Below are 57,550 nucleotides of genomic sequence, written 5' to 3'. Positions count from 1 at the left end.
AAAACAAAAACCTGGGGCGATCGCACTGACCACTCCAGGCTTTTGACAACTCCAACTTGCTTCAACGTTTTGAGCAGGTTGGCAATGATTATTGGGTATCGTTGGATGCTATTAACTACTTAGCACAGCAACTATTGGGTGCGGGCGTAGTCGTCCTGATAGCGAACAATGTCGTCTTCACCCAGGTATTCACCGTTTTGCACCTCGATCAGCACTAGCGGGATCACGCCAGGATTTTCCAATCGGTGGGCTGTGCAGGGCGGAACATAGGTGGACTGATTGCTAAATAACAGGGTTTCTTGTTCAGCACAGGTGACGCGGGCTGTGCCAGACACCACGATCCAATGCTCGCTGCGGTGATGGTGCATCTGAAGGCTGAGGCGGTGTCCTGGCTTCACCTCGATGCGCTTAATCTTGTAGCCCCGACCTTCTTCCAGCACCGTGAACGATCCCCAGGGGCGCAGTTCTGTTGCTGCAACGCCCTTCGTCAGCGCGGACGCAGGTGAAGAGGGAAGGGTAGAAGGCGCTACTTCTTTTGCTTGAGTCACAGTCTTTTGCTCCTTAGGAAATGACATCGCTTGAAACTAAGGTTGTGTTGAAAGTTGCGTTAGTTGAAAGTTGCGTTATACAGAGGGGGCATTATCAAGACGGGCAGCCTGAAAATTCTTCAGTGCTTTGGATATGTATCAGGAAAGTCCGCACGCCGGGCGCAGCCGCTCATAGAAAAAACACTTACCGAGGACACTATGTAAGGGATGCCAAGAGTCTCAACGCCTAGAAACCCGAACCTGAGTCGAGAGCGATCGCCCACCTGTGCAAAACCATACCAACATTCTCCGGGGGTTACCAGTGTCTATTCCACCAACCAGGCAGGATTTATCAACCCCTTGAACGACAGCGGTAAAACTTCACCCAATCTTTAAACTAAGCGCATGTCACCGCAAAATGAATCCCAAAAAATGCTGATCTGTGCAGGCAAACCATTAGACGGCGAGGCATTCTGGCTCTTTTCAACTTGCTCTTTTCAACTTATTGCGGGTTTTGCAGGAATATACCGATGGCATTGTGAACCCGACCTGCCGTGTTGGCTGGACGGTTAATCAACTGCCCACCGAGATAGAGAGAGCTAGAACTGCCGCCGTCCAAATTGAGTGCCCCTACAGAGCCAAGCTGCTGCATTACCTGCGCCATCTCACTCAGAGACGGGCCAGGGCCACCCACTCGCGGATGGACTGCTGTCAAGATTAGAGTGCCCTCTGCTCGTCTGCCAATCGCACTCCGGATCGCAAGTTCCTGAATAAATGCGTCCGAAAACCCTTCTCCTCTGGCATCTAGAACAACTTGACCATTTTGAACCAGCAGCGGCCCAGCCCCCAGAATGTTGGGAAAGCGGTCAAATTCGGCGGGCAGCGTAGCCGACTCATAGCGGACACTGCTGCCGGGGACAAAGGCATTCACCAGGGCATCGTTGCCCCGCAATACCAGCAAATAGCCATCCGTCGGGATTGGAAACGTCGGTCTGGGCAGTTCGGCAGGCGGTGGGGGATCACCCGGCAGGGGAGCGCTGGCAACCTGGCTGGCAACCACTTGACGAGCCACAACCTGATCGTTGCGGACGGTCACCACCGTCTCTCCATCGGTGATAGGCGTATAGGTGCTGCCCCACTCGCGGGTGTAGCGGCAGATGCCCGCTCCCACCAGTCCGCTGTTGAGCGAGAGGATAGGAAAGCGATCGCCCACGGCCCCCGCCACAACCGGACTCACGGCCTCTCGCAACACCAAGCGACTCATTAACCAGTCCCCCGCCCCAGACCAGCCCACCGCGCCCCGTCCCAAGATCGGGCCAGACACCCAGCGATTTTCGGTGCGAATCGCGCCCAAGGGAAGCTGATTATTTCGGTTAAAAAATCCTGCATTAATCGCTGCTGCTACCTGCCAGCGCTGGGCCGTGCGAATCAGGGGCGCAGTGCCCACGGCAGTCTCCGGATCAGTCCAGATGGGGCGCAGGGATAGCCCCGGCTGGCGGAGATCTAGCTCCAGCAGGTAAACCGGAAACCGAGCCGCGCCCACTGCGACGTATTGCTGTCGCCACGTGATGCCCGGTGCCCAGTAGATTGTGCGTTCTATCATCGAGTCCGAACGCACGTCAATCACCAGCCGCGCTGGGTTGGGCAACATGGAAATGCGAGGACGCAACCGCGCCGAGAGGTTGGCTCGAATCTGCGTGCGATCGCCCGCCGTGGAAATCGTCAGCCCCGTGATGACATTGCCTGGTTCGCGGTTGAGCGTTTCAGCAAGCTGCTGCGCGATGGCAGGATCGATCGCCCCGTCCAGGGTTACAGTAAAGCTCGTCGTGTCTTCGGCAACGCGCCAGGGAACTGGCCGGTTCAAATCTACCACCAGGCGATCGCCCCAGGCCTGCTTGCCCTGTCGCACATTACTGATCTGCCCTCGCGGGGTCACGATTTGCAGCGATGGCCCGTTGACGGAGACATTCCAGCCGAGCGATCGCGCCAGATCGGTCACATCCACATAGCGATGCTGCGGGGTCAGCCAGCTTCCCAACACGAGCGGCTGTTGCGACGGCTCTGTAAACCACTGTACGGGCTGCTGCTGAGGCGCAACATTGCTCAACAGATGAACGCCAAGCGTCTGAGCCAGATCCACATCCGCCACACCGACCCGCCGCTGCCAGACCGTCCACGCCCCCGGCAGAGTTTGGCCGTTGATCACAAGCTGCCGGCCCTGAGTGACCAGTTCCCCTACGGGTGTTGCCTGCGCTAGGTTGGGGGTCCAGGCGGCCCCAATTGCCGCAGACTGCATCCTGGCTGGCTGCCTGGACTGGGCTGCGGTGTCGCTGGCCAAGGTTCCATAGATCCCGCCTGCCAACAGCGGCAACCCCAGCCAGCCCAATAGTCTGGGCTGCCACGGGCGCGGCTGGCGCGTCCCGTGCCGACGCAACGCAGCAGACCGACGAGAAGCAGGCAGTTTGCGAGGCTGCTGACGCAGAAAGTCGAATTTCACCACGGCACCGTAACCCTATTGCTGGAAAGATTGCTGAAAGGCTTGCTGGGGCGATCGCTAAACCCATTGCAAACGCAAGATTCCTGACGCGCTATTTGTGATCAGAGTTTCTGTCTGGTGGGCAGTTGCGATTTGGGGGCGATCGCTCGTGGACTCCAATCTAGAGGATGACCGCAGGCAACGGCAGCCCCTCTCAATGTTTCGCAAATTTCGCCAATAGTTCGCAAATCTCGAAAATCCTGTCTCGAAAATTCTGCAAATTTCGTTTCCCAACTTTTCATTTCCAGAACGCTAGCAAAGCCAGACTCCGCTGCCCAGACCCGATCCTTCCAAGATGCATAACTCCGTCTGGCGCTGCCGATAAATCTTCGTAGGCCCAGGAAAGCCGCTTGCTGAGGATCACGCCATGAATCTCCCCTGGAAACGCATCCTTCAAAAAACCGCCATCTGGCTAGCGATCGAAGTCGTGATGAACCTGACCGGGCTGGACACGCTGGCAGACTTTGGCGAGTTTCTGTTTGACCTACGCCCAGCGGCGCTCCAGTCCCAACCCTCCGACCTGATCACCACTCTGCATCAACCCTCTGTCCCGGCTTTGATGGGCTGAGCATGAGCCAGTTCAAGGACTAAAGAATATAGCACGCTGCTCAGTTTGGAGCCATCATTCCTCTCGCCGCGCTCCAACAATCGTGATTGAAATCACATGCAATTGCGACAGCAAACACGAGCGTCGTCCTGGAATCTTGGTGAATCGAACTGAATTCAAAAATAGGTCAAAACGCGCCCCCAAAGACCACTTCAGGTCTTTATTCAAATCAGGAGAAGCCCCCATGAGTTCCTTTTCATCTAACTCCCAGCCCGAGTTTGAGTCTGCTGAGGCGATCGCCCAATCATCGATCATTTTCGGAAAATATCGCGGCAGCATGATTGCCTTTCAAGGTCATTTATCGAAACCCCAGGAAGCACCAAATTCAGCACTTTTGTTGCGCTATCGGGGCGTATTTTACCTAAAGCCTCAATGAGCCAAAAATCAAAACCTGTCCATTCATTAACTCGTTGATTTTCTCATTCATTTGCCCATTAAATTGCAAAAACGAATCGCAGGTGCATCCAATCCTCTGCTGTTTACTCAATTGGGTATTACGACACCCCAGCCCTGCCTGAATGAGTTGAACGGTATGCCTCAAGCGTGATAGTTTCTGGAGGTTTAGATCTGGAGATTTAAACCCGTCCAGAGACTCCGCTTGAGGCGATCGCACCATGCAGTTTGGCCCCGGTTTCACCGCCACATTTCTGTACTACTTCGCCAGCACTGCGCTTGTATTCACGCTAGTCACCGCGCTATCGCTGGATACGGCGATCGCAGGGGTTCCGCAGCAGGTCGGGCTAATGGGTGGCCTGCTGGGCGGGCTGATCGGCGCATATTTCAACCGCTCGGTGTCCGTCGAGTTGCCCTTCAAAAGCAAGAAGACCTTCTGGAAACAGCTAGACCCCATCCTCTCAGACTTGGGCTATCGGCTCCGCGAGGATGCGCTAGAAACCGAGGGCACAGAAGAGATCCGGGTCTATGAGCGCGAGGGGCTGCAAAAAGCGCTGTCGGGGAAGATATACGTGCAGCTTGAAGGAAATACCGCAACGCTGGCAGGACGGGCCGTGCAGGTCAAAGCCATCCGCAAACGGCTGGACTGAGTCAAAACACGGTCTGTGCGGTTCGCCGCTAGAGACACATAAACCCTACCGAAACCCTACCGAACGGGGGGGTAACTTCCAGCCCCAAGCCACCGAATCTCAACGTGCCGATCCAGACGCATCGGGATGGGACAACCAGAGTAGGATGACAACTGTAGCCGTTTCCTAACGGTTTAGCGGTTCCCCAACGGTTTCCCAGCCATGACCCCCAGCCCCCGGCTTTTGCAACACACTCCCGCGCGATCGCTCTCGGAGGTCTATCGCACGCTCCAGCAAGCGCCGCTGGAAACCATTGAAGAACTCAAAGCTTTCTACCGCAAAGAGCTAAACGAAGTCCGGGGTGGCGACCGAATGCAGCGGATTCAGATGCGCTTGCGGCGGGCCTATGCCGACGGGATTCCTTTCAAAGCCTGCGTCATGGGGCATCGCGGCGTGGGTAAATCGACCGAGATTTCGCGGCTGCTAGCGCACGTCCGGGATCAGTTTCGCGCCATCCGGTTTAGCGCCATGACGGCTCTTGATCCGGGCAATTTTCGGGCACTAGATGTGCTGCTGTTGATGATGGCCGAGGTGACGGAGCGAACGGCGCGTCCCGTAGACCAAGGCGGCGCAGGCAAGCGCCCATCAGACCAGCGGCTTCGGGAGATTTGGGACTGGTTTGCCACAGAAACCGAGATGCGATCGCAGGCCCAGGATGCCGCCATGCAACTGGAAGCGGGCGCAGGTCTTCCGGCAGACTCGCTCTGGGGCAAGGTGTTGGGGCTATTTGCCAACCTCAAGAGCGAAATCAAGTTTGCCGCCACACGCAAAGTCGAAGTAGTGGAATATCGCATCAGCCGCCTGATCAAGCTAATCGACATCGCCAACGCCTTGCTGGATGAGTGCAACCAGCACCTCCGATCGGCCAGCGGCCACGAGTGGCTATTTGTAGGCGAAGACTTTGACCGGGCAGGCATCCCCACCGAGCGCACCGAGGAACTGTTCGTCACCTATGCCAACCTGTTCCAGGACTTGCGGACGCATCTGATTTTTACGCTGCCCATTGGGTTGTACTACTCCTCCGCTGCGCCGCGACTGCCCTTCCCAATGGATTGCAGCTTTGTGATTCCCGATACGCCCGTCTACGACCCCCACCACAAGCTGAATCGCCCTGGCTCCCTGGCTGTGGGCAAAGTCTTGCAGGCGCGGATGGATTTGAACCTGTTTGAAAAAAACCAGTGGCTGCGAGTGGCGATCGCCTCTGGCGGCAACTTGCGCGATCTGTTTGCCCTGGTCAACTATGCCGCCGACACGGCTCAGTTGCGCTCTGCCGCTCAGATTAGCGCCAAAGACTTGGATGCAGCCATCGTCAACCTCCGCAGCGACTACGAGCGGCGACTGGGGCAAAGCCCCTATGATCGAGAAATCGTGACCTACGACCACAAGGTGGATCGCATGAAGCGAATCTATGCAGGCGACCAGGAAGCCCAAATGACCGATCCGGTGATGTATTCTCTGTTGAACTCGCGGGCCGTGCAGGAGTTTAACGGCCAGCGCTGGTTTGGGCTCCACCCAATGGTCGTGGATATTTTGGGTCGGCAGGGTCATCTGGAAGCCGATGGGCAGGGTCGTTTTCCTGGAGGCACGATTTAGCGACGATGGCAGACCCGGTTTCCCCATCAACAGGCAGCATTGCCGACATTAGTGCCCGACTGGTGCTGTGGGGCGGGCGAGAGATGCCGGGCATGGCGCGAGTGGAATATAGCTCGGAGTTTTCGCGGCAGGAAGTGATGGATCGGGTGCGGGCCGCGCTGGAGCCGCGAGGCATTCCGGTGTATGACCTAGAGCTACGGCCAAACCAGTCGCCAGCGATCGCCGTGGCCGATCTGCTAGAGCGCCTTAGCCAGTTGTCGCCCGGAGTGGTGTCGATTACGGGCTTTGCCAGGGCCTTTAGTCCCCAAGTGCCGCTCGAAGAAGCGCTGCGGCTGCTCAACTATCACCGCGATCGCTACGCCAGCTTTCCCCTACGCCAGATTTGGTGGATGACTCCTAGCTTTTTTCAGACTGCCATCCACGCCATGCCAGATATGAATAGCTGGTTTAGCCCCCGGCTAGCGCTGACGGAGGTGGTGTGGAGCGATTCTGCGGATGCTGCTGACGAAGAGGATGGGGCAACCACAGCCATTCGGGATGCCCGGTTCCAGGCGCTGCAACTGGTGCAGGAGTTTCGGTCGGCGCGGGCGGATGGCATGAGCGATCTGGAATTACTCAAAACTTATCTGCTGCCTGCGCTGGAGGCGCTGGCTAGTGCCGATGCTCAGAAGGACTTGCGGCATTTGACAACCGAGTTTGAGGGGCTTTTGGGGCAACTGCGGCAGGCCGATTCGCTGGATCTGGCCAGCAGCCTCGATCGGCTGGCCACGATCTACCAGAAACAAGGGCGCTATGCCGAAGCAGAGCCGTTATTTCAGCGATCGCTCCAGTTGCGAGAGCAACATCTGGGGCCCACCCATCCTGAGGTGTCCACCGCGCTCAACAACCTGGCGCTGCTCTACCAGGCAGAAGGGCGCTATTGCGAAGCGGAACCCTTGTTTCAGCGGGCGCTGGCCATCGACGAACAAGTCTATGGCCAGCGCCATCTGGAGGTGGCGACCGATCTCCACAATCTAGCGGGGCTATATCAAGATCAGGGCCGCTACGACGAGGCCGAGGCGCTGTATTTGCGATCGCTCGCGATTGATGAACGGTTCTATGGGGTCGAGCATCCCGATGTGGCAACCGATCTGCACAACCTGGCGGGGCTGTATCAAGATCAGGGCCGCTATGACGAAGCTGAAGCCCTCTATCGGCGATCGCTCAAGCTCCGCCAGCGGCCAGGCATCAACCCCCTGGAACTCGCCCGCAGCCTGAACAATCTGGCAACGCTCTATCGCGTGCAGGGCCGCTATGAGGAGGCAGCGGATCTGTATCGGCGATCGCTCTCGATCCGCAGACAGCAACTTGGGGACGATCATCCCGATGTGGCCACCAGCCTCAACAACCTGGCACTGCTGTACAAGGTGCAGGGCCGCTATGATGAGGCAGAAAAACTCTATCGGCAATCGCTCTCGATCCGCAGACAGCAGCTTGGAGACGACCATCCCAAAGTCGCTTTCAGTCTCTGCAATCTGGCAAACCTGTATCAAGATCAGGGGCAAACAGAGCAGGCAGAAGCGCTCTATCGGCGATCGCTCGAAATTCTGGAGCAGCGGCTAGGCAAGACCCACCCCGAAACCACTGCCGTTCAAAGAAGCTTGGCACACCTCCAATCACCCCCAGAGACTTTCTCAGAGACTCTCCAGAATCATCCTTTTATCTCAAACTAATCCGGTTTGACCCGCTCTCATGCCCGACCCCATTGCCCAACCAGCCCAGCCCAATACCACCCCCCGCTGGCAGCAGGGCGAGTTGGTGGAACTAACGATTACTGACCTGAGCAACAGTGGCGACGGCGTGGGGCGCGTGGACGGGCGCGTGGTGTTTGTGCCGGATACGGCCGTGGGCGATCGCCTCATCGCTCGACTGATCCGCGTCAAGCCACAGTTCGCCCAGGGCAAGCTGCATGAGCTATTGGAGCCATCGGGCGATCGCATTCGTCCCGCCTGCATCGTGGCCAACAAGTGCGGCGGCTGTCAGTGGCAACACCTCACCTACGCCGCCCAGCTTGCCGCCAAGCAAAACCTCGTCACCCAAGACCTAGAGCGCATCGGCGGCTTTGCCAATCCCCCAGTTTCCCCCATTCTGCCCCTCTCCCCCTCCCCCACGCTTTCCCTCAACTACCGCAACAAAGCCACCTACCCCCTCGACCGGGGCGAGTCGGGCCAGGTTCGCGCTGGCTATTACCAGAAGGGCAGCCACCAGTTGGTCAACCTGAACCAGTGCCCGATTCAGGATGCGCGGCTGAATCCCTTGCTGGCGGAGGTGAAGCAGGATATTCAAACCCGCGGCTGGAGCATCTACGACGAGCGGCTGCATCGGGGCAAGCTGCGCCATCTGGGGCTGCGGATTGGGCGACACACTGGGGAAATGCTGCTGACGCTGGTGAGTACCGACGCGGGTCTGGTAGGGCTGGCGGAGCAGGCAGAAGCGTGGTTCCAGCGCTATCCCGATTTGGTGGGCGTGGCGCTGAACCTGAATCCGGCGCAAACGAACGTGATTTTTGGCCCAGAGACGCGCTGCATTGCAGGGCAGAACGCTTTGCGAGAACGCTTTGCAGGGCTGGAGTTTCAGATTCAGCCGACGACGTTTTTTCAGGTGAACACGGAGCAGGCGGAGGCCCTGCTGGGGGCGATCGCCGCCGAACTCAACCTCCAGGGCGACGAAACCCTAGTAGATGCCTACTGCGGCATCGGCACGTTTACCCTACCCCTGGCCAGACAGGTCAAACGGGCGATCGGCATCGAGCTACAGCCGGAGTCGATTCAGCAAGCCTGGACCAATGCTTATCAAAACGACATTTCCAACGCGATATTCCAGGCGGGCACGGTCGAGGAGTTGCTGCCAAAGCTGGATGAACAGCCCGACATCGTGCTGCTCGATCCGCCGCGCAAGGGCTGCGATGCCTCAGTGCTGGAAACGCTGCTCAGCCTTCAGCCGCGCCGCATTGCCTACGTGAGCTGCAACCCCGCGACGCTGGCCCGCGACCTGCGGCGGCTCTGTGCCGACGGAGCCTATCGCCTCACCCGCGCCCAACCCGTCGATTTCTTCCCGCAAACGCCCCATGTGGAATGTGTTGCGTTTCTAGAGAAATTGTAATAAAGTCTCACAAACTGTATCTTTTGATACTATTTCAAGATTCCCTGACTACAATAAGCACATGGGCTGTTCTGAAAGTTTTCTGAAAGTTTTCTGAAAGTTTTCTGAGAACCCAGACATCGCCTCAGCTTTGACGTTTTGTGACCCATCGCCAAGGAGGTTTTCATGGCAGATTTTGTGTGCCAGATTCCCGTTCCTCAAACGCAGCAAGAGCTTGACCAGGCCGTTCAAACCTATCTCGATGCCAACCTCAGCGGTTTAGACCTGTTTTGTCACTGGCAGGCCATTCGAGAAGCGGCGATCGCCCAGAGCGGTTCTACCAGCCCAGCGGAGTCGGACAAAACAGGGGCGATCGCCGGAGAAGACAGCTACTAGGCACTGTCATCAATTGCCTGTTCAACATCAGGTTTCTTAAGAGGTTCAGCCCCTAGCCTGGTTTGTTTAGCAGGCGCGATACTGCTAGTCCCTTAAGGTTTCTAAGCTTAATTGATGACGCGCCCTAAGCCGTTTTCAGAAAGTTTCCCAGACCCATTTTCAGATGAATCTCTCAAAATCGTTGTGCAGCCTGCTGTGCAGCGATTCTCTTTCTTGGCGCTGCTGCTAAACCTTGCACATTGCTCAATAAGCTTAATAATGGGAGTACACAAGTCCCATGTTGATTCAGTTTTAATCTTGGCGATCGCCTTTCAATCTGTATCTTTAGCAAAGTTTTTAGTAAAGCAGCGTCCCGCTCCGCCATTGCCAGCACCACAGCCTGCCATTTCTGCTAGCTGTGCTGCGATCCACATTTGACAAACGCTCAATAATAAATGCGGCAAGCAACCTGAACTCTGCCACAGCGGTTATGTCCACACCAGCTTCTTCTCCATCGGATCTGTCGGCATCTGATGCGCTCCGCACCCTCCAGTCCCAGCTTGACCGCTACTACGAAGAGGTGAAGCGGATCATCTTGGCGCGGCAGCATCCCGTCACGGGTCTGCTCCCTGCCAGCACTGCGATCAATTCCCACGGCAACTACACTGATGCCTGGGTACGCGACAACGTGTACAGCATCCTCTGCGTGTGGGGGCTGGCGCTGGCCTATCGCCGCATTGGGGAAGACCGGGGGCGCTGCTACGAGCTAGAGCAGAGTGTCGTCAAGCTGATGCGTGGGCTGCTGTTTGCCATGATGCGGCAGGCCCACAAGGTCGAAAAATTTAAACAAACCCAGCATCCACTGGATGCCCTCCACGCCAAATATGACCTGGCAACGACCAACACAGTGGTCGGCGACGACGGTTGGGGCCACCTGCAAATCGATGCCACCTCGATCTACCTGCTGATGCTGTCGCAGATGACGGCTTCGGGGCTGCAAATTATTTTCACGCTGGACGAGGTGAACTTTATTCAAAACCTCGTTTACTACATTGGTCGCGCCTACCGCACCCCCGACTACGGCATCTGGGAACGCGGCAACAAGATCAACCACGGCAATCCAGAGCTAAACGCCAGCTCGGTCGGCATGGCTAAGGCGGCGCTGGAGGCAATTAGCGGCCTCGACCTGTTTGGCGTGCGCGGCAGCCAGTCGTCCATTATCCACGTCCTGCCGGACGAAATTGCCCGCGCGCGAAACACACTGGAATCGCTTCTGCCCCGCGAGTCGGCCTCCAAGGAAGTAGACGCGGCGGTGCTGAGCGTCATTGGCTATCCCGCCTTCGCGGTCGAAGACCTGAGCCTGGTGGAACGGACTCGCAATAACGTCGTGACCAAACTCCAGGGCCGCTACGGCTGCAAGCGATTCCTGCGGGATGGCCACCAGACGGTCATCGAAGACCCGACGCGGCTGCACTATGAACCGTGGGAACTGAAAGCCTTTGAGCATATTGAGTGCGAGTGGCCGCTGTTCTTTACCTATCTGTATCTAGATGCCCTGTTTCGCGGCGACACAACGCAAGCAGAAGACTATCGCCAAAAGTTGGACGCAGTGCGCGTGGAGAAAGACGGGCTGAAGCTGCTGCCAGAACTTTACTACGTGCCACAAGAGGCGATCGCCCCCGAACGCGAACACCCCGGCAGCCAAACCCGCTTGCCCAACGACAACCTGCCCCTCGTGTGGGCCCAAAGCCTCTATCTCCTCGGTCGGCTCCTCCAGGAAGGGCTGATTGCCCCCGGCGACCTCGATCCCCTGGGGCAACACCTGCGCCTGGGTCAGCACCCCCGGCCCCTAGTGCAAATTTCCCTGCTGGCCGAAGATGAGGCACTCCAGGCAGAACTGGCCGCCTTTGGGGTGGCCACGCAAACGCCCAGCCAGATCGACCCAACCCAGGTGCGAACCTCGGGACAGCTTTCGGATGTGCTGACCCAGATTGGGCGCAACGACAAGTTGGGCCTGAGCGGTCGCCCTATCCGCCGCCTGCGGAGCCTGACCACCTCCCGCATTTTCAAGATCAAGGGCGAAACGATGGTGTTTTTGCCGTCGTTTCTGGATCAGCAGCAGTTTTATCTAACGCTCGATTACCACATCCTGGTGTCCCAAATCCGCGCTGAGGTGGCTTATATCTGGCGACACTGGAATCGCCTCGGCCGCCCCACCATGACGCTGCTGCTGACCCACGACATGCTGCGCGACAAAGAGCCGCTGCTGGAGCTATTCAGTGAGCTACGCGACGGGCACTGCGGCGGCATTCCCGTCACGCTGGGTCGCTTGCAGGAACTCATGCGAACCGCAGGCACCGAGCGGTTCGATTTCATCCACGAATTCGTGTTCGATACCTCGCCTGTGCAGGATGCCCTGCCCACGCCCTACTTCCTGACGCTGCGCCCCGACCGCAACCACCCGCTCAGCAGCGCCGAGGAGTTTCGCCTGGAGCGCGAGACAGATGTGCCTGCCTTGCTGGAACGCCTGCGCCATTCCGAAAACCTCTACGAGCAAATCGAAGTGCTGGAGGCGCTAAATCGGCTGGAGGGGCTGGAGTTTGACACAGGCTTTGGCGGGCCAGGGCGATCGCTCACCGTTGCCGATCTGCTCGACGAGATTTATGCCAAGGCCAGCCAACTGCGGCTGTGGGGCATTATCCGTCAGGCGGCGGGCCTGCTCGACAAGGTGGACGTGAACCTGTCGGATGCGGTGACAGATATCCTCGTGCGGCAAAAGCAAATCGCCGTGGGCAAGGCCTACAGCGAAGATTCGCTGATGACCAGCCCTATGTCCACCTATGAAATCATGGACAAGATCCGCGAGTTTGTGCGGCAAGACGTGCGCGATCGCCCCCTGACGCAGGAAATCCTGGTCTACCTGAGTATGCTGATCAAGACCGACCCGCACCTGTTTAAGGGCGTACTCACGCTGCGCGTCGGCTATCTGATCCTGCTGATTACTAGCGAACTGGCGCGAGAGCTGGACGTGACGCAGGATGAAGCCTACGAGCATTTGATGCAGCTCAGCCCGTTTGAGGTAAAAACGCGCCTCTACAAAGTCTTGCTGGAATATGAACAACTCAACGACATTCTCTTCCAGCAGGAGTCTCTGCACATCCGCCAGCAGCAAAATATTCAGTGGGCAGCCGTGCCCGTGGCTCCTGAACTGGTGGAACCCAGCGGCGAAGAGACGGCGGCGAGCGACTCTGCCAGCGGTGGCTGGGCCAAAAAGCGCCGCATGGAAGGCGCACTGACCAAGGTTCCCAAAGATTTCTATCGCTGCGTGTGGCGCGTGTTGCAGCACTGCAAAGGACTGGTCATCGGCGATAAGCTGGATCGGCGCAACCGTCTGGAAAGCGAACTGCTGCTGGAAATGACCCCCGGCGAGACAAACTTTGCGCTGCGAGTCGAACACCTGCTGAACAAAATTCAGGCTCCCGAATATCGCCAGGTGAATGTGGAAGCGCTGATGGCCCTGGCGGCGATCGCCGAACAAAACCCCGACCTCCAGTTTGAGGAATACATCGTGCTGGATGTATTCATCGGGCACGCCGTCCGCATTGCTTGGTTAGAGCGGCACCCCGAAGATGCCAACCGCTACGACGAGCGCAAAGGTCAAGCCTGGCCAGCCTTCTACGAACTGCCGCCGACCGCCGTTGCCGATGCGATGGTGAAGGCGCTGAAGTTCCTGACCGAACTGGGGCAGTCGCAGGCGGCGTAGGGTAGTCTGGGTGAAAGCTTTTGAGTAGAAAGCCTCAAGCTATACTGAGGGCAAAAGTCTGAGCTTACTGTCCTCTTTCATACTTAAATTTCAAGCAACTGGCGATCGCAATCTCACAGAAAGGTTTGATGCAATGGTTCAAAAAATTGCTTTATTCAACCACAAAGGCGGAGTTAGCAAAACCACAACCACCTTCAATTTAGGTTGGATGCTTGCCTCAAAAGGGAAAAGAGTCATTCTTGTTGATAGCGATCCACAATGTAATCTCACAGGCATGGCCTTGGGAGAGGAAACTGAAGATGACGAAGCCCGGATTCAAGAAATTTACAACACGGTATCAAACATAAAGACAGGCTTAGCTCCTGCGTTTGAATCACAACCAAGAGCAATCGAGGCTGTTGATTGTATTCCAGTATCAGGTCGAGATGATTTATTTCTATTACCTGGTCATGTTGGCTTTGCAGAGTATGAAGTGACACTTGGTATTGCTCAAGAGTTAAGTGGTTCGATTCAAGCCCTTAAAAACTTGCCAGGTTCTATCAATGATTTATTTGAGAAGACAGCAGCTAAGTTTAATGCAGATTATATTCTGATTGACATGAGTCCTAGCTTAGGCTCAATCAATCAGAACTTACTGATGATCAGCGATTTTTTTGTAGTCCCAACTACTGCTGACTTTTTCTCTGTAATGGCAATTGACTCTCTAGTTAAGGTTTTGCCCAGATGGCATGCCTGGGCTAGGTCAGCTAGTTCGCTTCAGATTCTGAAAGAAGCTAACTACCCTTTTCCTAATGTTAAGCTTCGGTTCCTAGGAACAATTGTGCAAAACTATAGAATTATACGAGGTAAAGAGACGGCTGCATTTCAAACTTGGATTGAGAAGATTGAGAAGTCTGTTGCTGAAAAACTGGTTCCGACTCTGAGACAGAGCGACATGATGTTGTCAGATTATGTGTATCGGGATCAGGGTCTTGAAGACAGCCTTTCTCTCGCAAAGATTTCTAACTTTAATAGCCTAATTGCTCTATCCCAGGAACATCGAACTCCAGTCTATGACCTAACCCCTGAGCAGTTAAGACAAACAGGTGTGGTCTTGGAGAAGAATCAGCAAAAGCAGGAAGAGTTTAGGAAAACTTTTTCAGATTTAGCAGACAAAGTTATTGCACTAAGCTCCGAAAGCTCCACGTATGCAGTCAGCGCTTGATCAGTTTCGCATCAGCATTAGTCGCGTTCGAGACCTGATTGCACTTCATAACTCCGTCAAAGCTCAAGCCACTGGCGCACTCGATGTATCAGATATGTTACGTGCTGCGCTCGTTCTTGCTGTAAGCGCGCTAGACTACTACGTGCATGAAGTTGTCACATTGGGAATGCTGGAAATTCATCGAGGCAATCGCCCTGAGCCATCGCCTTCAGCAAACACAACTCAATCAGCATTCTCGCGCTTTCAAGTTTCGCTGGGTGGTGCGCGTCAAGATCGATTAACAGCAATTGATATTACCTCATGGCTTGAGGCTGAAATGCAGCTATCTCAGGGTTATGAATTTCTCCGTAAGTCTCACACAATTTCAGATTTGGCTCCCATAATATCGAGCAGTATTCTCAATAAGTTAAACAATACGTCTTGGCTAGAAGGTGAAATTAGAGAGCGTTTAGGATATCAAAGCTTTCAGCAGGCAGACAAAATTGCCGATGCCATTAGATACATTTCAGACAAAAAATTGTGGGACGAAGTAGCTGCTCAAATGAGGAAGCCTGCAAAAGATATCAAACAAGAATTAAATTCAATCGTCGATCGAAGAAATAAAATTGCTCATGAAGCTGACATCGACCCAACTTTTAATATTGGCAGTCGATGGAATATTGATGAGGTGCTAGTTGGCGATGCAGTTGACTTTATTGAGAGGCTTGTTGAAAGTATCCATAAAGTGTTGTTATAAGTACGGTAAACAAACTAGCTCAATCTGTCTGGGTGAGTCTTCGTTAGTCGCATTAGCTACTACACTGTTCAGCCCATCACCAAACTTTGCTCAAGTCCAGCCGGAACCCTGGCAGCACGGGGTCGCCGCTGAGCGAGTCGGGGCTGTCTAGCACCTGCACCAACTCGCTAGGGCGGTAGATGTAGGCGCGGCGATCGCCCCGATCGAGCAGCCAGCCCAACTGAAATCCTGCTTCCTGCTGATATTCGCGCATCTTGGCTTGCAGGGTTTCCAGGCTGTCGTTGGGCGATCGCAGCTCAATCACCACATCGGGACAAATCGGCGCAAATCGCTCCTGCTGTTCCGGGGTCAGCGCGTTCCACCGATCCAGTCGAATCCACGCCGCATCGGGCGATCGCTTTGCCCCCGTAGACAGCTTGAATCCCGCGCTGGAGCTAAATACAAGTCCTGTTCCATCTTCATCAGACCAGTTTGCAAGCTGCTGAATAATCTTTGCTTCGCGATTGCCAGTGCCAGAACCAACGGGCGACATAATCACTAAATCTCCATCTGCATTTTGTTCGATTCGCAAGTCGCGATTGACCTGGCAAAACTCAAAAAACTGTTCCTCGCTCAGGGGCAGTGAGGGTGGCAGGTGGACCGTGAGAGAACCGGGGGCGATCGCCGTAGGTGTGGGGAGTTCGGATTGCATAGTCCGGAGTGTGGGGTGATGGGGTTTTGGGGTGTTGGAATAGGCAGAATTTCGGTGGGGCGCTGGCAAAGCGGCGGGGATAGCTTCACAATAGACGATGGGCCACCTGACAACGCCCAATCGGTGAACTAAACGCAATCTAAACGCAATATTATGAAGTGTCGGGTAAAGTATCGGGTGCAGCATGCCAGTTTTGCAGCCCGCTTCCCGAATTCTGACCTCTGAATCCCTAACCCACAAACCCTTATGTCCGAGTCCACAACCCCTTCTTCGATTCCCGAATCTGAGGCCCTGATGTCGCCGATAGAAGCTGCGGCGGATGAGACGTTAAACGGTGCATCAGAAGTCGCTAACGAGGCGGGTTCGGCGGCGCGCCAGCTTTTGGGCATGAAGGGCGCAAAGTCGGGCGAGACGAATATCTGGAAGATCCGCCTCCAGTTAATGAAGCCAATCACCTGGATTCCGCTGATCTGGGGTGTGGTGTGCGGCGCGGCTGCGTCGGGCAATTACACCTGGACGCTGGAAAATGTGCTGATTTCGGCGGCCTGTATGCTGCTGTCGGGGCCGCTGCTGGCAGGCTACACGCAAACCATCAACGACTACTACGACCGAGACATCGACGCGATCAACGAACCCTATCGCCCGATTCCCTCTGGCGCGATTTCGGTGCCGCAGGTGAAGGCGCAGATTTTGATTTTGCTGTTTGCAGGGCTGGCGATCGCCTATGCACTAGACCAGTGGGCCGGGCACGAGTTTCCGCAAATTACGGCGATCGCCCTCTTTGGCTCCTTCCTCAGCTATATCTACTCTGCACCGCCGCTGAAGCTGAAGAAAAACGGCTGGCTGGGCAACTATGCCTTGGGAGCCAGCTATATCGCGCTGCCCTGGTGGGCGGGCCAGGCGCTGTTTGGCGAACTGTCGCCGACGGTGATGGTGCTGACGCTGTTCTACAGCCTTGCAGGGCTGGGCATTGCTGTAGTGAATGACTTTAAGAGTGTGGAGGGCGATCGCCAGCTTGGGCTAAAGTCGCTGCCCGTGATGTTTGGCATCGGCACAGCAGCGTGGATTTGCGTCCTGATGATTGACGTGTTTCAGGGCGGCATCGCGGCGTACCTGATGAGCATCGGGCAAAATCTCTACGCCGTGCTGCTGATTCTGTTGGTGATTCCGCAAATCGTGTTTCAGGATATGTACTTCCTGCGCGACCCGCTGGAAAACGACGTGAAATATCAAGCCAGCGCCCAGCCGTTTTTGGTGCTGGGGATGCTGGTCGCCGCGCTGGCCATCGGCCATGCAGGCGTATAAGGCGTATATCGTTGCTCAATCCCTCACCCCGTCGCCGCCCAAACTCTAAAATCCAAAATCCCAAAATCCAAAATCGGCATCCTTTCCCATGCCCGTCGTCCGTGTCCGCCAGCACGTTAACCCGCTCAGTCAAAAGTATCAGCAGCCCGTTGCGCCGCCAGACTGGTCGCAGGTGTTTGCAAATCCGGCTCGACCGCTGCATTTGGATATTGGCTGCGGACGGGGCGTGTTTTTGCTAAAAATGGCGCAAATCGAGCCAGACTGGAATTTTTTGGGGCTGGAGATTCGCGAGCCGCTGGTGGAGCAGGCGCTGAAGTGGCGCGATGAGGAAGCGCTGAGCAACCTGCACTACATTTTTTGCAACGCCAGCAATTCGCTGGAGCCGCTGCTGCGATCGCTCCCACCGAATATTCTCCAGCGCGTCAGCATCCAGTTCCCCGACCCCTGGTTCAAGAAGCGACACCAAAAGCGGCGCGTTGTGCAGCCCAGCATGGTGCGGACACTGGCGAACCATATGCCCTCCGGCGGTGTGGTATTTCTGCAATCGGATGTCGAAGCGGTGGCGGCGGAAATGTGCGATCGCTTTCAGGAACATCCCGCATTTCAGCGCCAATCGGCCGAATGGCTACCCGATAATCCGCTACCCGTTGCCACCGAGCGCGAGTCGTCCACCCTTGCTCGCCGGGAACCTGTGTTTCGCGCTCTGTTTACGAAGAAGAATGAAGAGGGAAGAACTACGAAGAAGAATGAAGAGGGAAGAACTACGAAGAAGAATGAAGAGGGAAGAAAGAAGAACGAAGAGGGGCAGAGCATTTAGTTTCAAATAGTTTCAAATCCATGACGGCAGCCAGCGGCGTAGCTGTAGCCCGTCCGCAGAGAGGGGCAGTCCCAGAAACAGCGGCATCCAGAAGATAAAGCCGAAAATTACGAGGGCGATCGCCCCCCACGCCAGCCGCCGTGACCAGGGTTTGGTGCTGTGGAGCCAGCGATCTAGGACGAGTGCTAGACCCAGCACGGTCAGCAGTTCGGCGCTCATGTAGTGATACAGAAAGGTGCAGCGGGTGACGCGCATCCACATCAGCCATTGCACGGCCCAGTTGCCCACCACAAAGGCGGCAGCGCTAAGGTATGGCTGTGTATCGGGAGAGAGGCTCAGGGTCGATTCTGTGCCAGAGCGGGCTGCCTGCACGGCGGTTGCCCAGCGCCACAGCCAGTAGCCCACCACGCCCACCAGCAGCGCGATCGCCACCGTTGAGAGCCACCACAGCGTCGGCGTGCCCATTGCGTGGACATCGTAAACGACATCACCAGCATGAGTGGGTGCGTCTGGCCCGACGACGGGCACCGGATCGCCCGGAGCCGCCGTTTTGTAAAAATAGGCAACCGGACGCAGCATCAGCGGCCAGGTATACCACGGCGAACAGTAGGGGTGAGCGTCCATGCCGCCCACACGGCTGTGATAGTCGAGGATGCGGTTTTGCCAGCCTGCAAAGCTGGTGCTGGGGTCGAGTTGAATGTAAGGCAGCCAGCTCAGGTAGTAGGTCAGAAAAGGAATTCCCGCCATGCTCAGCGCCCACACGCCCGCATTCAAGCGAGACAGACCCGACAGCGGCGCGGCGAAGGGCAGGCTGGGCAATCCGCGCTGCTGCAACCGCTGCATTCCCCATGCCACTATCCACAGCAGGTACGCCCCCGCCAGAAACGCTACGCCGTTCCACTTGATCCCCACTGACGCGCCGAAGCCTATGCCTGCCAGCACTAGATTCAGCCAGACGACGGAGGTGAGTTTGTTGGCGGAATGCAGCCTGTGGAGCGATCGCAACAAAAACCACCAGCCCAGTAGCCCAAATAAGATTAGATAAACATTATTCAACGCATAGCGCGATTCGACGAGTAAAAATCCTTCGCAGGCTGCTAGCAGTGCCGTCAGTAAGGCGATCGCCTTTCGCCCGGTCAGCAGGCGGGCGATCGCCCCCAGCACCAGCGGAATCACGGCTCCCGTCACGGCATTCAGCCAGCGGTAGCTAATCGTTGAAATGTATAGCCCACTCAGCCCGTTGTAGGTTTCTGGCCCGCCCCAGCCCAGCCGCTCCGACAGCCAGATGCCGCCCGCAATCAGGTACGTGCTGAGGGGCGGATGCCCGCCAAATTCCTGCTTCCCCTGCAAAAACGCCGCCGCAAACTTGGCGTAATATACCTCGTCAAAGACCAGCGTATTGAACCGCCCCAACCCCCACAGCCGCAGCGCCAGCGATACAACAAAAAGACTCGCCAGCCCCAGCCCATACCACGGCAGCCGGGAAGACGAAGCAGATTTGAAACGCTTGGAAATTGGGACAGTGCGGCTCATGGGCGATTCGCGAAGCGATCCCTGTGGGAATCGTGGAGGCGTGCATTTCTCAACCATCATAAACAACCAAGCCCGCTGGCAGGTCAGGGGGCTGAGGGCTGGGGGCTGGGGGCTGGGGGCTGGTTCCCTGCGCCTCAGGATAGGTGATATGGCTCTAGACATACAGGTTAGGACAAGTCGAAATTAGCCAAGCCTGATGCAGCCAGCTTTTCAAGCCTAACCCCTAACCCCTAACCCCCTGTTCCCCCCTCTGCCCTTTCGGGCATTCTGAGGACTGGAGACAACAGGGTGGATCATGCTAGCAAGAGTTTGGAGCGCTTCGCTGATTGGCATCGACGCAATGAAGGTAGGCGTGGAGGTGGATATCGCTGGGGGGCTGCCTGCGATTGTGGTGGTGGGGCTACCCGATACGGCCGTGCAGGAATCCAAAGAGCGCGTGAAGGCGGCACTGAAGAATGCGGGCTATGCCTTCCCCATGCGGCGGGTGGTAATTAACCTGACCCCGGCAGATTTGCGAAAAGAGGGACCCAGCTTTGATCTGCCGATTAGCATGGGCATTTTGGCGGCTTCGGAGCAGGTGAATGTGCAGCTATTGGAGCAGTTCATTTTGCTGGGTGAGGTGTCGCTGGATGGGTCGCTGCGGGCAGTGGCGGGTGTGTTGGCGATCGCCGCCACTGCCAAGCAACTGGGAATGCGCGGTATCGTGGTGCCCGCTGACAATGCCCGCGAAGCCGCCCTGGTGCAAGGTATTGACGTATACGGCTTCCAGCATTTGTCGGAGGTGGCAGATTTTCTAAACCATCCCGACCGCTACCAGCCACTCCAGGTAAATGCAACTGAGGAGTTAGCGCGATCGCCCTTTACGGGTCTAGACCTCAAAGACGTGAAAGGTCAGGCCCAGGCCCGCCGCGCTTTGGAAATTGCCGCCGCTGGGGGACATAATTTGGTATTCGTTGGCCCGCCGGGTAGCGGCAAAACCATGCTGGCCCGACGGCTTCCCGGCATTTTGCCGCCGCTCAGCTTTGAGGAAGCGCTGGAGGTGACGCAAATCCACTCCGTCGCTGGACTGCTGAAGGAACGGGGGAGCTTGGTGTGCGATCGCCCCTTCCGCAGTCCCCACCACTCTGCTTCGGGCCCGTCGCTGGTCGGCGGCGGCAGTTTCCCTCGCCCCGGAGAAATCTCGTTGGCACACCGAGGAGTTTTATTTTTAGACGAACTCACTGAATTTAAGCGGGATGTCCTCGAATTTCTGCGACAGCCGCTCGAAGATGGCTGCGTCACCATCTCCCGCACGCGCCAGTCCGTCGCCTTTCCGGCACAGTTCACCCTGGTCGCCAGCACCAACCCCTGCCCCTGCGGCTATTTTGGCGACACAGTGCAGGCCTGTACTTGCTCTCCCCGCGGCCGCGAGCAGTATTGGGCCAAGCTGTCGGGGCCGCTGATGGATCGGATCGATTTGCAAGTCGCAGTGAATCGGCTGAAGCCAGAAGAAATGATCCAGCAGCCCAAAGGCGAAGACTCTCAGACCGTGCGCCAGCGGGTGCAGCAGGCGCGGAGTCGCTCCCAGACGCGGCTTCAGAGCGAAGGGCTGCGCTGCAATGCCGAGATGCAGAGTCGCCACCTGCGGAAATGGTGTCGGTTGGACGACGCGACTCAGGCGCTGCTCGAAGGAGCCATTCGCAAGCTGGGGCTGTCGGCCCGCGCCACCGATCGCATTCTCAAAGTCGCCCGCACAATCGCCGACTTAGCAGGCGAAGACGGGTTGCAAACTGCCCACGTCGCCGAAGCAATTCAATATCGCACCATTGACCGAATGCAGTAGGGCAAGTCAATCCGCCTTCGTCGCTAACCGCTGGGTTTTAGTCCACCCAGCCGATTTCGTCGTTGCTGATGGATGGAGCGACAGGGCCGGGCAGCGGCGGGGGCGATTGCAGCGTGCGTCGTAGCTCTAGCTGGGAGGTTTGGGACGGCTCGTGGCCAGGATGCACCTCTTTGCGGGGAGCCGGAGTGGCAGCAGTCGCTTTTTCAGCAGCTTGGGGAGCGGATTGGGCAGCGGGCTGGGCGAGGGGCTGGGGAGCGGCGGCGGCTTTGGCTTCTGCGCTAAGTTTGGCGTTTAATTCTGTCAACTGCACAATGACGCGCTTGGTTTCATCTAGCTCAGTCTTGAACTGGGCGGACGCGGCGGCTTCTGCCTTGAGCTGGTCAATCTGAGTCTGCTGGGCGGCTAACTCGGCCTCTAGGGCTGCAATCTTGCGCTGGAGGATGGCTTCGTTGGCTTGCGAGGTTTCCAGGGCGGCTTGCAGATCGGGCCCCGCGCCGGAAGGAGTATCGGAGGCGGGTTCCAGAGTAGTTTCAGGGGCAGGTTCAGTGGCAGGTTCAGGGGCAGGCTCAGGGGAAACTTCAGGGGCGATCGCCTCATTCTCCATCTCAGCACTCGCCGTCTCAGCGCCTTTTTCTGCCATAGGGTCGGGCGCTGATGCGTCGGTTCGCTCCAGGGTTGAGGTGTTTTTCGTGTCGGTCTGATTGTCCATATTGCTTTTCTCCCATGCCCCACTTGACGCAGTAAAACGTCTTTGCGGCTTAACTCGCTTGCGTGCCATGCTACCTGATCTAAACCCTATACCATTCTCCCCCGCCTGACTATAGCGCCGAATCTTCCACAAGTGAGGAATCCATCACGTAAATTGACGCGAGTTCATTAAATTTCAGGTTTAATCAGGCGAGAGATTCTTCCAACTGCGTAAGCTCTAAAAGAAAGCGCCGTCGGAGTCTGAGAGAGCAAGACCCAACGGCGCTACCGAACTGGATGAGTTAAATCAGTTGAACTTCAGAGCAAACTTTGATGGGCAGAGGCGATCGCCTACAGCGGCCCCTCAAAGTTGCTGTTGGGCTGTCCCAGGGCGCTGCCGATGGGCCCCTGAGAGACATAGCCAATGCGCTCATTATTGGCTTTGCCCGTATAAAACACGCGAACAAACCTGCGGCCACCTTCGACGTAGCTATCCTGCGGCTCCGTCAGGAATACCGTTGCGCCACCTGCGGGGCCGTCGTTTTGGGCTTTGCCCGGCTCCCAGTAGGCCAGCAGCCCGTTGGGTGCGCTGGTCATCCGAACCCGATAGCGTGCGCCCTTGCGGATCTCGGTGGGGACTCTGAGGAAAGTCGCGTTGACCCAGCCAATCACAGGCTCTTTGATTTGGGCCCGTCCGTCGCCGACGATCCCCGTCAGCTTCACGCGCTGGCTGGAGGGCAGGTTGATCGCTACGCCACTGAGGTCGGCATAGTCGTAAACCTGAACGGCACGGTTGGTTTCGCGGGTTTGGTTTACCAATTCGCGCTTTTCTTGAATAGTCACCATAAGGTGCAGACTCCTTATCCTATGTATGGGTACTTTTGTATGGGTAAGTTTGACGTTGCGTAGACAGTACGCGGCTTATGCGTAGCCCATGCGTAAGATATGCGTAAGGTATGCGTAAGGTATGCGTATCGAAAACGTAACGGCTGTGTATGCTGCGAAGCTATCGTGCCTCGCAGGGATTAACTTCACCGGGGCTTCGTAGAATTTCGGAGGCGATCGCCCTTTTTTCAAAAAAGATCCGATCGCCCTCCGTAGAAATGCGCGAAAAAAAGCGCGAAAGAGTTCGCAAAAAAAGTGCGATCGCCCAGACAAACCTGCTGCTTGGCAGACCATCCGGGCGATCGCATTCACCAAGAATGAGTGGAGAAACCAGAATTAGTGAAAAATCCGTCAGATATCAAGCGGCAGGACAGTATGACCTCCCTCACTGCTTAGCTCCTAGCCATCTAGCAGTCCATCACCTTGCTTCAGGATCTCCTTCAGGAACCAGCGGTGCTTCTGGTGAACCTGTACCAGGCGGGTTAGCAAGTCAGCCGTCCCGATATCGCCAGCATCGTCCGCCAGTTCAGCATCTTCATGCATTTCCGCGATGATGTGTTCGTGAGTGGCGATCGCCTCTTCCACCATCTCCCGCACCTTCAGCTTGCCCTTAGACGGCTTCACAGTGGCGGCAGGCAGATAGTCTGCGGGGTCGGCAATCGGCGCGCCATCCAGCATCAGGCTCCGCTCGGCCAGCTCGTCTAGCATGGCAAAAATCTCATTGCCATGTTCTTCAAACAGTAGATGCAGGTCACGGAACAGCGGTCCGTAGGTCATCCAGTGATACTTCTTGTAGTTCAAGTAGGCGACCAGCGTATTCGCTTGTTCGCGATTCAGCGCCTTGACCAAAGCAGTTTGACGAGCCTCTAGTGTCGTTGTCATACGAAAACCTCGCTATTTAACGATTATCCAAATTCAGTCCAAACATTCAGCAACTCAAACAATTAGCCAGTCACTGATAGAGCGACACAGAACAGTTCGGCGGCTCAAGGCTACAGAGACACCTTCTCAATGAAGAACCCCTCCGACCACAGATCAATCACCAAGAGCCAGTACACTCACAAACCAACCGCACTGCTCCAAAATCTTCAGTTGCCTCTAGTTTCTAGCACTTTCATGAAATCTTCATCCTTCCAAAGAGACGTTTGCTGAGGGTGATGGCTCTACCTCGCGTCGGTTGACCGACCAGAAACCGCCTCATTGCGTTGCTAGCAGGCAGTCTAGGAAGGGCGATCGCCCCCAGAGATCCTGCGCCTAGTGATCCTGAAACATCCCGAATGCAACCTTCTCGATACAACCTTTCTAAATCATACTCGTTATGAGTTTGTTTTGACAACTCCTGTTCCGAAGTTCAACCGTCAGCCCCGCCCAATTAAAACCAAAAGGGCCGTCTTTTCACAGAGCTAATTGCTCGAAAAGACAGCCCGTTTTAAGTTCAAAAACCAATTCAAAAACAGCCAGCAGCTTAGTACAGCTCTTCTTCCTGATGGGTCATGATCACCACGTCAGACGTGGGGTAAGCAACGCAGGTCAGTACATAGCCTGCTTCGATTTGGTCGTCGTCCAGGAAGGACTGGTCAGACTGGTCTACGGTGCCTTCTTTGATTTTTCCAGCGCAGGTCGAGCAAGCACCCGCACGGCAGGAGTAGGGCAGGTCGATGCCTTGCTCTTCCGCCGCATCGAGGATGTATTCATCATCGGGCACTTCGATCGTGGTATTCAGCCCTTCGGCTTCGTTGATCAGCGTAACCTTGTAGGTTGCCATGCAACAGTCCTCTCAAAATACTTGAAACGGCAGTAGGGGGTCGCCCAGTTCTAGAATCCGATAGCAATAATTGCCTACGGGCTAACCCTATTTCTGATACTACGGGAAAACTTTTGCCCTGCAACCGCGATCGCCCCTCAGGTCGAATTGGATTCGTAATGAAAAACTCAACTTCAACCCGGAATTGCTTATACCTGGAGACAAGCTGTTAACTCTGCAACCGTTTTACCCAGAAACAGGTTTATCCAGGAACAGGTTTACATAGAGATTGGTTTACAGAGATCGGTTTACAGAGATCGGTTTACAGAGAGACGGGCGCATGATGCTCGTGCCAGTGCCGCGCAATATCAACCCGGCGACAGACCCACACCCGGTCATGCTGCATCACATAGTCGAGGAAGCGGGCCAGGGCGGCGGCGCGGCCGGGGCGGCCCACCAGCCGACAGTGCAGACCAATGCTCATCATCTTGGGCGCGTCGGCTCCCTCGGCATACAGCACATCGAAGGCATCGCGCAGGTAGGCAAAAAACTGGTCGCCAGAATTAAAACCCTGGGCAGTGGCAAACCGCATGTCGTTGTTGTCGAGGGTATAGGGAATCACCAAGTGGGGGCGACCATAATCATGTACCCAGTAGGGCAAATCGTCGGCATAGCTGTCGGCATCGTAGAGAAAGCCCCCCTCTTCCACCACCAGTCGCCGCGTGTTGGGACTCATGCGCCCCTGATAAAAGCCGAGGGGCCGGCTGCCGGTGACCTGGGTCTGGATGGCGATCGCCTTTTGGATATGCTCGCGCTCTACCTCTTCGCTGACATATTGATAGTCGATCCATCGATAGCCGTGGCTGGCAATTTCCCATCCGGCTTCCACCATTGCCGCCGCTGCCTCTGGATTACGTTCCAGCGCCATCGCAATGCCATAGACCGTCACGGGCAGTTGCCGCTGGGTAAACAGCCGATGCAGCCGCCAAAAACCCGCCCGACTGCCATATTCATAAATCGATTCCATATTCATATGGCGCACCCCCAGCAGCGGCGACGCACCCACAATTTCTGATAAAAACGCTTCCGATGCCGCATCGCCGTGCAGGATGCAGTTTTCGCCGCCCTCTTCGTAATTAATTACAAACTGCACCGCCACACGGGCCTGATTGGGCCAGCGTGGATCGGGCGTGTGGCGGCCATAGCCGACCAGATCGCGGGGATAAGAAGTAGACATAGGTACTTAGAGAATGTTTGGAAGAAGTTCAGAAGAGGTTTGGAGTCGCAAAGGAATAGATCGGCCGACCCAGACTGCCTCAGCAACCTTGAAAGATGGATTCTGGGGCCCAATTAGACAGGTATTGTGCCACACCGTCGAGAGGCAATTTTGTTTTTGTCAGATTTTTGGGGATTCATTCCCTCTCTGGCTTTCCCCCTGCGGATCTCTGGCTTAGTATGGCTGGCTACGCATAGACAATCTCAGAGGCGCTAAATTACGATCACATTAATACGTTAAGAAATCCATAAGAAATCAGGCTGAGATGGCTACTCCAGTCAAGCTTAATAACCGCCAGCAGCAGGTACTCAGCGCTACGGTGCGTCAGTATATTGTCACGGCTCGACCCGTTGGCTCTGAGGCGCTGGTAGAAGAATTTAACCCCCGCGTCAGTTCGGCGACGATTCGCAATGTGATGGGTTATCTGGAGCGCGAGGGTCTGCTCTATCAGCCCCATACCTCAGCGGGGCGCGTGCCGTCCGATTCGGGCTATCGGGTGTATGTAGATCAGCTGATGATCCCATCAGAGGAGGCCGCTCGCCGGGTTGATCGAGTGCTGGCGCAGCAGCTGGATGCCGAAGGCTGGAGCCTGGAAGCCGTGCTGCATGGTGCGGCGCAGATTCTCTCGACGCTCAGCGGCTATATTGCGCTGGTGACGATGCCCCAAAGCACAGTGGCTCAGGTGCGCCATTTGCAACTGGTGCAGATTGATCCGGGACGGCTGATGCTGATTGTGGTGCTGGATTCTTACAAAACGCAGTCGGTGGTGGTGGATCTGCCCAAAGCGCCTGCCGATTCTGCCCAATCTCCAGATGATCCGGAACTGCTGGAGCGGGAGCTACAGGTTTTGTCGAACTTTTTGAATGCTCATTTGAAAGGGCGATCGCTCAGTGATGTGGCCTCGCTAGACTGGTCAGAACTGGGGCGCGAATTTGAGCAATACGCCAACGTGCTACGGGGGTCGCTGGCGGACCTGGAGCGGCGCACCCAGTCGCCAGTGTCTACCCAGATCTTCATTAGCGGCGTGGCGGAGGTGCTGCGGCGACACCCGGAATTTTCCGAGCTACATCAGGTGCAGACGATTTTGCATGTGCTAGAGGCAGAGCAAGACCAGCTCTGGCCGCTGATTTTTGAGGCCGATTCGGACGGGGGCGATCGCCGCGTCATGATTCGCATCGGTTCCGAAAACCCGCTAGAACCAATGCGCGGCTGTACGCTGATTTCCACCACCTACCATCGGGGCAGTGTACCCGTGGGCAGTCTGGGAATGCTGGGTCCGACGCGCATGATGTACGAAAATGCGATCGCCCTATTGGAAACCACAGCGGACTACCTTTCTGATACGCTGAGTCAGTCCTAGTCTGATACGCTGAGTCAGTCCTAGTGTTTTAGCTTCAACATTCCTCACCCCATGACTTACTGCCTCGGCATTGTTACCCAATCTGGCTTTGTGGTGGCAGCAGATTCGCGCACAAACGCGGGCGTAGACTACATTTCCACCTATCAAAAGCTGTTTGACTTTTCAGAGCCGGGTCAGCGAGTCATCCTGCTTTGCACCTCTGGCAACCTGGCCATTACCCAAGCCATCGTAAATTCCCTCAACCGCGACCTGAAATTGGGCGAATGCGAGAGCTTCCACACGCTGCCCACGCTCTACGATGCCGCCTGCTATGTGGGCGAGAAAATTCGCCATATTCAGGAGCGAGAACGCCCCTGGCTGGAGCGCGACAAAATCGACTTTTCCTGCAACTGTTTGCTAGCGGGTCAGTTTCAGGGCGAGCCGCCGGAGCTTTATCTAATTTATCGTCAGGGCAACTGCATCCAAGCAACGCCTGAAACACCGTTTTTGCAAATTGGCGAAACGAAATATGGCAAGCCAATTCTGGATCGCATCCTGACCTACAACACGAGCGTTGAGGATGCAGCAAAATGCGCTCTGTTGTCCATCGACTCTACAATGAAATCTAACATCTCGGTAGGTCCGCCAATTAACCTAGTTATGTATCATGCCAATTCTTACAAAATTAGGCATCGTCTACGGCTAGAGCAAGATGATTTATACTTGACTGAAATTCGCAAACAGTGGGAAGCATCCCTCAAACAGGCCTTCGATCAAATGTCGCCAATCCAATGGTTTGAGTTGTAAGGTTTTAGCCGCAGTTGTTTAACCCGACTCTTGCATTGGATTTGGAATGACTCTAGGGGGCTATTCAGTTGGCTAATTTCGATCTTCTTTGGCAGGATTCACCATAAATTTCACGGCATTGCCTAATTCCATCGGGAACAGCACTACGGTATTAGAAGGACTGCCGGCTAGTCCGTCTATAGTCTGTAGCGTTCTTAGCTCAAGAGCAATGGGATTCTTCTGCATTAGCTCCGCGGCTTCTGCTAAGTTCTGAGCCGCGATGCGATCGCCCTCTGCTTTAGTAATAGTTGCTCGCTTTTCTCGCTCGGCTGAGGCTTGTCGGGACATAACTTTTTTCAGCTCTTCAGGCAAATCAAAATCCTGTAGTTGAACTGAATCAATTCCCAGACCCCAGTCTCGTACTTTTTCCCCCACAATAAGCGCAATTTGATCTTGAACCTTCTCCCGTTCTGATAAAAGCTCATCTAGAGTCAAGGAACCTACAACGTCCCTCAAGGCAGATTGTACATATTGAGAAGTCGCAAATGCATAATTTTGAACCTTAGTAACAGCTAGCCCAGGATCTTTGACCACTAAGAAAAGCGCACTATCAATTTCTACAGGAACATTGTCTCGAGTGATGGACCTCTGCCGGGGGATATTTACTACTTGAACCCGCATGTCCAAAAAGCGGACGCTCTCAATAAAAGGAAGCACATAAAACATCCCAGAACCACGGACTTCTGAAAATTTTCCTAGGGTTAGGATGACCCCTTTTTCCCACTCTGCGGCGACCCGCACACCACTCACTGCCTTGCTCCATAAAAGGCTCACAATGGCAGCCCCTGTAATCCACGGTAGTCTGTTTTGTAATTTGCCTGGGTTGAAGGCTGCATCGCCAATCGTAAACAGGAACAGCGGCAAAACGAGTAACCAAAATAAAACACCTCTGACGGGCCCTCCTAGAGAAACATGTCCAACATGAGGGTCAGCATAAACTCTGCTCTCTTCTCTGTTCATGATTTTTGCATCTGAAGAACTAAGAATATTAGCCATGTTATTTATTGCCTCTAAAAATACAGTAAGCATTCAGAGAGAATACGGAGCTTTGCAGCTTCAGCCGCTGCTCGTTGTCAATCGGCAGTGTTGCTGATAAAGCTCCAAGCCCGCGCTATTACTCCTCACCGAATGCTTCTACTCTGGCTAAGGTGACAGGGAGAGTGCAATGAGTTGTTACAGTTATTTACCCGGTTCATTAGTGTTTGATGAAGGAGCCTCTGAACCAATGAATACCTATTAGAGAAACTCCCCTAGGCTTTGGTATTGGAAGGCTTTTGGCGATCGCGCAGGATAAATTCGGCGATCGCCAAATCCACCGGAGTCGTCACTTTCAGATTCGTCTCTTCACCCTGCACAATCCGCACTGCAAGCCCACATTGCTCAAATAGCGCCGCATCGTCGGTCACTTCCCAGCCCATCTCGCGACCCGTCTCGTGGCAGCGTTTCAGCGTTTCCACATCAAAGCCCTGCGGCGTTTGGGCAGCCCAGAGTTGGCTGCGATCGGGCGTAGACTGGATGATTTCGGTTCCCGGTGAAACGACTTTGATCGTGTCTTTAACGGGTACGGCAGCAATCAGCCCAGCACAGTGCAGCAGCGCCTCGCTGCATCGATCGAACAGATCTGGCGTGGCCAAACACCGCGCTCCGTCGTGGATCAGCACCCGCTCTGCAACGGCAGGAAGCTCTTGCAAGCCGTTATAGACTGACTCCTGCCGGGTTTTGCCACCGGGAATCAGGCGCACCGTCCGCCCCATGCCCAGCCCTGCGGCAATGTCCCGAAAGTCTTGCCACTCTTCGGGCTGGGCAACGATGCCGATCCAGTGAATCGACGGCGCAGCTTTGGCCGCCAGCAGCGTCCAGGCAATGATCGGTTTGCCCAACAGCGGCAGCAGCAGCTTGTTGCGAGTTGCGCCCATGCGTTTGCCAGAGCCAGCAGCAGGAATCAGCAGGTACACCAGCCACCTCCCGCTAGGCGTGAGCCGGCGACGCGATGCCACCCGTCACCATCTCTTCGGGCAGATCGAGCGTATCGCCCATGCGCGTGCCGTCGTGATAGGCCGCCAGCAGAGTGGGACAGGTCTTCCCCCAGGCGATCGCCCCCGTGCGGTCTAGCCCAATGGCTCCAAAGTCGCGCCGATTTTGCTCCGCCTCAATAAACGACCGCTCAAAGGCTTGCAGCAGCGTTTGCCCATCAATCACGCGCACCACGATCCGCGCCGCCAGACACTCGTCGATAATGTCTTCGCCAATGCCCGTGCAGCTTACAGCGGCGTGGTGGGTGGCGTAGTTGCCTGCTGGCATCGCGGAATCGCTGACTCGCCCAATCCGCTCAAAGCCCTTGCCGCCCGTGGACGTACCCACCGCAAGCTGACCTTCCCCATCCAGCGCCACCACGCCAATCGTGCCGCGACCCGCCTCCGACACCAGCTCTTTTTCGGCTACCACGCCTGCCATTTCTTTAGAGAAATTATGGTCGCGCTCCTGAATCCATTCCTTCAGGCGAATTTCTGTCAGCGGGTCATAGGACGGCACGCCCAGTTCCCGCATCAGTTCCAGGGAACCATAGTCGGATAAAACGCGATCGCTCCCATCCTGCAAAAACAACGCCAAATCAATCGGGTGCTGCACCCGCGAAGTGTTGATCACGCCGCTAAACCGCTGCGCCGAGCCGTTCATCAGCGACGCACTCATGCGAATTTGCCCATCCGATTGCAGCACCGACCCCGTACCCGCGTTGAACCGGGGATCGTCCTCTAGCATCTGGCAGCCGCGCACCACTGCTGCTTGGGCACTCGCTCCCGCCAGCAGCATTCCATACACTTCTTCGATCACCCGGTAAAGCGACAGCCGCACAGCATCCGCCCCACCCTTACTCCGGAGCGAACTGCCCGCCCCGCCATGAATGATTAGCTTGGGTTGAACCTGACCCATCAGCATAGAAAGCCCTTCTCCAGTAGTCCACAGTGAATGAAGCCCGCAAAACGCTACTGCCGACGCTGCGGCATTTCGTCATCATCCGATTTCGCCTGGGCGCGACGACGACGGCAGCGTTCGGAGCAATACTTGACCTCATCCCAGCAATCTTCCCACTTTTTGCGCCATGTAAATGGCCGCTGGCATACCGGACAAAGTTTGCTGGGCAGATCAGATTTGGAGCGAGGCATTTTGAGGGGTTGGGAGTTTAGGAGTTGGACGTGAGGCGATAGACCTGGAGCGTGAGGTTGGAGATGGTCATCGCGGTGGGTGGAGAAACGGGCAGATGTTCTTTGGGGCGCTCGTTGCGGAGTTGGTGAACGGCGGCTTCGGTGAGCAGCACCTCATCGGTTTCTGCCAGGTCTTCCCCCAGCTTGGAGGCAAGGTTCATCTCTTCGCCGTAGACATCTTGATAGCACGACCCATCGGAAATCATGATTAGGTCGCCGTAGCCAATGCCAATGCTGACGTGTTTGTCTATGGTGGCAAGCTGGCGCATCATTTCGCGGGAAGCGGCGATTGCCCTTTCCACACTTGGAAACACTGCATACACATTATCCGCCTCTAGCTTAAACGGGCTGCCCTGGTGTGCTTCCACAATCGGCGCAACAATGCCACGCATCCGCTCAATTTCGGCCAGCGCGGCGATAATGCCCTGCTCCTGCGACAGGCGCGAAAATCCAGAGGAATCCAGCACTAAAATTGCATGGGTTTCCATAAACCGGGCGCGGATTTGGGCATCGATTTCAGCCGCGCGATCAGGGTATTGGTTGCGGGCTTGTAGCAGCCGTTCTAGTTCTACTTCAGTATCGGTGGACATAGGTGAATGAGAGGATTGGACAAGGAGAAATTCTCTCGGATTAGCGACAGTCTTGCAGCCTCTATTCGTCTGGCAGATCGCCAAACCGTTGACGATAGCGTTCCAGTTGCTCCTCTGGAGTTAGATACCGTCTTCCCTGTTCGTTATACCAATACAGCGCTTCCCGCACGACCGTTCCATCCTGGTAAGGGCTGCGGCCCATTCCCAACCCCACCTCCGGCATCCAGTAGGGTTCACCAATTTGCAACTGGTAAGCGCCGTCCTGCAATTTATACACCTCAAACGGCTGGTGCTGGTCGCGTCGCCAGTATTGGGGGTTATAGATGACGTAATACAACACGCCCAACCGGGCATAGGTCGCCATTTTCGCATCGTATTCTCCGCCTGGAGTCAGCGACACCACCTCCAGCGCCAGCATCGGGACAACTCCTGCCTCTTCCCACACCACATAGCTTTTGCGAGATTCCCCCGCTTTATGGCGTTCCACGCCGAGGCTGAGAAAACCGTCCGGCACGACGGGCACCAGCGGCGAAACCCCCGTCGTGTGGTAGATGCCCATATCTACGCCAAAGAACCAGTCGTTGCGCTCTGCCCAAATGAACTTGAGCAAAAACAGCAGGATATTGGGAATGAGATTCTGGTCTTCGTTATCCACGGGCGTATCGTCTGAGCAGGGCAGCTCAGCGCTTGAAGGTAGATGGAGCCAGCGGTCGGTCACCATTGCGGCAGCTCGCGGGAATTCAAAGGATTCGTTTATTTTATTGCAGGGGTTAGAGGTCAGGTTCAGGAGGAAAAGTGAGCCTGAATCTCGACCGATCTCATCTCTCTTACATAACAAGGCTACCCATGAAAGGATAGAAAGTCTTACATTGCGTTGAGTTGGCTGTCCAAACTCTAAAAAATTGTCAAATTGTCAAATCGCCAATATTTCCAGAATTGCTGGAAGCCTTGCAAACGCTTGACTGTCCAACCAAAATCGCAAATCCAAAATCGCAAATCCAAAATCCAAAATCGATATCAGTCGTCGCCAAATCGCGGAGAAGCCAGCGCCACCAGCCCATACACGCGAATGCCTCGTGCTTCCAGACAGGCAGCCGCGTTCCGCGCCGTGGCTCCGGTGGTGTAGATATCGTCGAGCAGCAGCACCGGGCGGCGGGGCGATCGCCCAAAAGCAGGACCCACCTGAAACGCACCGGCCACATTTTGCGATCGCGCTTCTACACTCAGCCCAAACTGTGGGGCCGTCGCCCGCACGCGCACCAGCCCGCGACGCTCCAGCGGCAGCCGGGTGATCTGACAAAAGGATGCAGCCAGCAGTTCTGCTTGGTTAAACCCGCGCTGCTTTTGCTTGTCGGCGTGCATTGGAATCGGCACCACGATCAGCGGCGTTTTTCCATGCACGGAATGCAGCCAAGCGCGACCCATCGCGTGACCGAGCGGCCGCGCCAGTTCGGGATGATGGTTATATTTCAGCGTGGCGATCGCCTGCTTGAGCGTGCCCTGATACTTGCCCCAGGAAAACACCGGCAGCGGCGGCCGCCATTCGGTTGTGGGCTGAGGCATTTGGCAGTGCGTCAGGCGGCGATCGCAGTCAATGCACAACGGAGGAGTGGGCGATCGCCCATCTGTGCGGCCACACATCGGGCAACAGGGCTGCAAAACCAAATTCATCAAGGGCTGGAGCAAATTCATCAATCTGTCTCAGCGAGAATCGCGGAAATCACAAGAATGTCAGTCTCAACCAAGAATTCAGACTTAACAATGATTCCTCCCTTCAGAATTCCCGCTGGGCGGCTCCAGAAACTTGCCCAACCTAAAGACTTTGCAAACAGAATTTGCTGAGCTAGGGGGATGCGTTATGCTGGTAATCCCTGCATAGAGAAAACGGGTCGGCAAGTGGGCCAACCGCAATGTAGCGGCAGACTTCTTTTTGCAACGAATTGCAACGATTTAGTCAGTGACAATTAATAAATTTCTGGTTCCACCCCAGTCCGACCGACTTACTATGAGGATGTCCACCTTTAGCTGATGAGTCGATAGCATCTTTAAAATTCACTTGCCCATGGCGCTGAACAAACCCACTCGCGATCTGCCCACGATTAACGAACGCATTCGTTTCCCAAAAATTCGAGTCATTGACACCGATGGCGGTCAGTTGGGGATTATGACCCCCCGCGACGCGCTCAAGCTGGCCGAAGAAAAAGAGCTTGACCTAGTAATGCTAAGCGACAAGGCCGACCCGCCCGTGTGTCGGATTATGGACTATGGCAAGTTCAAGTTTGAGCAGGAAAAAAAGGCACGCGAGGCCCGCAAAAAGCAGCACACGTCCGACGTGAAAGAGCTGAAGATGCGCTACAAGATTGAAGAACACGACTATCGTGTCTGCGTCAATCGGGCAGAGCGCTTTTTGCAATCGGGCGACAAGGTCAAAGCGACGATTCGCTTTCAGGGTCGGGAGATTCAGCACAAGGATCTCGCAGAAACGCTGCTCAAGAAGCTGGCAACCGATTTACAAACCGTTGCCGAGGTGCAGCAAGAACCCAAGCAGGAAGGCCGCAACATGACCATGCTGCTGTCTCCCAAGAAATAGCGCCCCGCCACTTGCTGCGGCTTTTGGACACCTAGACTGGCTACCACCTAGACCCCCCTGTATAGCCAGCATCTCTATGGCTAGCACCTGTGCAGGGGGGTTTAGCGTTGGAACAAGCGCCTTGAAGCAGGAGGGATGGGCTAACCCGTTCTCCTCAGGAGCGCTATGAATGAGACCTGTGACGCTCGCCTAGCAATCCAAAATCGTCAATCCAAAATCGAGAATCGATCCAGCCCTTCGGCTCCAGCCTTATGACCCTGCACAGGTCGGGCTGGCCAGGTCGGGTATCTCACCCGGCGGCCCTTCACAAATACTGGAGACGGTGTTGGCGTTTCCGTCTAGGTCGGGCATGAGCCACACCTTACCCGCAAATCCCCGTGCCTGACCAACGGGTAGGGCCAGGGTGATGGCTTTGGATGCCATGCCGCTACCATTGGGTGCGGAGCTATAAATATAGTTTTTGGAATTGGAAATGCTCAGTTCCAGTTGCGAGAGCGTGGCAAACGCGCTTTTTTCAAGGAAATAGGCTTGCTGCGCCCGATTGATCGAGCCGACGTAGGTGCGAGCTTCGGCTTGGCGGGCTTTGTTGACTTGGCTGACAAACGAAGGCAGGGCGATCGCTGACAGGATGCCAGCAATGACCAAAACAACCAGCAGTTCGATCAGCGTGAACCCCCAACCTTGGGGGCGATCGCCCGTCATGCCAGCGCGAAACAGCAGATAGCAGAGTTTTATATGTCGTTCAGGCTTCATAAGCGACCCTGGAGAGTTCGTCACCACGACAGTTCAATCTCCGGGAAAACTCGGTTTTTAGCCGGACGAAATTTACAGAAACCTGCTTTTCTTTACTAAAGCTTTAAAACTTTCTCCAGAGTGAATCCAGTTTTGACCAACGGCTTGTCCCTCTCGCTCTAACGCAAAGCCGCCGCACAGCAGCCTGCACGACGGTTTCCGCAAATATTCGGATGCAGCGAGTCAGAAACCCCAAGCCTCAGAAAACTTAGCTCAGGGCAAGCTCAGTCTAGCAGCCGCAGCCTGCATGGCCACAGTCGCCATGCCCGTTGGGGTGTCCATCGGCACAGGCTTCGCTGCAATAATATTTGCCGTCTTTTTGAATCGCCTCTTCCAGGGTGACGATGCACAGGCAAGATTCACAGGCACATTTCATTTGAGTCACAGTTGCAGTCATGATCGGTTTTCTCCTTTCATCAAATTATCAAACGAGGTTTTGCGTTTGAGCGAGGGCATTGTCCCTGCGCGTCTCCAAGAACAGGATAACATATGAACAGATATTCAGATGTTTTCTGCAAAGATCTTTCTGCAAAGATCAATGTTGTCGCTTGAAGCCGTCTCAGGTTTCCTTCTCAAACCCCAAATAGCCCCGTGGGGTGATCATCCAGCCTTCGTGGAAGCGGGTGCTTTGGTTGCCGATGACGACGGTAGTGAGCATGTCGATGGGGCAGTCGAGCAGTTGCCCCAGGGTCGTCAGCGTAATCTGTTCCTGGTCACGATAGGCGGCGCGAACCAGGGCCACAGGCGTATCGACGGCGCGATAGTCCAGAAAAATGCGCTGGGCGATCGCAATTTGCTCCGTCCGCGTTTGCGATTTGGGGTTATACAGCGCGGTCACAAAGTCAGCTTCGGCTGCTGCTGCCAGTCGCCGCTCGATGACGGGCCAGGGCGTGAGCAGGTCGCTGAGGCTGATGGCGCAAAAGTCGTGCATTAGCGGCGCACCCACCCGCGATGCCGCTGCCTGCAATGCCGAGATACCGGGAAACACCTGAACTGCGGGCGTTTTGCCGTCCCAGCCCTGCGCCTGGAGTTGCTCCAGCACTAGCCCCGCCATGCCATAGATGCCGCAGTCGCCGGAGGAAATGACCGCCACCGTCAGCCCCCACTGGGCCAGGGCGATCGCCCGTTCGGCCCGCTGCCGCTCCTGGGTAATAGGCAGGGCTTCGACGATTTGCCCCGGACGCAGCAGTGCCGCCACCAAGTTGATATAGAGTGAATAGCCAATTACCACATCCGCCGAGGCGATCGCCACCTGGGCCGCAGGCGTGATTTGCTCCAGTCGTCCCGGCCCTGTGCCCACCAGCCACAGCCTTCCGGTGCGCCCGGTATATTCCTGCTCTGCCTGAGCCACGGCAATGGTCACTGCGCCAGGATGGTCGGGGAGGCGGAAGATTTGCTTGGAAACGCGAAGGGGGGCAAAGGCTTGGGGTTGACGGTCACCCTGGCATATCCGGCTGGCTGCTAGAATCGCAGCGGCTTCGGCGACACTGGGCGTGCCCACTTCCGACTCGACGACGGCGGAGGGAGTGGGGACGGGGACGGCGCGGAGGGTTTCGGCAGAGAAAGTGAGCAGGGGGAGATGGCGATCGCCACAAAATTCCAGCAGTCCCGCCTCATCTGCCTTGAGGTCGAGGGTAGCCAGTCCGGCGATCGCCCCCTCTGCCAGGTGATGTCGCCGCAGCGCGTCGGCAACGGCAGCTTCGATCACCCTTCGCGGCGTACCCCGTTCGCAGCCCATGCCCACCCACAGCACGCGGGGATGCCACTGCACCTTGGGCCAGTCAGAGGGAACCTCTGCCCCGTCCGCAAAGCGCCGCTGAATCGGACTGATCCACACGCGAGCAGCAGGGTTGGGGGCGTTTGTTTGCGCCTCTGTCGGGTCGTCCCAGCCAAAGATAAACGGATGCTCCGGCGGCAAATGCTCTTGCCATAGCGTTGATCCAGCTTCCTGGATGACCTGTACAGGTTCCTGACGGGCGATCGCCCCACTCACCCCCGTCCAGTCGCCGCTGCCCTTGCGCCAGCCAAACGGTTCCCCCAGCACATCGATTCCCGGCAGGCCCAGGGCATTAGCCCCGCCCGTCAAAACAGGGGTGGCATTCAGCAAGTGGGCGATCGCCCGCGTTAGCCGATCGGCCCCGCCCTGATGCCCCCCACACAGGCTGATCACCACCTTGCCCGGGCCATCCACCACCAGCACCGCCGGGTCAGTCGCCTTGTCTTGCAGCAGCGGGCCGATCAGCCGCACCACCGCCCCCGTCGCCAGCCCAAACACCAGCGCCCGCTGCGTTTGCCAGAGCGCCCTGACCAGATCCCGCAGCGTGGTTTGGTACACCTCACAGGGCAACTCATCCGTCGCTAGGTCTGCCGGAACCCAGAGCGTCACCCCGCCGCCCTCCGCCAGCGATCGCAGCGATTTCACAGCAAGGGGAGTGGGGGCGATCGCCGCAATCGGCTGAAAGTCTTGAAACAGCAAAATTCTAAAACCCCAGAGAAGAGGGAAGAACGAAGAACGAAGAACGAAGAACGAAGAACGAAGAGGGAAGAACGAAGAACGAAGAACGAAGAGGGAAGAACGAAGAACGAAGAGGGAAGAACGAAGAACGAAACCTGGATCTTCCTTTTTCATTCTTCTTTTTTCTCTCTTTTTTCTTTAAATGGGGGTAGTGGGACTTGAACCCACACGACTGTTAAGGTCAACGGATTTTAAGTCCGCAGCGTCTACCATTCCGCCATACCCCCGACAGTTGGGCCGCGCCCAATGAGTAAGCTTCGCGAGAATCCTGCGAATGCGTTCTATCTATTCTATGACGCGATGCTCCGGCGGGGTCAGAAAATCACTGCCCCGCAATTTCCTGATTCCTGTTCCCTGCTCAAAACTTTCCAGAGATGACATCTCCCATACCTTGAGGTCTGGGCACTTTCCGGCAAACTGAAGGAAAGCGCTGTTGCCTCCTGTCCTCTCACTGCAAGTGGCTATGAAAATTTTGGTCATGAACGCTGGCTCCAGCAGCCAAAAGTCCTGCTTATACGAATTGCCGGAGGCCACGCTGCCAGAGCATCCGCCGGAGCCGCTGTGGGAAGCGCAAATCGACCTGACCCATGCCGAAGGCGTGGCAGAAATTAAGGTGAAAACGGCGGCAGGCGTGAAAAAAACGGAGAGTTATCCCACCTCGTCGCGGGTTGAGGCCACTCATCACCTGCTGGAAACCCTGTGGACAGGGGATACAAGAGTGATCGATCGCCCCGGTGAAATTGACATGGTGGGGCATCGCGTGGTGCATGGCGGCGAAGACTATCGCGCCAGTGTGTTTGTGACGGCGGACGTGAAAGCGGCGATCGCCCGTCTGGCCAAGTTTGCCCCCGTTCACAACCCAGTCAATCTGGAAGGGATTGAAACCCTAGAGCAAATTTTGGGCAGCAGCGTCCCCCAGGTTGCCGTGTTCGACACCGCCTTTCACAGCACCCTGCCGCCTGCGGCCTACGTCTATCCGGGGCCCTATGCATGGCTGGAGCAGGGCATCCGGCGCTACGGCTTTCACGGCACCAGTCATAGCTACTGCGCTCAGCGAGCAGCCCAACTGCTGGGGCGGCCGCTGACCGACCTGCGGCTGATGATTTGCCATTTGGGAAATGGGGCATCGCTCTCGGCAGTGCGCGGCGGGCAGTGCGTAGACACCACAATGGGCTTTACGCCGCTGGAGGGGCTGATGATGGGCAGCCGCTCTGGCTCTGTCGATCCGGGCATTTTGCTGTACCTGATTCGCGACCTAGGCTATACGCCCGATCAGGTGGACACCATGCTAAACCGGGAGTCGGGGCTGGAGGGCGTGTCGGGCGTGTCGAACGATATGCGGCTGGTGCTGGAGGCGATCGCCCAGGGCAACGAGCGGGCGAAGCTAGCAATCGATGTCTACATTCACCGCCTGCGGTCGCTCATGGGCAGTATGCTAGCGAGTCTGGGCGGGCTGGATGCGATTGTGTTCACGGCTGGTGTCGGCGAAAACGCGCCCAATATCTGGCAAGCCGCCTGCGAACCGTTCCAATTTGTGGGACTGCGGCTCGACCCTGCGAAGCTCAGCCGCAGCCCCGACGATCAGGACATTGCCGCTGCTGATTCCACGGTGCGCGTGCTGATTATCCACACTCAGGAAGATTGGGCGATCGCCCAGGACTGTTGGCATCTGTCGAAAACACTGGTCGGCGCAGAAAATTAACAATCCGGGTGTATTTGCTAACTTTCATTAAGCCCTTTAAGATTGATGCAGCAGAAGGAATTCTTGCGGGCACAGCCTGCAAGGAACCGTTCAAAACTTAAAAGCCTTGTTGCAAATGTATCGATCCAGTCTTTGATAGACTTTTCTTCAGTCCCCGCAACTCGTTACAATACAAACCGATATTCATCTTTGCTCTGACATCACCGCCATATTATGAGTGTAGTTAGCCAGGTCATCCTCAACGCCGACGACGAACTCCGCTACCCCAGCAGTGGAGAACTCAAGAGCATCAGCGAGTTCTTTCAAACCGGAGAACAGCGCGTGCGTATCGCCAACATCTTGGCGGAGAATGAGAAGAAAATTGTGCAAGAAGCCAGCAAACAACTCTGGCAAAAGCGCCCCGACTTTATCTCTCCGGGTGGCAATGCCTACGGCGATCGCCAGCGGGCCCTCTGCCTGCGCGACTACGGTTGGTATCTGCGCCTGATTACCTATGGCGTGCTGGCGGGCGACAAGCAACCTATCGAAAGCATCGGTCTGATCGGCGTGCGCGAAATGTACAACTCTCTAGGCGTTCCGGTTCCCGGCATGGTGGAGTCGATTCGCTGCCTCAAGCGGGCATCCCTGGCGCTGCTGAGCGACGAAGACGCTGCCGAAGCCGCTCCCTACTTCGACTACATCATCCAGGCCATGTCCTAGCTTTGCTTTCCAGTGGCGTGCGATCGAAGGCGTGCAATCGAAAAAGTTTAATATCAGCCTTTGTTCCCTGCGGCGGGCAGAAGTGTTGCACCAAGTAGCATTCCTGCACCTGCGGGGAACAGTTTTTTGGTAGCGAGATGGGGCGATCGCCCCCAAGGGATAATTTTGGATTTTGGATTGGCGATTTTGGATTGCAAATCCAGGCTAAGCGAGACTTACACCCCTTTTGCAGATAAGGGTTCGTGAGAAATTGACCTGGAACTCTTGAAGTTCATAAAGCTAAAAATCGTACAAGTGTTCACCACTTCTCGTCTTTTGGGGCATCATGATGAAGAGCGATCGCCCTCCCGGAACCCCGCGACTCGCGCCCAAAATCCAAAACCCAAAATCTAAAATCCCCCCATCCTCTATGCGTCTCGGCAAAGTCGTCAAATCCAACTCCCACTGCGACTACGTGGTTCAGGTAGATGACCGTATGGACGTGGACAACCCGCCGCAGGCCGACGACTACGGCTTTGGCAGTTTTGTAAAACTGGAGGAACCGGGCGATCGCCACTGGGCCGTCGGGCTGATCTACAACTCGCTGCTGATGAACCCGATGTTCATGAGCAACGGGCCGCGCCTGTCGAGCGAACCCGACCCGCTGTTTACGCCAGATTTAATCACCGAAACCCGCACGCTGCTGGGCGTGGTGCTGGTGGGCTGGATGGCGCAGGACAATGGGCAGCCCTACGGCATCCACGGCATTCCCCGCGTGGTCGTCCCCGTCAACACGCCCGTATCGGTCATGACCCAGGACGAAATTTACCGCTTTCACCTCAACCAAGCGGGTAGCCCCCAGTTTTGCTACTACAGCCACCTGCTGCGCTGCGGCGGCAACTTTGCGCCCGCCTTGACCCAGCAAACGCTGCAAGAACTGGTCGATAGCCGCCTTTTTTCTGGCCCAGACCAGCGAGCGCTAGAAATTCTCTGCCGAGAGCTATCTTGGAAAAGCACAATGGGCGCAATGCGTTAAAATTCAGCACGGCAACATTCAGCAGCCATCTCCGCTTCATTCTGAACCTGCGGCTGAACGGTCTTACGCATCAGCGTTACCCGGCAAACTCCACACCGTGATGTCGGTATTTACGGAGGGATAGAGAATTTTATGACACCCGTAATGTAACGCCCACAAAAAAATCCGACAGTCTCAAACTGAGTCTGCCGGATTATAGTGTGTTCCCTGTTGATGACTCGGCTAGAGTTGAGTCTCCTTAAGTATGCCGATGCAGCGAGAACTGAAGCGCGATCGCGATCATCTCTAGTTGTGATTTTTGTCACATGGCTTAGTGACGAGTCCGTTCGTTTTTCACCTGTAAAAATCGCTGCACAGCCGGACTGCACAGCGATCCTTTGGTGATTTGTATGGTTTCAGCTAAGGCAACCTGCCTGGCTGCACCTGCTAGAAAACATCCTGCGCTGCTAGCACAGCCACAGGCAACCTAGTCATAGACGACTCGCGCATCAAACCCTTCTCTCCGAAGCTGCTGATTCACAGCCGCAGCGGCGGAGTAATCGCGGAAGGAGCCTGCATTGATGAATGGCCCCCGCAGTGAGTCCGAGTCGCGGTAGGCATCGCGCACAAAGCGGCGCACCTGGAACAGTAGCTCATCGCTGCTCCCCGGTATGGCAACCCGGTAGGGGCCACCATAGTGGCCCGGAAACCCTGGGTCGGTCGGGCCGCCGATGTTAGCAGGCACCAGATACTCAGAGGCAATCCAGCCGCCCGTGCCCGCCAGCTCAACCCAGGTCAAACCACCGGAAAATTCTTGCCGTCCAGACAGGCGCACACGCACACCATCATCGATGCCTGCAACTACCTGCCCATTTGGGCGATTACGAACATTGACACCAATTCCGCTATTGGTGCGGACGATCGCCTCGCGCCCCAACCAGTTCCCCGGCGGAACGGGCTGCGACGGACCGCCAATGCCGCCACCCGACACGAGATAGCCCAGCCCCAGCGCCCGCAGCGTTTCGGGGCCTGCCTGTCCGTCTACCATCAATCCGTTTCGTCGTTGAAATGCGATCACTGCGTTTTCTGTTTCAAGACCGTATACACCGTCGGCGAAGATGCCCAGCGCCGACTGAATTGCGGCAACATCTGATCCTTGGCTGCCGAAGCTGTAGACTTGGGCTAGCGCTTCGCCGCCTGTGAGCAAGACGGAGGAGGCGATCGCCATCCCGGCCACCTTCCACAGCATCGAGTGGGTTACTTGACGAACTTGGGCTTGGCGAGCTTGAATTTGTCCGGCAATATTTGAGCCTGACCTGAAAGATTTAAGAGCGGAAAGCGTCTGGAGAAAAACGTTAGGCTTCATAGGGGAGTTGCTCATTCGTGACTACAAAATTTAGCGGCTGTAGATTTTTTATCAGGAGATCCTTGCTAAAACTGACAACCGTTCAGGACACACCTCGATCTCAACGCGACCTGAGTAGAAAGTCCAACCTCTGCGGACGCAAACTTGCACCAGAGCAGAGAAAAAATACCAGACAATCTTGAGGGGCTAAATGTGCCGATACTTCTAGATTTAGCTACACTGTGAACCGAATGGATTTCGGAACCCTAAAAAGAGGACAGGTGGGCTAAAAGTGAAGATGCCACAAACCAAGCTCCGCCGCAGTCAGAGGAGCATTATTTCTACTAGCATATCATTCGGGTTTCGAGCATGAAACGGTTTTTCTTCTCTCGTCGTTTAGCATGGATTATTCCCGTTGCAAGCCTGCTGGCTGGGGCTAGTTCTGCTGTACTAGTCAGCACAATTGAGCAATATACTCAGGCCGAAACGACCGATGGAAAACTATCCGCAGCAGAGCCTTCTTTTGCCCAAGACTCTGCGCCGGATGCTGAAACAGTCAACCCCAATGATGGAGCAGAAAATGCTCAAACCCTGAATTCTTCTAAGCAATCTGACCCCACAGAAATCGGATCGGACAACTCTTTTTTGCTGCCCAATGGTCGCCCAAGTTTGTCGCCACTCCCGGCACCAGCCGAAACTTGGGAATGTGAAGTCGCAGTGGTGGGCGGGTCCTTGGGTGGGGTGGCGGCTGCTTCTCACGCCATGCGGACGGGCGCGAAGACCTGCCTGATCGAGCTAACGCCGTGGATGGGCGGACAAATTAGCTCCCAGGGGGTGTCTGCGGTAGACGAGTCCAGAAACATGCTGGAGCGGAATAACTTTTCGCCCAGCTGGCAGAGTTTCAAGGACTTTATCTTGCAGCAGCCCGTTACGCTGCCTGCCTGGACAGGGATTACCGCGCCCCTCACGGTAGCCCAGATCAATAGCTGCTGGGTTGGGCGGCTGTGTTTTCCGCCACAGGTGGGGGCTGTGGTATCGCAGGAATGGCTCAAGCGGGCGGCGCAATATTCCACAGGCAGCAAGTGGAGCGCGTTTACCGCCTTCAAGGGTGCAGAGTTTGACGAAACGGGACGGTTTATTACCGCGATTTATGCCGTGCGGCGATCGCCCCGGGAATCTGGCTATGTGCCCCAGGGCCGCCCGTCGGTGGAGCTAGCCACCTGGTATGCCTGGGAAGACGATGCCACCTTCCGCAAAACCCCAATCCGGCTCCAGCCGCCACCCGGCAAGCGGATGATCGTGATCGATGCAACAGACACAGGCGAAGTGGTGGGCTGGGCCAAGGTGCCTCTGCGCGTCGGCTCTGACTCGCGCAACACCACTGGCGAAGTCAATGCCGCTGATTTCGACAATCCAGAATGCACCCAGGCCTTTACCTTCCCCTTTGCAATGGGCATCCGCGCCGATGGCGGCCAGAGCATCAAGACCCTGGAATATGTCCAGTCGTTTTATCCTCGCGCCGAGCATATGCGGGTCTACACGCTAGAAGGCGTGCCGATGTTTCACGGGCGCAGCTTTTTCAACTATCGGCGGATCGTCAGCCTGAATCGCAGCGACCCCTTCTTTGGCAGCCCTGTCCTCAACGACATTACGCTGGTCAACTGGACCCAGGGCAACGACTGGAACTGGATGAATCCGCCGCTAATCCTGACCCCCGAAAAGCTCATGCAAACCGGGCAATATCAAAACTGGATGGGCGGCGTGTCGCTGCGGTCTATGCGCCATGCAGAAAATCATGCGCTTATGTTTGCCCATTGGCTCCTGGAGCAGCCGCCCGATCCAGCGCTGCCGTTGGCCTACTTGGCAGGGGCCGATTCCCCAATGGGGACGGTTTCTGGGTTAAGCATGTTGCCCTACATTCGCGAGGGGCGGCGAATCCTGGGGCGATCGGCCTACGGACAGACGGAGTTTATGCTGCGCGAGGCTGACCTTCGGGAAGACATGGAGGGACGGGACTTTCGGGCGACTGCGGTAGGTGTGACCCATTACGATATTGACATTCACGGCTGTCGCTATCGCAACTGGGAGCCGACGGGCGAGGCCGTCAAAGCCTCGGTGAAAGAATATTACATTCGCCCGGTGCAGATTCCCCTCGAAAGCCTGATTCCGCAGGGCGTGGAGAATCTGCTGGTAGGCGGAAAGGCGATCGCCGCCACGCATATTGCCACGGCCATGACTCGCATTCACCACGGCGAATGGACCATTGGCTCGGCCGCAGGTGTTACGGCCGGCTGGCTGGTCAATCAACCCGATTTGCAGCCTGCCCAGATCGTCCCCCAGGGAAAAATGCCGCAACTGCAACAATACATGATTGAGCAGGGCTTGCGGCTGGATTGGTAAACGCCGTTATTCAGGGGAGCGGCTAGGGGTTGACCGATTCCATCTGCCAGCCCTCGCTTGTTTCAAAATAGCGATCGCGGCTTTGGGGGTCGCCCCGCAGTTGCAGATGATCCACTTCGACGGGAGCCAGCAACAACAGGCAAAAGGTCGGCAGCGGCGCGGCGGGGTCAGGCGGTGGCGGCGAAAACTCGGCCACGGGGCGGCGCGGCTGGGCGGGATGGGGCCAGGCGAATTGCAGGCGGGCTGCATCCGAGAGGGCTTGCCACTGCTGCTGGCGGGCGTGTTGCAAACCCTCATCAGGATGATTTTCATCAATCAGCATCAGCCGTCCCAGCAAGCGAAATTGTTCGCGGCTTTTGGGAAAATACCAGCAGACCTCGCCCCAGGACTGGTGGGCAATCTGCTCTGGCTTGGCGCTGCGCGTGTCGGTGATGAACTTGAGCTGGTCAGCAGGTTCCAGAAATCCGCGAAAGACCACCGTGCGATTGGCGGGGCGACCGTCTGGCCGCACCGTGGCCAACTGCACATAGCGGGCATAGATGAGCGAACGATTGAGATGCAGAGCGCGAGAGAGGGGCGATCGCCAAGGAGCCATTGGGTTTAAGGTTCAAGAACGCGATGGAGGGATAGCGCACCTAGCCTAGCTTAGCCCTCCAACACCCCAACCTCCTCCTGCTGCCCTCGAACCCTACTCCCGAATCGTCAGCGTGTAGTTAAACTGCTCCCCAGAAACATTGGAGCCGACCCACACACGGTAAGTTCCGCCGGCCCAATCTGTTCCCGACAGCGTGGCATTGGGGGCGCGGTTGTTGCCGCTGGCGCAGCGGACGACGTTGCCGGGCCCCTGCACAACCAGCGTAGAAACGGCGCGGTTGCTATTGACTTGCAGCGTCAGAGCAGAAAAGTTGCCCTGGAGCGTGATCAGGTGATCTGGAGTAGATGACCCAAAGCCAAGGCAGAGGTTGCCGTCTTTGTCGCGGTTGGCGACGATGCCCGGAAGGGAACTGCTGCCGCCCGTTTGTCCGCGCAGAGTCCCTGCATCTGCGCTAAAGCCAGGGGCCAGCGTCGCGGAGCCAAAGTTTGCGGTCTGGGCGATCGCCCCCACGCCCGTCAGCAGCACTGCACCCAGAACCAGCAGCCCAGTCCATCGGGGCGATCGCCCGCCAGATGGGAGTTTCAAGCTAGAAAATCGGAGTTTCGTCACCATGGCCGGATCTCAAAAGCTAGGGTCTGGCAGTATAGACGGACACAAAGCAGAGGGGTTCCCGATTCCTTCTCAAATTTGATTGACAGCTATTAACAGCTATCGATAAACCGGGAGCAACACATTAAAAGTAGATCCCTCACCGGGCTTACTTTTCACAGAAATCGAACCGCCGCACTTGAGCAAAAGCTGCTGCACAATAGACAGGCCCAGCCCCGCACCGCCAGAGTCCTCGCCGCTGCCCGCCTGCCGCACCCGATAGAAGCGGTCAAAGATTTTGGGAATGTCGGCGGCAGCAATGCCAATGCCCGTATCGCGCACTTCAATTTGCACATAGTCGCCTTGCAGCTTTGCCAACACCCACACTCGACCGCCCTTTTGGGTGAATTTGATGCCGTTGTGCAGCAGGTTAATCAAAATTTGCCGCAGCCAGGGAACCGTACAGGATACAGCGGGTAAATCCTGCGGAATCGTGTAAGCAAGCAAAATGCCCTTTTCCTGGGCGAGGGGCTGGTACGTGCTGACGATGCCCGGAACCACATCCGACAGGCGCAGCGGTTGCGTCACCGCTGTATCGTCCATATTTTCCAGTTGCACCAGCTCTAGAACACTGGTAATTAGCGAACTCTGGCGATCGCACTCGTGGGTCAGCATATCCATATAGCGCTGGCGCTGCGGCGGCTTCAGGCTGGGGGAATTGAGCAAGCTCAGCGCAGTTTTCATCGTGGCCAGCGGCGTTCGCAGTTCTTGCCCGACGGTTTTCAAAAACTCGTCCTTCAGGCGAATCGCATTTTGCAGTTCCTCATTCTCCATTTGCAGCCCGGTAGCGATTTCTGCCTGTCGCCGATAAATCGCGGTGCTGTGCCACATTTCTTCTTGAATTTGCAGTTGCTTGGCCAGCAGTTGCCCGACAATGCGGGTATTCGGTGTAATGCTGGCAGCCGTTAGCACCCACTCCTCCCAGTGCGCCACTAGGGACTCCAAATCAGCCCGAACCGCCTCAGGAGCCTCGGCAGGGGCGATCGCCTGATGAATGCCCTCCAGCACCCGGCAAATCGTGTCCGATTCAAACGTATAAATCGCCAGCAGCGGATGTCGCCGCTCTATGTCTTCATCAGAGTTGGGGGATAACTCTTCGAGCCAAAGCAGCCGCTCCGGCGGGCTACTATCTGGCTTGGACAGGCGCACCGAGCGCGGCCGATGGGCCAGGATCAGCCCGCAAAACTCCTCCGTCATCACTAGCAGCAGATACTCCCGCTTGAACTGGCTCTCGGTGCCCAGCGGCAGGGCAATCCGCTGAGACTGGGCCGCTACGTTCAGCGAGGTCGGTTGCGGCTGATGCGTCAAAACTGGAGAATCCGCAGCGGGGCTGTCTACCAAGCTCGCCAGTTCGGCAGCCGTCAGATCAGACACCTGATCCAGGTGCGACAGTTGCCCAGAAGATGACGACGTTGCAGCCTCTGCCAAATCACCCTGGCTATTGCCGAGGGTATAGAGCGTGTAGGGTGCGGTCGCCGCTGTGCAATAGCGAGTAATTTCTGACTCCCAGGTGTCGCCCTTGGGAAACTTGAGCCAGAGCGTTGCGGGCAAATGCTCTTCGATCAGCAGATCGAGAATCGCCGTCAGCATCGACTTGAACGTCGTGGGGCTGACCTGGAGCGGATGCAAGGGGCGCTCAGAACTGAGGGCCAGTTCGTAGAGCGAAGCTTCGGAGGAGCGTGGCGATTTCATGGGGGTGAAATTCTATGGGGTAAGCACTAGATGCATTGGAGCATCTCCAACCAGATCGGAGCCATCTCCAACCAGAGCGGAGCAGCAGCGCCCCACAGTCTAAATTCCCTGACGTTGAATCAGTCAATTGCGAATAAGTCAATGGCTCTGGCTAATTTCCAGTTTATTAAAGAAAAGGCTCATGATCAGGAGTATGGGGGTTGGGACATGGCTTGGCGACCCTCTTGCGTTAGATTTTTAGGGCTAGATCTGAGGCTGAATTTTGGGGCTGAATTTTTCGGGCTGGATTTTCGGGGCTAGGCAGGACTGAGAGACAGTCGCTCCAGCAGCGCCGCGCGGGCCTGTTCGCGGTCGTCAAAGTGAACTTTTTCCGTACCGAGAATCTGGTAATCTTCGTGGCCTTTGCCTGCAATTAGCACGCCGTCACCGGGCTGCGCCTCCAGGATGGCCTTGCGGATGGCGGCGGCGCGATCGCCCATCACCGTTGGATTGACGCTGGCCGGAATGCCCGCCACCACGTCTTGCAAGATCCGCTCTGGGTCTTCGGTGCGGGGATTGTCCGAGGTGACCACGACCCAATCGGCCAGTTCCGCAGCGATCGCCCCCATTTTGGGCCGCTTGGTGCGATCGCGATCGCCGCCGCAGCCAAACACGCAGATCATCCGCCCTTGGATAAACGGGCGCGACGCTTTCAGCAAGTTCTCTAAACTATCGGGCGTGTGGGCATAGTCCACAATCACGCTGATATCCTGGCTGGGCGACACCTGCACCTGCTCGACGCGGCCAGGCACGCCAGGGAAAGTGGAAAGGGACTGGGCGATCGCCTCCAAACTCAAGCCCAGATGCAGCCCCGCGCCCACCGCCGCCAGCAGATTTGCCAGGTTAAACTGGCCCACCAGCGGCGAGGCAAACGGCACGTCGCCCAGCGGCGTATGCAGCACGCCCCGCACGCCCGCAGGCTCATACACCAGATCGCTCGTCCACAGATCTGCACTAGAATCTTGCGTGCTATAGGTCCATACCGACTGACCCGCCAGCCCCGCCGCCAGCCGCTTGCCGTAGGGGTCGTCTAGATTCACCACGGCCCGCCCGTGCAGATAGCCAGGGCTAAACAGCAGCGCCTTGCTGGAGAAATAGTCCTCCATGTCTTTGTGATAGTCGAGGTGATCTTGCGTCAGGTTGGTAAACACCGCCACCTCAAAGGGGCACTCCAACACGCGCCCCTGGGCCAGCGCATGAGAACTTACCTCCATCACGGCGTATTCTGACCCAGCGGCTCTGGCCTCGGCCAGTTGTCCCTGAAGCTCTAGCGCAAAGGGCGTGGTGTGCAGCGCGGTTTGCTGATGCCCCCGCCAGCGAGTGTAGAGCGTGCCCAGCAGCGCCACGGGCAGGTGCGCCTGCGCCAAAAAATGCTCAATCAGGTGGGTGGTGGTGGTTTTGCCGTTGGTGCCCGTCACGCCCACCAGCTTCATCGCCCGCGCCGGATAGCCGTAGAACGCTGCCGCCAGCCGCGCCGAAGCCTGCGCCACGTTGGATACCGGAATGATGCAGTCGTCGGCGGTCGGGGGTTTCTTTTGCACGGCGCTTTCGGACACCACAGCGGCGATCGCCCCTGCCGCCAGCGCACTCTGCCAAAATTCGCCCCCGTCCACCCGTGTTCCCGGCATCCCAATGAACAGATCACCAGGCTTGCAGGCGTGGGAGTTGGTCGCTAGCCCGGTCACTTCGCGTTCCAGTGCGCCATGTTCCGGCAGGTGCAAGTCTTCCGGCAGCGCCCGCAGCAGTTCCACCAACTTCATTCCGTTAACCCTCCCAAACGGCATGTCTGCAATTTCTGCGTACTCGTTTTTGCTGATTATTTCTGCTTATTTGAAAGTGTAAAGGCTGATCACGCCTGCGGAACGCTTTTCTCAAGTTGGGGCCGAGCCAGACGGCTTGAGGCAGGCTACTCCACGGCGGCTTTGAGATTCCCTTGAGGGTTCGATTCGAGATTGGGGCTGGGTGGCAATGCAGGGTTTGCTCAGGGTTCTAGCCCAGCGCTCAGCCTAAACTCAGGCTAAATTGTGAAGTCTTTGCGGGTGTGAACAGACTTTTTAAAAATTGGATGGCAGATTGATTGAAGTGCGGACATGATGCAACGGTCTAAAACCATGCTGGGAACGCTGGCAACCAGCTACAAACCAGTTAAAACCAGTTACGAACCCGTTTTGAACCCATTTTGAACCCATTTTGAAAATCATTCAGGCAAGCATTCGCGGATGAGTAATGACAAGCAATGGTGGGCTGCGGGAGCCAATCAGCTCAACCGCTGGCTGGTGCAAAACCAACTGCGATCGCTCGATGAGGCCTATCGCGGCGCGCTGCAAATTCAGGAGCTAGAAAATCAATACTTTGGGGGCGATCGCATCGCCTTTCGCGCCGACCTCAGCAAGACGGTTTTTGATTATGTCAAAACAAAGCGCGATCGCCAACTGCTGCGCGTGCGGGCAAATCTGGCTCGATTTCGCCTGACCAGCTTTTTGCAAAACGCCGATGCTGCCTCCGAAACCTCTGCGCCAACGGCTCAGGAACAGCAAATTTTAGAAAAATTGGGCTTCATCGAGCTGGTCGTCGGCAAATATCGCGATCTGGACGACGCGCTGGATCAGATGGTGGCAGAGGCAGAGAGCGCTCCGACGGCTGATGCGACCCTTGCTGCTCCAGGGTTCGACAAGCTGCCCAAAGACCTGCGAACCAACCCCAGCAAAGCCCTCAGCCCCAAGCCACTGATCCCCACGCGCTCTGGCGGAATGAACGGCTCCGACTCAATCCTGAATCGGCTGTCCTCTATTGGCAAGGAACTGGGCAAAGAGCTAAGCCCCCTGTCGGAGCAGGAAGTCGTCACCGAGCTACGCCTGCGCCGCAAGCAAAACCGCATCGCCTTGCGCTGGCTGGCAGTCCTGCTGCTAATGCCTCTGCTGACGCAGATTTTGGTGAAAAACCTGGTCTTCGAGCCGCTGTTTGGCAGCTACAGCGATCGCCATCCTTCTGCGGTCGAACTCAGCACCGAAATCGAAGAGGAGTTTCTTGCCGAATTCAGCGAATATCGAGAAGCCCTAGAAATTCAGCGCCTGCTGAAGAACTATCAGCCGCCCGCCGCAGAACCCTCGCAGGGCAGCTTTTGGCAGCGCAAACGCTCCTTTTTTAACCAGGCGATTGAAAATAAAACCCTGACGCGCTCTTCTGTCGGCCTGTTGGCTGTCTCCCCCGATAGCCTGCCGACCGAGGCGGCCCCCCTGCTGGATGGGCGATCGCCCGGCATAGCTCCAGGGCCCAGCATGGCTCCAGGCATGGCCCACAGCGGCCCATCGCGCGGCATCATCGTGACAACTGACCTACCCGACTTGCCCGAATTCCGCACCGATATCGAGGAGGAAGCCCGCGAATATGAACTGGCGCTGCAAGAAAAAGCCGTCGAGCTATGGCGCGAAGCCCGTGAAAAGCAGCTTGACGGACTGAAAAACGTGTTGGCCGATCTAACCTCGGTTTTGATGCTGGTGGCGCTGGTCTACTTTGGGCGCGATCGCCTCCGACTATTAGGCAACTTTACCAACCGCACCTTCCTCGCCCTCAGCGACCCTGCGAAAGTGTTCCTGTTTATTCTGGTGACGGATATTTTCGTCGGGTTCCACTCTGCTGAGGGCTGGGAAGTCGTCCTCGAAGGCGTGTTTCGTCACTTTGGGCTGCCCGAAAGCAAAGTCTTTATCAACGGCTTTATCGCCACAGTGCCCGTGTTTATTGATTCCTGCATCAAGTTCTGGATCTTCTCCTACCTGACGCGCTACTCGCCCTCGGCTTCGGCAATCTACGAGCGGATGAACACGTAGGGAAGAAGGAAGAAGGAAGAACGAAGAGGGAAGAAGGAAGAAGGAAGAAGGAAGAACGAAGAGGGAAGAAGTTTCGGTTTTCGTTCTTCGATTTTCGATTTTCGTTCTTCGTTTTTCCCTTTTCCCTTTTCCCTTTTCCCCTCACCTCACTGGCTCTACCCGCACTTCGACCCGACTCGGATTGCCCCCGGTGATGACGGGATAGGTCTGGGGACTGGTCAGGGCGATCGCCCCGTTGATCAGAACGCGGGCGCGAACGGCATAGCGGTGATTGTCCTGAATCAGCGCTGGGTCGTAGAGAATTTCAAAATTCAGCGGCATCTGTCGCCCGTTGGTGCGAATCGTCTGCTCTGCTAGCACCACGGTAGATGCACTGGCCCGTGTCAGATCCAGCAGTTGCACGCTAAGCATGGTATTGGGTGGGAGAGCGCTGCGCTGGAGCGAGACGACCGCGCCGCTGACGGAGGCCTGGGCCTGGGGGTCGTCGGGGGGCAGATCGGGCGGTAGATCGAGTGACGATTCTGACGGCAATTCTGGTGTGGCATCCAGCGTAGTCTCTGGGAAAACCTCTGGAGCCGGGGTTTGGGCGATTCGCGAAACGATCCCTGCGGGAATCGCCTCCGTCCCGACCAGCAGGCCAAGCAGCAGAGGAACTAGGGAAAATCCAACTTGCGGTGGCATCACAGGCATATTGCTCATAGCGCACACTTTAAGGGGGCTTTGGGTTGGCATAGTCTATGAAAGATCGACCCAGCCAGTCAAGCTCAGGCCCTGCCCCGATGTTAATTCTCCTGGCCGGAGCTACGAATGAAATTGCGGACAGCCCTGCAGGCGCTTTGCTGGCAATCCAAAATCGCAAATCCAAAATCGCAAATCCAAAATCCAGAATCGATCTGATTGCTGTCCTAGCAGGCGGGGCTAACCGCAGACGCGCTGGGTGCAGCAGGCACAGACGCAGGCATGGGTTGCAGGTTGTAGCCCACTAGGGGTACACCTTTGCAAAAGATCCCCAGACGAGGGCGCATTTCAAACGCTGCCTCTGTTCCGGCGTTGAATTCCGCCTCGGTGAGCAGCATCAGCCCATTGGCGCTGGGAATGAGTTGGACGGGGGTTTTGCGAGAGCGCGAAACCAGTAGATGGGTGGGTTGGAACATGATGAGAACCTCAAAAAAGATGGGAGACAAAGACGTTAGAAAAAAATCAGCGGATTAGGACTTGAAGTTGTCGAGCGTTAGACCACGTCTTGGGCGATCGCAACTCGCGAATGAATAGTGAATGAATAATAGTATCCAGCCCTAGCCCAGGCATGACGAGGGTTTTGCAGGTGTGGAATGTTGCCCAAATTGGATGGGTTTCCCGCAGACCGAACCCAGACCGTACCGCGCCACGGACGGTCTACCGCACCCGATTTCTATCCAAAGGGAGGTTTTACGCCCCCTCTCAACTCAGTACGATTTGCAAGGTTGAATAGTTCCAAAAGAGTCCTAAATATTCCAACTCTTGGAATATTTCTGTGCATCGCGCCGTGTATCGCGCCGTGCATTGCGTTTCAGGGCAAGCAACGCCTTAACCCCTACTCCTCCGGGTAGATACGGTTATCCTCCCTGCTATCGAGGCGGGAATGCGGATACATTGGAGCTACGGAGTACATAAAAATTCATAGGCACCAGTATTGGGACTGCATGAACCGCTGAATACTCGCGGCATGTGCTTCTGACGGGGAGCCAGTTGGCAAACCGGGCAAACCTCATTCAAGGTTCTGAGGATGTTTGAGTATTTCACTGAAAAAGCGATTGCTGTGGTAATGGCAGCCCAGGAAGAAGCTCGTCGGCTGGGACACAACTTCGTTGGCACAGAGCAAATCCTGCTGGGGCTATTGCTAGTCAAAGACCACATTGCAGCCGAGGTGCTGACCAATCTGGGCGTGACCGTGGAGGCCGCCCGCCAGGAGGTCGAAAATATCATTGGGCGCGGGTCTGGCTTTGTGCCACCCGAAATTCCCTTTACCCCCAAGTCAAAACGGGTGTTTGAGCAAGCGTTCCAGGAGTCTCGCCGCCTCGACCAGCGCCATGTGGGGACTGAGCATCTGCTGCTGAGCCTAGCCCAGGAACAGGAAAGTGTCGCTGCGAAGGTTCTAGAAAACCTGGGTGTCAATTTAGATCAATTGCGGACGATGGTGATTCGGGCTGTGGGCGAAGTAGCCGAGGTACCCGTGGGCAGCACTGCCAAGCGCAGCAGCCGCAACAGCCGCAAGCCCAAAATGTTGCAAGAGTTTGGCACCAACCTGACGGAGCTAGCTGCCGAGGGCAAGCTCGACCCAGTGGTCGGCCGCCACAAAGAAGTGGAGCGCGTGGTGCAAATTCTCGGTCGCCGCACCAAAAATAACCCTGTGCTAATCGGGGAGCCGGGCGTGGGCAAAACGGCGATTGCCGAAGGGCTGGCCCAGCGCATCGTGAATCAGGACGTGCCTGACCTGCTACTAGAGCGCCAAGTGATTAGCCTCGACATGGGCACGCTGCTGGCAGGAACCCGCTTCCGGGGTGATTTTGAAGAACGCCTCAAGCAAATCATGCAGGAGGTGCGCGAGGCAGGAAACGTCATCCTGGTGATCGATGAAATTCATACCCTGGTGGGCGCAGGTTCCCTGGAGGGCGGGATGGACGCGGCTAACCTGCTGAAGCCAGCCCTGGCAAGGGGCGAGTTGCAGTGCATCGGAGCCACCACGCTGGACGAATATCGTAAGCACATTGAGCGGGATGCTGCGCTGGAACGCCGCTTTCAGCCCGTTATGGTGGAACCGCCGACGGTGCTGGAGACTGTAGAAATTCTGCGGGGTCTGCGCCAGCGCTATGAGCAGCACCATAACTTGCTGATTTCGGACGAAGCGCTGGCCGCAGCAGCCACCCTGAGCGATCGCTACATTACCGACCGCTTCCTGCCGGACAAAGCCATCGACTTGATCGACGAGGCTGGCTCTCGTGTGCGCTTCCGCCATTCGGCCCAGGCTCCTACGCGGGCGCTCAAGCAAGAATTGCGCCGCGTCCTTGCTGAGAAAAACGCCGCCGTGCAGCAGCAGGATTTTAACAAGGCTACTCAACTGCGCGATCGCCAGCGCGAACTAGAAGCGCAGATCAGGGGTCAGGGGTCAGGCATCAGGGATCAGGCTGTGGGGATGATTGAACCGTCTTCTTCCCCGGTTTCTCCCGATCTCGCCCCTGCGCCGACGGTCACCGCCGAAGACATCGCCCAGGTCGTCGAATCCTGGACGGGGGTTCCGGTAAACAAGCTGACGGAATCGGAATCCATCTCGCTGCTGCATCTGGAGGAACGGCTGCACGAGCGAGTCATTGGGCAAGATGAGGCCGTGAAGGCCGCAGCCCGTGCCATTCGGCGATCGCGCGTGGGGCTGAAGGATCTGGATCGGCCCATTGCCAGCCTGTTCTTCTCTGGGCCGACGGGCGTGGGCAAGACGGAGCTAACCAAGGCGCTGGCGGCGGCTATCTTTGGGTCGGAGGAGGCGATGATCCGGCTGGATATGTCGGAATTTATGGAGCCGCATACGGTGTCAAAGCTAGTCGGCTCTCCTCCTGGATATGTGGGCTACGACGAAGGCGGTCAACTGACCGAAGCCGTCCGCCGCAAGCCCTACACGGTGGTGCTGTTCGATGAAATCGAAAAGGCCCATCCTGATGTGTTTAACATCTTGCTGCAACTGCTGGAAGACGGTCGCCTGACCGATTCCAAAGGGCGCACGGTCAGCTTTAAGAACACGCTGATCATCTTCACCTCCAACATCGGCTCCCGCGCTATTCAAAAAGGCGGCAGCGGGCTGGGCTTTGAACTGGGCGAAAGCGACTCGCAATATACCCGGATGCGCGATCGCATCAACGACGAGCTAAAGCAGTCCTTCCGTCCTGAGTTGCTGAACCGATTGGATGAAATCATCGCCTTCCGCCCGCTAACTCGCGACGAGGTGACGCAGGTAGCCGACTTGATGATCCGTGAGGTGAATCAGCGCCTTAGCGAACAGGGCATGGCGCTCATCGTCACCGATGCTGTGAAAGAGCGGCTGCTGGCGGAGGGGTATGACCCCGCCTACGGAGCGCGACCCATGCGCCGAGCCGTCACTCGCTTGCTAGAAGACGCGCTGGCAGAGGGAATGTTGACGGGCGAAATCCGCACAGGCGACACCGCTATCGTCGATCTGGACGATGATGGGCAGATCCACGTTCGCCGCCAGGATGTGCCGGTGCTGCAATCCGTCAATTGAGTCAATTAAAGGGCATTGCTTCCGCAGGGCTGACTCAACTTGTCGCCTCTTATGCGGGAGCAATCGTCCGGAATATTGACCGCGAGGAGCGTAAGCACTGAAACGATGAGGTCTGGCTTTGGCGATTTATTTTGGCGATTTGTCGAGTCATCGTCTAAGCTATGCTCAGTATTTAACGATAGTGCTGGAATTAAACCTTGCTAAAGCTGAAATTGATTGTGTTGAAGCGTTTTCCTCTCTTGGCTCTGCCGTTGGCGTTGGGCGCAGGCTTTTGGGCGCGTCCGGCGATCGCTCAGGCGTTGATTCCCCATGTGCCCCAGTTGGACTATGCCCGGATGGAGCAGCAAGGGCTAAGTCTGGCCCAGGAGGCGGCGCAACTCGCGCAGTTTCAGCAGTATGAACTGGCGCTGATTCGGGCGCAGTTGGCGACGCAGCTCGTGCCCCAGAATGGGCAGGTGTGGGCGCTGCTGGGCAGTCTGTATCTGCAAGTGGGTCAGGGCGACAAGGCGATCGCCCCCCTACTCAAGGCCGAATCGCTCAGCCGGGAAGACCCGGCGATTTTGTTTGCCCTGGGCACGGCCTATTTCCGCGCCGAGAACTATGCCCGCTCCGCCGAATACCTGCGAAAAGGACTGGCACTTAAGGACGACGAACCCGGTGCCTGGTTTGACCTGGGCAATGCCTACTACATGCAAAAGCGCTACGCCGACGCAATCGAGAGCTACGAAAAGTCGGTCGAGCTTCAGGAAGATTTTTGGCCGTCCATCAACAACATCGGGCTGGTGCTGTATGAAATGGGCGACATCGACGGGGCGCTAGAAAAATGGCGCGAGGCGATCGCCATCGACGGAACGCAAGCCGAGCCGCAGCTAGCAGTGGCCGTGGCGCTGTTTGTGCAGGGCAAGCAGGAAGAAGCGCTGGCGATGGGCGAAGCCGCCCTCAACCTGGACGATCGCTATGCCGAGATCGACTTTTTGCGAGAAAACCTGTGGGGCGATCGCCTGATTGAGCAAACCCGACGATTCCTCCAGCTTCCCCGGATGCGCGAGACGCTGGCGCAGATTCGGCAGTCGGGTGGTTAGGGGCGAGGGAGGGGGGAAAGAGGAAAGAACGAAGAGAGAAGAACGAAGAGAGAAGAACGAAGAGAGAAGAACGAAGAGA

At 56.5% G+C, this 57,550-nt stretch carries 48 protein-coding genes and 1 tRNA gene; 22 read left to right on the top strand and 27 right to left on the bottom strand.

Annotation, left to right across the window (positions count from 1 at the left end; translation table 11 throughout):
- Nucleotides 1-131: 131 nt before the first annotated feature.
- On the bottom strand, nt 132-548 hold the full coding sequence (locus IGS16_RS02165; protein ID WP_068515845.1) for a phosphomannose isomerase type II C-terminal cupin domain: 417 nt from the start codon (nt 546-548) through the stop codon (nt 132-134).
- Nucleotides 549-1,029: 481 nt separating this feature from the next.
- Nucleotides 1,030-3,027 (bottom strand): phosphodiester glycosidase family protein, encoded by a 1,998-nt coding sequence (locus IGS16_RS02160; protein WP_297082941.1) that lies wholly within the window; start codon nt 3,025-3,027, stop codon nt 1,030-1,032.
- 403 nt (nt 3,028-3,430) lie between these two features.
- Here IGS16_RS02160 and IGS16_RS02155 point away from each other — a divergent pair, with 403 nt between their 5' ends.
- The 9 genes from IGS16_RS02155 to IGS16_RS02115 all read left to right on the top strand — a co-directional run bounded on the left by IGS16_RS02155 (nt 3,431) and on the right by IGS16_RS02115 (nt 15,543).
- Nucleotides 3,431-3,631 carry a hypothetical protein gene (locus IGS16_RS02155; protein WP_297082939.1) on the top strand — a complete coding sequence of 67 codons (201 nt, stop codon included), beginning with the start codon at nt 3,431-3,433 and terminating at the stop codon, nt 3,629-3,631.
- Between the two features lie 653 nt (nt 3,632-4,284).
- A complete protein-coding gene (locus IGS16_RS02150; RefSeq protein ID WP_297082937.1) occupies nt 4,285-4,713 on the top strand; it encodes a hypothetical protein in 429 nt (142 codons plus the stop codon).
- A 201-nt stretch (nt 4,714-4,914) separates the two neighbouring features.
- Nucleotides 4,915-6,345: a hypothetical protein gene (locus IGS16_RS02145; protein WP_297082935.1), complete on the top strand. Its 1,431-nt coding sequence runs from the start codon at nt 4,915-4,917 to the stop codon at nt 6,343-6,345.
- Between the two features lie 5 nt (nt 6,346-6,350).
- On the top strand, nt 6,351-8,057 hold the full coding sequence (locus IGS16_RS02140) for a tetratricopeptide repeat protein (protein ID WP_297082933.1): 1,707 nt from the start codon (nt 6,351-6,353) through the stop codon (nt 8,055-8,057).
- Nucleotides 8,058-8,076: 19 nt separating this feature from the next.
- Nucleotides 8,077-9,486 (top strand): 23S rRNA (uracil(1939)-C(5))-methyltransferase RlmD, encoded by a 1,410-nt coding sequence (rlmD, locus tag IGS16_RS02135; protein ID WP_297082932.1) that lies wholly within the window; start codon nt 8,077-8,079, stop codon nt 9,484-9,486.
- A gap of 165 nt (nt 9,487-9,651) precedes the next feature.
- A complete protein-coding gene (locus IGS16_RS02130; protein WP_297082930.1) occupies nt 9,652-9,861 on the top strand; it encodes a hypothetical protein in 210 nt (69 codons plus the stop codon).
- Between the two features lie 469 nt (nt 9,862-10,330).
- On the top strand, nt 10,331-13,603 hold the full coding sequence (locus IGS16_RS02125) for a glycoside hydrolase family 15 protein (protein WP_297082928.1): 3,273 nt from the start codon (nt 10,331-10,333) through the stop codon (nt 13,601-13,603).
- Between the two features lie 133 nt (nt 13,604-13,736).
- The gene (locus tag IGS16_RS02120; protein WP_297082926.1) at nt 13,737-14,807 is read left to right on the top strand and encodes a ParA family protein; all 1,071 of its coding nucleotides are present in this window, start codon (nt 13,737-13,739) and stop codon (nt 14,805-14,807) included.
- On the top strand, nt 14,791-15,543 hold the full coding sequence (locus tag IGS16_RS02115; protein ID WP_297082924.1) for a HEPN domain-containing protein: 753 nt from the start codon (nt 14,791-14,793) through the stop codon (nt 15,541-15,543). The genes IGS16_RS02120 and IGS16_RS02115 overlap by 17 nt, the downstream gene beginning before the upstream one ends.
- A gap of 76 nt (nt 15,544-15,619) precedes the next feature.
- Here the strand turns inward: IGS16_RS02115 and IGS16_RS02110 are convergent, their stop codons facing one another.
- On the bottom strand, nt 15,620-16,234 hold the full coding sequence (locus tag IGS16_RS02110; RefSeq protein WP_297082922.1) for a Uma2 family endonuclease: 615 nt from the start codon (nt 16,232-16,234) through the stop codon (nt 15,620-15,622).
- Between the two features lie 246 nt (nt 16,235-16,480).
- Here IGS16_RS02110 and chlG point away from each other — a divergent pair, with 246 nt between their 5' ends.
- Both chlG and trmB read left to right on the top strand, forming a co-directional pair.
- A complete protein-coding gene (chlG, locus tag IGS16_RS02105; protein WP_297082920.1) occupies nt 16,481-17,539 on the top strand; it encodes a chlorophyll synthase ChlG in 1,059 nt (352 codons plus the stop codon).
- Between the two features lie 88 nt (nt 17,540-17,627).
- Entirely contained in the window at nt 17,628-18,356 is a 729-nt protein-coding gene (gene trmB, locus IGS16_RS02100) for a tRNA (guanosine(46)-N7)-methyltransferase TrmB (RefSeq protein WP_297082919.1), read from the top strand.
- Between the two features lie 12 nt (nt 18,357-18,368).
- Here the strand turns inward: trmB and IGS16_RS02095 are convergent, their stop codons facing one another.
- On the bottom strand, nt 18,369-19,889 hold the full coding sequence (locus IGS16_RS02095) for a phospholipid carrier-dependent glycosyltransferase (protein WP_297082917.1): 1,521 nt from the start codon (nt 19,887-19,889) through the stop codon (nt 18,369-18,371).
- A 295-nt stretch (nt 19,890-20,184) separates the two neighbouring features.
- On the opposite strand from IGS16_RS02095, the gene IGS16_RS02090 reads away from it, so the two are divergent.
- Entirely contained in the window at nt 20,185-21,711 is a 1,527-nt protein-coding gene (locus IGS16_RS02090; protein WP_297082915.1) for a YifB family Mg chelatase-like AAA ATPase, read from the top strand.
- Nucleotides 21,712-21,748: 37 nt separating this feature from the next.
- Here the strand turns inward: IGS16_RS02090 and IGS16_RS02085 are convergent, their stop codons facing one another.
- The 5 genes from IGS16_RS02085 to puuE form a co-directional block, all read right to left on the bottom strand.
- Entirely contained in the window at nt 21,749-22,420 is a 672-nt protein-coding gene (locus tag IGS16_RS02085) for a hypothetical protein (protein WP_297082913.1), read from the bottom strand.
- A 329-nt stretch (nt 22,421-22,749) separates the two neighbouring features.
- Nucleotides 22,750-23,244 carry a hypothetical protein gene (locus IGS16_RS02080; RefSeq protein WP_297082911.1) on the bottom strand — a complete coding sequence of 165 codons (495 nt, stop codon included), beginning with the start codon at nt 23,242-23,244 and terminating at the stop codon, nt 22,750-22,752.
- Between the two features lie 438 nt (nt 23,245-23,682).
- Nucleotides 23,683-24,165: a DNA starvation/stationary phase protection protein gene (locus IGS16_RS02075; protein WP_297082908.1), complete on the bottom strand. Its 483-nt coding sequence runs from the start codon at nt 24,163-24,165 to the stop codon at nt 23,683-23,685.
- A gap of 583 nt (nt 24,166-24,748) precedes the next feature.
- Entirely contained in the window at nt 24,749-25,048 is a 300-nt protein-coding gene (locus IGS16_RS02070; RefSeq protein ID WP_297082906.1) for a ferredoxin, read from the bottom strand.
- A gap of 301 nt (nt 25,049-25,349) precedes the next feature.
- On the bottom strand, nt 25,350-26,264 hold the full coding sequence (gene puuE, locus IGS16_RS02065; protein ID WP_297082904.1) for an allantoinase PuuE: 915 nt from the start codon (nt 26,262-26,264) through the stop codon (nt 25,350-25,352).
- Nucleotides 26,265-26,568: 304 nt separating this feature from the next.
- Between puuE and hrcA the strand changes: the two genes are divergently transcribed.
- A complete protein-coding gene (hrcA, locus tag IGS16_RS02060) occupies nt 26,569-27,663 on the top strand; it encodes a heat-inducible transcriptional repressor HrcA (protein ID WP_297082902.1) in 1,095 nt (364 codons plus the stop codon).
- A 51-nt stretch (nt 27,664-27,714) separates the two neighbouring features.
- Nucleotides 27,715-28,449, top strand: coding sequence for a proteasome-type protease (locus tag IGS16_RS02055; protein ID WP_297082901.1), 735 nt, complete (start codon nt 27,715-27,717; stop codon nt 28,447-28,449).
- Nucleotides 28,450-28,521: 72 nt separating this feature from the next.
- Here the strand turns inward: IGS16_RS02055 and IGS16_RS02050 are convergent, their stop codons facing one another.
- The 7 genes from IGS16_RS02050 to IGS16_RS02020 form a co-directional block, all read right to left on the bottom strand.
- Nucleotides 28,522-29,517 (bottom strand): slipin family protein, encoded by a 996-nt coding sequence (locus tag IGS16_RS02050; RefSeq protein WP_297082899.1) that lies wholly within the window; start codon nt 29,515-29,517, stop codon nt 28,522-28,524.
- Between the two features lie 221 nt (nt 29,518-29,738).
- On the bottom strand, nt 29,739-30,443 hold the full coding sequence (ispD, locus tag IGS16_RS02045; RefSeq protein WP_297082956.1) for a 2-C-methyl-D-erythritol 4-phosphate cytidylyltransferase: 705 nt from the start codon (nt 30,441-30,443) through the stop codon (nt 29,739-29,741).
- Nucleotides 30,444-30,456: 13 nt separating this feature from the next.
- Nucleotides 30,457-31,425, bottom strand: a complete 969-nt coding sequence (locus IGS16_RS02040) for an isoaspartyl peptidase/L-asparaginase (protein ID WP_068507512.1) — start codon at nt 31,423-31,425, stop codon at nt 30,457-30,459.
- A 47-nt stretch (nt 31,426-31,472) separates the two neighbouring features.
- Nucleotides 31,473-31,652: a DUF2256 domain-containing protein gene (locus tag IGS16_RS02035; protein WP_297082896.1), complete on the bottom strand. Its 180-nt coding sequence runs from the start codon at nt 31,650-31,652 to the stop codon at nt 31,473-31,475.
- Between the two features lie 17 nt (nt 31,653-31,669).
- Complete coding sequence (locus tag IGS16_RS02030; RefSeq protein WP_297082894.1) at nt 31,670-32,281, bottom strand: adenylate/guanylate cyclase domain-containing protein; 612 nt, start codon at nt 32,279-32,281, stop codon at nt 31,670-31,672.
- A 61-nt stretch (nt 32,282-32,342) separates the two neighbouring features.
- Nucleotides 32,343-33,002 carry a Uma2 family endonuclease gene (locus tag IGS16_RS02025; RefSeq protein WP_297082892.1) on the bottom strand — a complete coding sequence of 220 codons (660 nt, stop codon included), beginning with the start codon at nt 33,000-33,002 and terminating at the stop codon, nt 32,343-32,345.
- 296 nt (nt 33,003-33,298) lie between these two features.
- Complete coding sequence (locus tag IGS16_RS02020) at nt 33,299-33,952, bottom strand: ComF family protein (protein ID WP_297082891.1); 654 nt, start codon at nt 33,950-33,952, stop codon at nt 33,299-33,301.
- Nucleotides 33,953-34,337: 385 nt separating this feature from the next.
- Between IGS16_RS02020 and infC the strand changes: the two genes are divergently transcribed.
- On the top strand, nt 34,338-34,871 hold the full coding sequence (gene infC / locus IGS16_RS02015; protein ID WP_068507522.1) for a translation initiation factor IF-3: 534 nt from the start codon (nt 34,338-34,340) through the stop codon (nt 34,869-34,871).
- Nucleotides 34,872-35,120: 249 nt separating this feature from the next.
- Here infC and IGS16_RS02010 read toward each other — a convergent pair whose 3' ends face one another.
- The 4 genes from IGS16_RS02010 to IGS16_RS01995 form a co-directional block, all read right to left on the bottom strand.
- Nucleotides 35,121-35,573, bottom strand: coding sequence for a type IV pilin protein (locus IGS16_RS02010; RefSeq protein ID WP_367185704.1), 453 nt, complete (start codon nt 35,571-35,573; stop codon nt 35,121-35,123).
- Nucleotides 35,574-35,892: 319 nt separating this feature from the next.
- The gene (locus IGS16_RS02005) at nt 35,893-36,060 is read right to left on the bottom strand and encodes a metallothionein (RefSeq protein WP_297082887.1); all 168 of its coding nucleotides are present in this window, start codon (nt 36,058-36,060) and stop codon (nt 35,893-35,895) included.
- A 162-nt stretch (nt 36,061-36,222) separates the two neighbouring features.
- Nucleotides 36,223-38,142: a precorrin-3B C(17)-methyltransferase gene (cobJ, locus tag IGS16_RS02000; protein WP_367185703.1), complete on the bottom strand. Its 1,920-nt coding sequence runs from the start codon at nt 38,140-38,142 to the stop codon at nt 36,223-36,225.
- Nucleotides 38,143-38,321: 179 nt separating this feature from the next.
- Nucleotides 38,322-38,405 (bottom strand) — tRNA-Leu (locus IGS16_RS01995).
- Between the two features lie 236 nt (nt 38,406-38,641).
- Here IGS16_RS01995 and IGS16_RS01990 point away from each other — a divergent pair.
- The 3 genes from IGS16_RS01990 to IGS16_RS01980 all read left to right on the top strand — a co-directional run bounded on the left by IGS16_RS01990 (nt 38,642) and on the right by IGS16_RS01980 (nt 41,594).
- On the top strand, nt 38,642-39,880 hold the full coding sequence (locus IGS16_RS01990; protein ID WP_297082883.1) for an acetate kinase: 1,239 nt from the start codon (nt 38,642-38,644) through the stop codon (nt 39,878-39,880).
- A 213-nt stretch (nt 39,881-40,093) separates the two neighbouring features.
- Nucleotides 40,094-40,579 (top strand): allophycocyanin subunit alpha-B, encoded by a 486-nt coding sequence (apcD, locus tag IGS16_RS01985; protein ID WP_068507529.1) that lies wholly within the window; start codon nt 40,094-40,096, stop codon nt 40,577-40,579.
- Nucleotides 40,580-40,988: 409 nt separating this feature from the next.
- A complete protein-coding gene (locus IGS16_RS01980) occupies nt 40,989-41,594 on the top strand; it encodes a hypothetical protein (protein WP_297082881.1) in 606 nt (201 codons plus the stop codon).
- A gap of 466 nt (nt 41,595-42,060) precedes the next feature.
- Here IGS16_RS01980 and IGS16_RS01975 read toward each other — a convergent pair whose 3' ends face one another.
- Entirely contained in the window at nt 42,061-42,822 is a 762-nt protein-coding gene (locus IGS16_RS01975; RefSeq protein ID WP_297082879.1) for a peptidoglycan-binding protein, read from the bottom strand.
- Between the two features lie 465 nt (nt 42,823-43,287).
- Here IGS16_RS01975 and IGS16_RS01970 point away from each other — a divergent pair, with 465 nt between their 5' ends.
- Nucleotides 43,288-45,318, top strand: coding sequence for an FAD-dependent oxidoreductase (locus tag IGS16_RS01970; RefSeq protein WP_297082877.1), 2,031 nt, complete (start codon nt 43,288-43,290; stop codon nt 45,316-45,318).
- A 22-nt stretch (nt 45,319-45,340) separates the two neighbouring features.
- Here IGS16_RS01970 and IGS16_RS01965 read toward each other — a convergent pair whose 3' ends face one another.
- The 4 genes from IGS16_RS01965 to IGS16_RS01950 form a co-directional block, all read right to left on the bottom strand.
- Entirely contained in the window at nt 45,341-45,913 is a 573-nt protein-coding gene (locus IGS16_RS01965) for an Npun_F5749 family FMN-dependent PPOX-type flavoprotein (protein WP_297082875.1), read from the bottom strand.
- A gap of 93 nt (nt 45,914-46,006) precedes the next feature.
- Nucleotides 46,007-46,525 carry a hypothetical protein gene (locus IGS16_RS01960; protein WP_297082873.1) on the bottom strand — a complete coding sequence of 173 codons (519 nt, stop codon included), beginning with the start codon at nt 46,523-46,525 and terminating at the stop codon, nt 46,007-46,009.
- Nucleotides 46,526-46,621: 96 nt separating this feature from the next.
- Nucleotides 46,622-48,253 carry an ATP-binding protein gene (locus IGS16_RS01955; RefSeq protein ID WP_297082871.1) on the bottom strand — a complete coding sequence of 544 codons (1,632 nt, stop codon included), beginning with the start codon at nt 48,251-48,253 and terminating at the stop codon, nt 46,622-46,624.
- A gap of 296 nt (nt 48,254-48,549) precedes the next feature.
- Nucleotides 48,550-50,052: a UDP-N-acetylmuramoyl-L-alanyl-D-glutamate--2,6-diaminopimelate ligase gene (locus IGS16_RS01950; RefSeq protein WP_297082870.1), complete on the bottom strand. Its 1,503-nt coding sequence runs from the start codon at nt 50,050-50,052 to the stop codon at nt 48,550-48,552.
- A 459-nt stretch (nt 50,053-50,511) separates the two neighbouring features.
- Between IGS16_RS01950 and IGS16_RS01945 the strand changes: the two genes are divergently transcribed.
- Entirely contained in the window at nt 50,512-52,119 is a 1,608-nt protein-coding gene (locus IGS16_RS01945; RefSeq protein ID WP_297082868.1) for a hypothetical protein, read from the top strand.
- A gap of 141 nt (nt 52,120-52,260) precedes the next feature.
- On the opposite strand, the gene IGS16_RS01940 is transcribed toward IGS16_RS01945, so the two are convergent.
- Both IGS16_RS01940 and IGS16_RS01935 read right to left on the bottom strand, forming a co-directional pair.
- The gene (locus tag IGS16_RS01940; protein WP_297082866.1) at nt 52,261-52,818 is read right to left on the bottom strand and encodes a YbaY family lipoprotein; all 558 of its coding nucleotides are present in this window, start codon (nt 52,816-52,818) and stop codon (nt 52,261-52,263) included.
- Between the two features lie 206 nt (nt 52,819-53,024).
- Nucleotides 53,025-53,273, bottom strand: a complete 249-nt coding sequence (locus IGS16_RS01935) for a hypothetical protein (protein WP_297082865.1) — start codon at nt 53,271-53,273, stop codon at nt 53,025-53,027.
- A 611-nt stretch (nt 53,274-53,884) separates the two neighbouring features.
- On the opposite strand from IGS16_RS01935, the gene IGS16_RS01930 reads away from it, so the two are divergent.
- Entirely contained in the window at nt 53,885-56,389 is a 2,505-nt protein-coding gene (locus IGS16_RS01930) for an ATP-dependent Clp protease ATP-binding subunit (RefSeq protein ID WP_297082863.1), read from the top strand.
- A 239-nt stretch (nt 56,390-56,628) separates the two neighbouring features.
- Nucleotides 56,629-57,471: a tetratricopeptide repeat protein gene (locus IGS16_RS01925; RefSeq protein ID WP_297082861.1), complete on the top strand. Its 843-nt coding sequence runs from the start codon at nt 56,629-56,631 to the stop codon at nt 57,469-57,471.
- The last annotated feature ends 79 nt before the right edge of the window (nt 57,472-57,550 follow it).

Origin of the sequence: Thermoleptolyngbya sp. C42_A2020_037 (assembly GCF_015272455.1) — a bacterium.
In the GTDB taxonomy this organism is placed as follows: Bacteria; Cyanobacteriota; Cyanobacteriia; order Elainellales; family Elainellaceae; genus Thermoleptolyngbya.
This window is presented reverse-complemented; position numbering and strand designations above follow the sequence as displayed.

What these genes read in the sequence shown, in the direction of transcription:
- IGS16_RS02110 (WP_297082922.1), bottom strand. Translation starts at nt 16,234, where the DNA reads ATGCAATCCGAACTCCCCACACCTACGGCGATCGCCCCCGGTTCTCTC.
- IGS16_RS01935 (WP_297082865.1), bottom strand. Translation starts at nt 53,273, where the DNA reads ATGTTCCAACCCACCCATCTACTGGTTTCGCGCTCTCGCAAAACCCCC.
- IGS16_RS02050 (WP_297082899.1), bottom strand. Translation starts at nt 29,517, where the DNA reads ATGCTTACTGTATTTTTAGAGGCAATAAATAACATGGCTAATATTCTT.
- IGS16_RS01965 (WP_297082875.1), bottom strand. Translation starts at nt 45,913, where the DNA reads ATGGCTCCTTGGCGATCGCCCCTCTCTCGCGCTCTGCATCTCAATCGT.
- IGS16_RS02145 (WP_297082935.1), top strand. Translation starts at nt 4,915, where the DNA reads ATGACCCCCAGCCCCCGGCTTTTGCAACACACTCCCGCGCGATCGCTC.
- chlG (WP_297082920.1), top strand. Translation starts at nt 16,481, where the DNA reads ATGTCCGAGTCCACAACCCCTTCTTCGATTCCCGAATCTGAGGCCCTG.
- IGS16_RS01950 (WP_297082870.1), bottom strand. Translation starts at nt 50,052, where the DNA reads ATGAAGTTGGTGGAACTGCTGCGGGCGCTGCCGGAAGACTTGCACCTG.
- IGS16_RS01960 (WP_297082873.1), bottom strand. Translation starts at nt 46,525, where the DNA reads ATGGTGACGAAACTCCGATTTTCTAGCTTGAAACTCCCATCTGGCGGG.
- hrcA (WP_297082902.1), top strand. Translation starts at nt 26,569, where the DNA reads ATGGCTACTCCAGTCAAGCTTAATAACCGCCAGCAGCAGGTACTCAGC.
- IGS16_RS02075 (WP_297082908.1), bottom strand. Translation starts at nt 24,165, where the DNA reads ATGACAACGACACTAGAGGCTCGTCAAACTGCTTTGGTCAAGGCGCTG.
- IGS16_RS01945 (WP_297082868.1), top strand. Translation starts at nt 50,512, where the DNA reads ATGAGTAATGACAAGCAATGGTGGGCTGCGGGAGCCAATCAGCTCAAC.
- IGS16_RS01940 (WP_297082866.1), bottom strand. Translation starts at nt 52,818, where the DNA reads ATGAGCAATATGCCTGTGATGCCACCGCAAGTTGGATTTTCCCTAGTT.
- IGS16_RS01990 (WP_297082883.1), top strand. Translation starts at nt 38,642, where the DNA reads ATGAAAATTTTGGTCATGAACGCTGGCTCCAGCAGCCAAAAGTCCTGC.
- IGS16_RS02080 (WP_297082911.1), bottom strand. Translation starts at nt 23,244, where the DNA reads ATGGTGACTATTCAAGAAAAGCGCGAATTGGTAAACCAAACCCGCGAA.
- IGS16_RS02130 (WP_297082930.1), top strand. Translation starts at nt 9,652, where the DNA reads ATGGCAGATTTTGTGTGCCAGATTCCCGTTCCTCAAACGCAGCAAGAG.
- IGS16_RS01930 (WP_297082863.1), top strand. Translation starts at nt 53,885, where the DNA reads ATGTTTGAGTATTTCACTGAAAAAGCGATTGCTGTGGTAATGGCAGCC.
- IGS16_RS02150 (WP_297082937.1), top strand. Translation starts at nt 4,285, where the DNA reads ATGCAGTTTGGCCCCGGTTTCACCGCCACATTTCTGTACTACTTCGCC.
- IGS16_RS01970 (WP_297082877.1), top strand. Translation starts at nt 43,288, where the DNA reads ATGAAACGGTTTTTCTTCTCTCGTCGTTTAGCATGGATTATTCCCGTT.
- IGS16_RS02035 (WP_297082896.1), bottom strand. Translation starts at nt 31,652, where the DNA reads ATGCCTCGCTCCAAATCTGATCTGCCCAGCAAACTTTGTCCGGTATGC.
- IGS16_RS02040 (WP_068507512.1), bottom strand. Translation starts at nt 31,425, where the DNA reads ATGCTGATGGGTCAGGTTCAACCCAAGCTAATCATTCATGGCGGGGCG.
- IGS16_RS02095 (WP_297082917.1), bottom strand. Translation starts at nt 19,889, where the DNA reads ATGAGCCGCACTGTCCCAATTTCCAAGCGTTTCAAATCTGCTTCGTCT.
- IGS16_RS02090 (WP_297082915.1), top strand. Translation starts at nt 20,185, where the DNA reads ATGCTAGCAAGAGTTTGGAGCGCTTCGCTGATTGGCATCGACGCAATG.
- IGS16_RS02115 (WP_297082924.1), top strand. Translation starts at nt 14,791, where the DNA reads ATGCAGTCAGCGCTTGATCAGTTTCGCATCAGCATTAGTCGCGTTCGA.
- IGS16_RS02140 (WP_297082933.1), top strand. Translation starts at nt 6,351, where the DNA reads ATGGCAGACCCGGTTTCCCCATCAACAGGCAGCATTGCCGACATTAGT.
- IGS16_RS02070 (WP_297082906.1), bottom strand. Translation starts at nt 25,048, where the DNA reads ATGGCAACCTACAAGGTTACGCTGATCAACGAAGCCGAAGGGCTGAAT.
- IGS16_RS01975 (WP_297082879.1), bottom strand. Translation starts at nt 42,822, where the DNA reads ATGCTGTGGAAGGTGGCCGGGATGGCGATCGCCTCCTCCGTCTTGCTC.
- IGS16_RS02025 (WP_297082892.1), bottom strand. Translation starts at nt 33,002, where the DNA reads ATGGTGACCGACCGCTGGCTCCATCTACCTTCAAGCGCTGAGCTGCCC.
- puuE (WP_297082904.1), bottom strand. Translation starts at nt 26,264, where the DNA reads ATGTCTACTTCTTATCCCCGCGATCTGGTCGGCTATGGCCGCCACACG.
- IGS16_RS02005 (WP_297082887.1), bottom strand. Translation starts at nt 36,060, where the DNA reads ATGACTGCAACTGTGACTCAAATGAAATGTGCCTGTGAATCTTGCCTG.
- rlmD (WP_297082932.1), top strand. Translation starts at nt 8,077, where the DNA reads ATGCCCGACCCCATTGCCCAACCAGCCCAGCCCAATACCACCCCCCGC.
- IGS16_RS02030 (WP_297082894.1), bottom strand. Translation starts at nt 32,281, where the DNA reads ATGTCCACCGATACTGAAGTAGAACTAGAACGGCTGCTACAAGCCCGC.
- IGS16_RS02125 (WP_297082928.1), top strand. Translation starts at nt 10,331, where the DNA reads ATGTCCACACCAGCTTCTTCTCCATCGGATCTGTCGGCATCTGATGCG.
- IGS16_RS02055 (WP_297082901.1), top strand. Translation starts at nt 27,715, where the DNA reads ATGACTTACTGCCTCGGCATTGTTACCCAATCTGGCTTTGTGGTGGCA.
- IGS16_RS02010 (WP_367185704.1), bottom strand. Translation starts at nt 35,573, where the DNA reads ATGACGGGCGATCGCCCCCAAGGTTGGGGGTTCACGCTGATCGAACTG.
- apcD (WP_068507529.1), top strand. Translation starts at nt 40,094, where the DNA reads ATGAGTGTAGTTAGCCAGGTCATCCTCAACGCCGACGACGAACTCCGC.
- IGS16_RS02120 (WP_297082926.1), top strand. Translation starts at nt 13,737, where the DNA reads ATGGTTCAAAAAATTGCTTTATTCAACCACAAAGGCGGAGTTAGCAAA.
- IGS16_RS02020 (WP_297082891.1), bottom strand. Translation starts at nt 33,952, where the DNA reads ATGAATTTGGTTTTGCAGCCCTGTTGCCCGATGTGTGGCCGCACAGAT.
- IGS16_RS02155 (WP_297082939.1), top strand. Translation starts at nt 3,431, where the DNA reads ATGAATCTCCCCTGGAAACGCATCCTTCAAAAAACCGCCATCTGGCTA.
- trmB (WP_297082919.1), top strand. Translation starts at nt 17,628, where the DNA reads ATGCCCGTCGTCCGTGTCCGCCAGCACGTTAACCCGCTCAGTCAAAAG.
- IGS16_RS02085 (WP_297082913.1), bottom strand. Translation starts at nt 22,420, where the DNA reads ATGGACAATCAGACCGACACGAAAAACACCTCAACCCTGGAGCGAACC.
- IGS16_RS01980 (WP_297082881.1), top strand. Translation starts at nt 40,989, where the DNA reads ATGCGTCTCGGCAAAGTCGTCAAATCCAACTCCCACTGCGACTACGTG.
- IGS16_RS01955 (WP_297082871.1), bottom strand. Translation starts at nt 48,253, where the DNA reads ATGAAATCGCCACGCTCCTCCGAAGCTTCGCTCTACGAACTGGCCCTC.